Here is a 54,091-nt window from a genome sequence, read left to right on the forward strand (position 1 = left end):
ATCATTCATGGCGGGTGTGGTCTCCGGAAACGGCACGGATCGGCGTAAGCAACCAAATCCTACGTCATTTCAACGGTTTGAACCATATCCGCCAACCCCTCGTGAATTATTCGGGCTAGGAAGTCGAGAAGCGCAATCATCCTCTCAATCTTTGCTTCCAGTTCGCGCCGGGCTATGGAAACGGGCCGCGGCATCATGCTCCCTCACATTGCATTGCAAAGGCGCGGAGCAAATCCTCCCGCTCCAAATCATCCCAGTTCGTGAACGGCCGCAGGCTGAGCATGACTGCAGCCTTGTGGTGCATTCCAGCTAGGGTTTCAGGCCGATAAGCGAGGAGAGCAGAGCGGGTGACATCTACCGCGATTTCGATTGCCGGAGTGAGTTCTTCCGCTAGATCCCATGTCGTCAGCGCTGAACGCAGGGCATCCGCAAGGGTGTCGATCGCATGTCGGTCGCGGTCATCGTCTCGGACCTTCACCCAAGGATGTCCAGCAAGGGTAGTCCCCATTGGCATAGCTTCAACGGCCTCGATGTCGATCAGGGAGCCCAGGAACCCGAGGAAATCATGCTCACGGCCAACCACCGCATCATAGGCATCCTGTGCCGCAGCCGTTTCCCTGTGATAGATGTAGCCAATCTTGGCGAAGATATCTGCCTCGGATCGGCAAGGTGAAAAAAGGAACCGAGTTTCGGCTTCGAAAGCGGCTCTGTCCTCCGGCGTATCCACCGGTAAATCCCCGTCTCCCGGCGCGGTTGCCATCCATGCATGAAATGCAGCTTCGTGCTCTTGGATAGCATTGAGTAGGTCTCGATTGGCAACGGCCCTACCTTCGGCATGAACCTTTGTCAGCATAGCAAGGCTAGCGACCGCCTTGATGTCCCTCGTTTCTGTGGCGCAACTGACGCCTCCAAACTTCTTTTTATCCATCGGTGCCATTGTTCAACATCCTCTATGACTAGTTGATCTCGGATTGGGTTGTTCAATCAAATGGAGACCGCCATTCTCCGCCGGGATAGTCGAAAATGCTCGCTCGATCCGCGAGCCGTTCCACTTGATCTGAAACCACGCGGCAAAGTGCAGCCACCCGGTCAAGAGTATGATTGCGCCCTTCTCCTGTCCCGTAGTCCATGTCGAACAAAACTTCCCCGACCTGCTTCGTGAGGTGATGGAGATCAAGAAGGGAGTAATATAGGTCAGCGGGATCGAAATTTTGATGGTTAGGCGGTGTAGTTTCAGTGCGCCTATCTGATGACTTTTCCGCCAAGTGGATGCTCGCCAGCGCTGCGAGATTTGCAGCTAGGCTTGCTTCGGTTGCAGCGGCGGCGGATTTTGTTTTTACACTCATGTATTCCTCCAGAGAATTGAAAGATCTATTCTGACGTCATGGCGCGCCGGCAACGCGCAATTTGGAACGTCGTAACGGCGCGGTTGATTTCCACAGGCGGCTGTGCCGACCCGGCAAAAGTCTTCGTGTGGTCGCTTATGCGGCCTGCTGATTGCCGGCCTCCGCCAAGGCTTCAATTTCGTGGATGATGGCGCCGGGGTTGCCGGCGAACTGATGGGCGCGGGCCTTGATGAGCAGGCCGGCGAAACAGGTGGCGCGGATCGCCGCGATTGCCTGCGCCAGATCCTCCAGCTTCTCGTAAAGGCCGTTGACGTGGTGGACCGTGCGGCCGGTGACGGCGAACCGATGGGCAGACCACGCCGAGGAGCCGTAGACCAAGCCGGCTTCGGCGGCGGTGCGGTCGGCCTCGTGCTGGAGCGCCGAGAGCTGAGATTGTGCCGCGCGATAATCGGCCATGAGGGCGGCGAACGATGCGCCGATGCGAAGGAGTGTATCAGTCATCGCGCAATCTCCGGCTTGGGCTTGACGGGGCCGCGGTCGCGAAGCCGGGCGACCGTTGCGAACTGGTGCTCATGATCGACCTGGATGCGCCAACGCCCGCCATGGGCGCGCTCCATGGCCTCAGCCAAGCGTTTCGCAGCAGTTCGGACTTCGACGAAAACAGCGTCGGCAGTACACGCGGCTCTAATGAGGGCTTCATGCATCACGCGGCCTCCAGCTTTGACAGCTCGACCACCAGCGCCCGGCGCTCTGCTCCAATGCGGATGCCGAAAGGCTTGTAGTCGAGATTGAGGATTTCGGATTTCAGGGCATCGATACGGGCGACCACGGCGGCATCGCGCTTCGCCTTGGCGGCCTCAGCCTTCGCGTGCTTCCACTCTGCCTTGAGGCAGTCGCCGAAACGAACAAGGGAGCCGCGCAGGTAGGGATTGCTGGCGACGTAGGCCAGTGCACGGCGGTAGTGTGCCCATGCGGATTTCATGATCTGCGAGCGGTTGAACATTTGAGGGCCTATCCAAACCATTTCCGTTTGTGTATAAGCTCTTTTAGCTTACGCATTAACCATAGTCAACCTTTTTATTTTATAGGGGAGCTATTTTAGTTTATGTGCGGGCTGTGGTAGTGTTTTCGCAGGAGAGAGCAGCATGATTGATGCCGAACAGATCCGGGCCGCCCGCGCCCTTTTAGGCTGGTCGCAAAACGACTTGGTCGAAAGGTGCGGATTATCGTTCACGACCATCAAGCGGATGGAAAGTATCGGAACCGGGCGCAGCTCGGCCGATAATGTGATGGCAGTCCAAAAGGCGCTGGAAGAGGCCGGCGTGACCTTCATCCCCGAAAACGGAGGAGGGGCCGGCGTGAGGCTCGCTAAGCCGAAAAACAAGTAGGCGACAGCGGGACAGAGCCTCGCAAACTTTCCCCCGCTGCCGTGCCCATCAACATACAGGGATGCTGAAGAGCATGAACGCTAAAGCAGAGCCATGCGCGAGAGTCCACACCAGGAGGATTGATGCCCCCTAGATTCGACCCTCGCGACAAGAGCCGAACAAGCGGCGGCAAGACGCACAGCCTTGTCGCGAAGCACACGGCGCCGCCACGCGACCAAGGCGGATGGATGGCGATAACGCGCGAATTCCTGGAAAGCCCGGCCTACCGCACGCTTTCCGTAAACGGCCGAAAGGCGCTCGATCGTCTAATCATCGAACATATCGCCCATGGTCGCCTGGAGAATGGAAGGCTGATTGTCACACATGACCAGTTCTACACCTACGGTGTCACCGCCGAGAACACCGCCGATGCCCTCGACGAGCTTGAGTTCAAGCGCCTTATCAGGATGGACAAGGGGCGCGCAGGAAACGGCACTCCATATGCGACGACATACACACTGACTTTCGACGGCACCCATGAAGGCGCGGCGGCATCCAATGGCTGGCGAGCAGTCACCATGGAAGATGCGAAACGATGGTCGGAAACCGTTCGTAAGCAGAGAGCGGAAGCGCGCGCGGCGGCTTCAACGAAAAAAAGCCCGCTTCGGAATTCCGAAGTAGCGCCGCTACGGAAACCCGTAGTGCCGAAGCTCTCTCAGGCGGGCTGAATCATGGGAAATGAGGCTTTATCAACAGCAGCCGCCGCTTCGGGTTTCCGTAGTACTATATATATTCTGGGAGGGAGTGCAGCGTGACGCACCAAGCAATCATCATCCCGTTCCCCGTTACCGCCAGGGTGCGCAAGATCCGGGACACAGCCCTGAAGCTCCTGGAGCGGCCCACTGTGAAGAGCGCCGACTATTACCGCGGGCAGGTTCTGGAGCCGATGAAGGCCAACTTTTTGCGGATCGGCTTGTCCGAAAAGGAAGCCGACGAGCAGACGCGGGTTTTCTGGATGGCCGTGCAGGTCGAAGCAGCAAGGATACAGGGGACGGGCGCCACCGCGTGATTAACCGATATCTGGTTAACCATCCATTCCGCGGGACCGTATAAATCCAATGTCGAAACGACAAGGCGCGGCACACCGCCAGCATATTCGCCCGAGGTGACTCGTGGGCGCGCTTCACGGTGGTTTCCGCTGTGGAACACCGGGGCTCCTCGAAAACGCGCTGGTGAGCTCCTCTGAGTCAAACAAGCACGGGCGTGCAAACGACAAGTTGTCGCTTGCAAACTGGCAGCGCACGGTAGGGCAACCAAGAAGAGTGGACAAGTCGTCCACTCTTTCGCTGACGCTACTGTCAGGAAGGCAATGGAACAGCGGCAAAGTTTTCCGCCGCTCCGGCCTTCGCGGTGCCCACTGCTGTCATGGGCCACGGGGACGTAACGGACAACTTGTCCACTACGTTCATCTCAAGACCCAACGGGAACTGCGCACGGCGGCAAGCGTAGCAAGTCGCAAACTTTGCGACTTGGTGATGAGCCGGGGTAAGGCAATATCCTGCAAATGTAACAGCCCATGGACTCGACTCTTGCGCGAGCGTTTGGTTCACTCTCCCGAAAAGAGGGAGGAACTGCGAAATGGCCTTCAATCTATTCATTGCCTACGACCTGCTAGGGCCAGGTCGATCGGAAGAGGACTATGAGCGTGTACACGAGGCGATCGAAAGCCTCGGCTCGTGGCATCCCTTTCAGCGGTCAGTTTGGTACGTTCACACCCAATACACTCCCGGCGAGGCCTACAACATCGTCTTGAGGGCCATGAGAGCTACCGACAGGCTGGCTGTTATTAACGCGCAAAGCGGGATCGTCTCGAACTGGGACCACCCACCCATCGAGGCGATAAACGCCATTTGGTTCGAGCCATAACGTTCCGCTGATCTGACCAACGATTTTGGAGTATCGCGCATTCGGATCGATTGCCTGCGACATGGGTTTTTCCTTCCGGCTGCAATAAAATGCCTGTTTCGGCGGCGCAATCCATAATCCTAAGAGCTCGAGCACGCTAATTCCCGATGGTGTGCCCACCGGCGGCGCTGTGCTTCTGCGATACTCTGCCGACCCTCGACTGTCTTCGGCCCCGTGCTCTTGCCGCCATGGAATTTGCAGCGATGCTTGCCCGGCTCGGGCTTCATCGCGCACGCCTGCCCCTTTCGGTTCCGAGCGCCGCAACGCGTGGGCTGATGGGGCACGGTCGGCGACAAATCTTTCACCGTGAAAGATTTCGCCAATGGCAGGACATGGGTCTGGAGATCGACGCCGAGGACGACGGCCATTCTGCGAACCGCGTAAGCCCGAAAATCCACATGGTCGCTCGTCTCCCAATAGCTGACAGCATGGCGGCCTATGTGGGCGCGGTTCGCAAGCTGCGCCTGGTTGAGGCCTGCCGCCTTTCGGAGGGCTGCCAGTTCCTTTCCGGTGAGCTTCTCTTGGCGCGGCATCAGTGCACCATCGCGGTTGAGACCTTATCCACGCCAGTGTAGGTCGCAATGAATTCCACGGCCTTGCGCATATTGACGCCGACTTCCTCCAGCAGCGCCGGGTTCACAGGCTCCCCGAGGCTGAGACTGTCAGCCGCCTTGGAGCGGAAGCGCTCGGCGAAGTAAAGGGCCGCTAGCGCATCCTCCAGATCCTCTATCTTGAGGTTCTTCAAGAGTTGCATGGCCTCCGCCACCTCGGCCGTCACCTCAATGCCCATGTCATCCATGCGCAGTAGCGCGTCGAGGGAGGCGACGAGATCGAGACCCGATTTGAATTTCGTGCGGTTCAATGTCATGTTTGCCTCTTCAATTCACGGCTGAGACGGAATGGCTGAACCACCGACGATCGATCACGATCCCAACGAACCGAGCCCACGCGGCCGGGTGGTCGTCATGTGGCTTACGCTGCTCATCACCCTTGCCATCCTCCTCGTCCTGAAATTTGCATTGGTTGGCGTGTTCAAGGAATTGCCCACCAAGGTCGTGTGGTTGATATTCGGCCTGGGTGCGGGGCTTTGCATGGGTTTCTTCCTTGGCTGGTATGACCATAAGCGCTACTCCCGAACACCTGGCAGCAAGGGGTAGGCCGCCCGGCCGCCGATCTGGAGAAGTGCGCGTGCCATCGCCTCCAGCTTCGGATCGGTCGATTTCACGCCGCCCGTCCTGGATGCCGGATCGATCAATTGGCGGATAAGCTGCTCCCGGCGGTCTCCTGTCGCGGTCAGCACCGGCCCCAGCTCTGCCGCCATGCGTTCCCGACCGCTGGCGCCAATCCCTTCAATCTCGCGCTGAAGCAGCCGGCGGCCGGCCTGATACATGGATTGGGACACGTCCATGTTTCGGCCGCTTTTGGAGAATGGGTTATCCAGCCGGCGGGCAGAGGCGGAATTGCCGGCAACCTGCCCAGCGGTCTCCGCCATGGCCTGTTCGGCATTCAACGCGTTGATGAGCTTTCGCCCTTCGTCCTTGCCGAGAACGGTCAGGATTTTCCGCTCGTTGAAATCGGCGTCGAGAAGCTGCCGACCCTTCAGGGCGCCGTTGCGGACGCGGCCCATGGCCTCATCTGCCGCGGCCCTCACACCCAACTGAAAGGCCTCCTTCTGACCTTCCGACATCTTCGAGAAATCGGAGGAGAGGAAATCCGGGTGGATCCTGGAGGAGAAGATATCCCGGCCTTCGTTGAAAGCGTTCATCTCCTGCGTCCCGCCGGCCCAGGATTTCCGCGCGGTCGCATAATCGGGGTTGATGTCATCGAGTTTTCGAACAAAGGCGTCACGGGTTTTCGACAGGGCCACTCCCTTTTGGGTGAGGCGGCCGAACTCGTTCTTGTTGTCATCGACAAGTGCGTCCATGCCCTTCTTGATGACATCGAGCGTGCGGAAGTTGGGAACGCCCGAGATAATCGGATCGCCCGCGTCATTGAAGCCCGTGATGGCGTAGTCTTCCGGGTTGAACGGGAGACCCTCCGCCAATGACTCCAGGCGCTGGATCTCGACGCCCTTTGCCAAACCCGTCTTCGACATGGGGTCTGAAAGGAATTGCTGAAGACGTTCGTCCCAAGCTACGGGACGGGCCATAGCCTGTTTGTAAAGCGGGCCGGCCTCGGAGGACCGTCGCTTAAACATGTCCTCCAGCGTGGCCTGTACGTTCGGATTATCGCCTAGCGCCTGGTCGTAGATGCCGGCGATCCTGTTCCCGGCGCCAGCGCCTCGATCCCTGATGGCGCCAAGCACACCGGAGCGGGCCGGGTTGTCGCTCTGCGCAATCTGCTCGGCCCGAAGCCGGAGGATATCGCTCACGTCGGCCAGCATGGCGTCGTCGCCAAGTTCCCGAGCGCGGGCCGCAACGGATGCAAGGTCCGTCCCTTCCGCCGCAAGGTCTCGAGTCAAGACATCCATCGCACCACGGCCGATACCGCTGCCACGGTTGGCGACACGAGAGCGGGCGGCGTTGATGCCCTTTCCAACGAGGTCGCCAACCGGGGCAGCGAGCCCGCCAAGGCCAAATCCAATTCCGCCCTCAAGGAGGGACTGGTCAAGTCGATTGTCTACGCCTCCTTCGCCTGCGCCGAACCCCTGCAAGGCACCTGTGGCGCCACCGGCTGCCGCACCCGCTCCAATACGCATTCCGAGCGTCGTTCCTGCATTGCCCAGCGCGTAATTGCCGATGACAGGCGCAGCCTTGAGAAGGGCGCCGCCGGAGGTCAGGCCGCCACCGATCTGCGCGACCGTCGAGCCGATCGGGTTTTCCTCGTCAAACGCACGATCCTTGCCGCGCTGGATTTCGAGCGCCTGGTTATAGCGTTCGTCCCAGGTCTGTCCGGGCAGCTTCTCGAAGCTATCGGGAAGCAACGGGTCAATGATGGGCGCCAAGGTCGCATTCGTCGCCGCGTCCAGTTCATCGAGATACGAGCCGATGCCGAGGACACCGCGAGAGGCAGCGCGCAGCACGCCGCCAACGCCGCCGGTTTCCATGCTGTCACCGGCCTGCCTCTTCTTCGGGATCAGGTCGTCAAAACTGATCGCGCTGCCGGTATTGCCTGGAATCAGATCATCAAACATTCCAGCCATGTTAGAGGCCCCCCGCGTCGATGCCGTTTTCCTTGAGGCGCTGAATTACCGCATTCCGATCGGCGCCCTTGCTGATTGCCTCGCGCGCCTGCGCGAGAGGATCGGCCTTTGCTTCGCCACCTCGCACGTCGATGCCTAGGGTCTTGAAGGCGCCTTCGATCTGCGGCGACATGATCGAGCGACTGTTGAGCGCCGCCAGTTCGCGCCGGGCCTGCGCCGCTGAAATTTCCTCGTTCTGATAGCGATCGATGACGGCGGAACGCTCCATGTTGATTTGGGCCTTCGCCTTCATCATCTCGGAAATCGCCGCGTTGGCCTCGGGGTAATTGGACAAGGCGGGCAAGCTGCGCAGCATGCCGTCATATTCGATATCGGAGGTGGCACCGGAGCCAGGAGCCCGAAGGGTTGGTGCAACGCGCTTTACGATGCTTTCGAAGGCGCTGCCCGCCGTGCTGAAGCCGGGGAACGCCTGTGCAAGGCGCCCCTGGAGCGGGCCTTGCGGCGCCTGCTTAATCAGCTCGTCGAGAAGCTGCATATCCTGCACCGTCCCGGCAGAAACCGTTCCCGCTTCCTTCAGCGCCGCCCAGGCCTCGCCCTCCTTGCCGGAGAGTTTCTTGCGAAGCTCTGCGTCTGCGCCGCTCTCGCCAACGCTGACGTTTGTCGTGTTCGCGCCGGCCTTCTTCTGCGCAAGGTTCCATTCGAGCGGCCCAAGAGGCTGACGGCCGGCCTGGCGCTCACGCTCGGCGTAATACTCGTAGTTCTGGATCTGCGGCGTCGTCTTCGTGCCCGTCCCTGGAGCCGTGAGGAATTCGCGCGTATTGGGATCAAAGAGCCGGCCGTCGCCAAGATTCATCATTGGCTGACCGCGCTGCATGTCCTGGCGCATCTTCTGCATTTCCAGCGCCCGCATAGGATCGTTGGCAAGCGCGCGCTGCTCCATTTCCTGAAGCAGAAGGCGCTGGCCGATTTCCTGTGTCGCCGGGTTGCGCATCAGGTTTTCGATAAGCTGACGCTTGTCGCCGCCGGCCGGTGTCCCATTGTCCATGCCCTGTCCGCTCATGCCAGCGGCGCGGGCTTGTGCGAGCTGCCCAGGGTCTGCTGCCTCTCCGCCCATCAGGGCCTGGATAATCGAGCCCTGGGGCCGCTGCATCGCCGTCTGAAGCTGTGCCGAGCGCTGGAACTCGGGCGGTAATCCTGCTTCGCCACCATGGCCTTCCATGAGGGCTTGGGCTAGCTGCTGCTGTCGTGGCATCCCGCCCTGATTTCCCTGCTCACCACTCACCAGAGCGTTCGCCAGCAGCATGTTGCGCTGGTCTGGCTGTCCACCCGTCGCCATGGCGTTGACGGCATCAAGCGAAGTCTGAGGGCCGCCCTCGGCAACGGCATTGCCGGCCGGGGAATTATAGGCGTTCACGAGCCATTCCGGTGCGTTCTCACCGCTACCGCCAGCGCCCCATACGGCGGGATCCCCGAAGCCGATATGCATGCTGCCGGGCTGCATATAGCCCTCACCAGCACCAAAGCCTGTGATGCCAGCCGCCTTGCCGCGCCGGACAATCTCTTCAAAAATCGGCAGGTCTTCCGGGTTTGCCCAATCGAGGCGCCGGCCGTCCTTCGAGAAAAACACGTCGGCGGCATTGCCGTGGTCGTGGCGGGTCGAGCCGGTACGGGCGCCCCCCTCGTCCTTTCCAGGCTGGCCGCCCGAGAAGACTTCTGCCGTGATCCCCATCTCCGGAAGGAAACCGAGCGCTGAAGCAAGCTCATTGCTGAGAGGCCGGTTCCGGGTGGCGTTCTGGTTGGCGTAGGACAGGTAGGCCGGGCTGTCGCCATTTGCCGAACCACCCGCCGTCGCATCACCGCCGCCCTGAAACTGCGGCAGGAAGCTGTTTGCAAATCCCATGCGGCGCGCCACTTCCTTGCTCGGCTGGTCATAGCCGGCAAATTTCCAAGCCCGGTTCATGAACCGCATGGCGTCGTCAACGCTTTCGGTGCGGTTCAAGGCCTCGATGAGAAGCGGGTCTTCCTGGAGGAAGAACTTCGCCTGCGTGCGTGGGGAAATGCCGCCGGCATCCTCTCCGGCCATCGCCGCGTATTTTTCCAGATTGCCAAGACGTTCGTTGCGCCACGACATGAGCGCGCCAGACGTGCCGCCCTTGCCACTCTCGCTAGGATCGCTCCAGCGACGATTGACGTTCTGTGGCGAAAATTCGCTCTCCGCCTGCCCTGTCGCGGCGATGGCCGCAAGTGCGTAGGGATTGGTGACGCCGCCCTTTTTCACCTCGTCCATGAATTCGGAGAAGACAGGGTTATTGCCAGACGGCTGTTGCGTCGTGCCTGCACGGGTGCTCGTCGCTCCGGTCGTGGTGGGCATATCACCCGTATCGGAACCGGCATTGACGCCCCCGCTGAAGGCATAGTCGAGAAGGGCTTTGTTGCCCGCCTGCCGATCGGCTTCCTGAAGCTTTTCGGCCTCATCGAACTTGCGAAGCTGCATTCCGCTCATGACGGTCTCTGCAAGCTGGGCAAGGCCCTGAAGCGGGTGGCGGATCTCCCGCGGCCCTGCTGCCTGTCCAAGCAGGGCTTCAGCAAGTCGGCGGCGCCGGGCGAACTCCTCCGGGCGCATCTTGGCGAGGTCTTCGGCAGTGAAACCAGATTTGATCGCCATCGTCACACCTTATCGTAATCAACCATGAGATAGCCCGCCGGATGACGTGCCACCGCTTCAGGCTTCTTTTTCTTCACTTCTTGGGCCATCACGCCGAGCTGCATCATCGGGGAGCCCTTGAACCGGTACTGGTAGACACCGATGCCGTCAGGGGTTTCGCCCATTTTCTTCTTGTCCGTCTTCAGGCGCTCGTCAGACGGGAACATGCCCCCGAGGAAGGCAGAACCGAGCCCGAACAAGCCTGATAGGCCCGCGCCGTAGTTAGCCATATCGGCTTGGTATTTTTGCCCGACGAGGCCGGCATAATTGACGGGGTCGATCTGCGTGCCCGGCGTGTTGACGAAATTCGGCTGTTGGACCTGTGATCCGGTCGCTAGGCTGTAAATCTCATTGATAGGCCCAGTCCGGTTGGTAAGGTACTCATTGTTAAGCTGATTGCGGTTCTGCATGGCTGCATTGTAGGCCGCCAACGCTTCATTGGTCTGCACGCCGCGACCCTGCATCGCGGCATTGTAGCCGGCCATTCGCTCATTCATGAGCTGACCTCGGCCCTGCATGTCGGCGCCGTATTTCGACATAGCTTCGTTGACGGCCTGGTTTCGACCAGTCAGCGCCAACTGGTTATAGGCGTCGTTTTCGCCTTCCGAGACCCCGCGCATGGCATTTTCATACGCGGCCGAACCCATCCGAACGCCACGGTTATACAGATCCTGTTCGGTGGACTTCCGGCGAGCGTCAAGAGCGGGGTCGAGGCGCTTGCGGCCAAGCTCCATCAGCCGGGACTCGACGGCCTCGTTATCGAGATTCAATTCAGGCATCGCGCCGAAATTGGTGTCGAGCGTCGGGATAGCCCCCTTCGGAAGATTGAGCGTCGGCATGGCGCCGCCGGGCAGTTTGAAATCCGCGCCCATTATGCCTTGCAGACGCTTGGACTGCGAGACGCCCAACTCCCCAAGATTGATACCAATCTGGTTGGTCAGGTCGTAAAGGCGCTGCTGCGTCGGCGAAAGCTCCTGATAGGCCGTAAATGTCGGGGTGTTGAAGCCCTGCACCTGCGTCCAGTCCTCAGGCTTCCCGAAGTCGGTCTTGCCGCCAGTCGTGCCGGGGCGCGTACTGTTCGTGATGCCCGCCATGGAGCCGCCGGTGCCGCCTGGAGCACCTTTCGAAGCGTAGGTCGGAGGAAGCCCCATGCTGCCGCCCGTCCCGGCCGGCGCGCCTCCAGAATTCCGGGCACGAGAGAAGGCGTCAGTTGCTACGGTGTCGCCCGTGGAGCTGGTGGTGCGCGATTTGGCAAAGGGGTCGTAGTTCAGATATTGCCCGGTGCCCTTGTTAAACCAGTACTGATCCCCCGTCTTCGATGGCTGGAAGGTGGATCCGGTCTGCTTGTAGGTCAGGGAGCCATAGGGAGTGACCTGATTCACCGCGTTCATGAGAAAATTCGTCATGGCGGTGTCGCGGTTCATCTGCGACTGAGAGGTGGCAGTCTGCCACGGATCAGGTGCTTTTGGGGGGTCCATCCATCCCATTTTCAATCCTTCGTATGCTCGGACAAATAATCTTCCAAATTGTCCGTGGTATTCATCGATCGGAAAAGGTAGGCCGCTTCATCAGCAGCAGAAGGGCCGGCAACACACATGATAACGGCGACAAAGAAGTCGTATGGGCTGCATCGCAGGGTATATGCGGTTATTCTCTTCTCCCGCTCTTCTTCACGTTCCAGCCGGTTCGCTGCAAACCAATTTGAGATGGTCAAGCGCAATACAAACGCGAGGTGCGGATTTTCTCGATAAACACGGTTATTTTGGAGATCGAAGAGCGCCCACAGAAAGCAATCGTTTATCTGCTGTTCCGTTGGAACATTGTCTTTATCGATCAAATCGTCCCAAACTGAGCACGCTTTCCATGCACCATGGATGAGATCGAGCGCGTCTTTGTCGCCGCTCGCAAGTCTGTCGATCTCTTCTTGAACGTTAAGCCGCATGATCTGCGCTCCCTCAGTACATGCCACCGTTGTTCCCGCGAGAGACCATGTTGCGGATCTGTGTTCCGATTGACGGCATGGCGCCGCCGGGCGCTTGAGGGAACATCGCGTTCCGTTGCTGATTGCCGGTCATGGCCGTCTGCGCCATTTGGGCCAGACCCTGCATGGGGTGATTGATCTGTTGAGGCGCACCGCCTCCGATAAGCGCGTCTGCAAGAGCCTGTCGCTTACGCATCGCTTCCATGCCCTGGAGGTCTTCGGCCGTGTAGCCTGATTTAATCATGATCTTGTCCAACCATTTCGGTTTCAGGGAGAGTTTCGAAATGGCTGGCCTCCCGCCCATCGGCGGTTTCGGCTTCCACAAGCTCGTCACAGGGAGCTGACCTGTCTACAGCCGGCGTCGGAAACGCCTGCGGAAAAGGTTCGCCTCGGAAAGGCTCCAAAGCGTCTGCCACTCGCTGCATACCCTCAAGGGTCGGACGCTTCAGAATTTCTGGGATGTCGTTCCAATGGGGGTAAACAGAGACGGGCGCGACGGCGAGAATGCCAAGACGATAAGCCTTCCAGAATTCGGCGGCGCTTTCGGCGACGTTTTTGAGCGGTTCACCGGTTTCCCATTCGTCGTGGAACGCTTCGACCGCGTGGCGCAAGCAACGCTGCATCTCCTCCTGCGCAATCCTGCTGGTCAGGATACCGCGGTCGAAAGCATAGCTGGCGAATGGCAGGGCGTTCATCAAAGCACCTCGATTAGATGCTTGATTCTACAGGCTATATGCGCCCTCCACCATTTGACATATGAGGACAAGTCCGGACATTTGCGGACATTTGGAGAAGAAAATTACAGGACTATTCCGGTAATCCTGCGATAAACTGCCAATGCCTCGTGCTCATAGTCACCGTTTCGCAGATGCATAAGCGCCTCGCCGTCACCCGCTAGATAGGCATTGAGTTCTGTTATCGAGAACATCAGCCGTGCGTTTGGGCCGCCAATACGCTTGAAACCCAGACCATGATTTTTGTGCCACCGTCGCATGGTGCGCTCGTCCACCTGCGCATATTCAGCGGCGGCCTTCAGTCCGATGCACTCCGACATCGGCGCAATCGTTTTTCTGGCCTCGGTCATCATGCCGCTTTCCTGTCTTGGCGCTTTAGGGTCTCCAGCGCCTTACCGGCCAATTTATCAGCACGAACGTTGCCGCGGATGCCGCTGTGTCCCTTGCACCAGGTCAAAGCCTGCGGGCGATCTACGAGCGCTGCGTCAATTGCCTGCCATAGATCGGCGTTGAGCACGGGCGCGGCTCCACGCCGCCAGCCCTTCCGCTTCCATCCGTGCCGCCATTCGTTGCAGCCTTTCACGACATACTGGCTATCGCTGTAGAGGGCGACGGGCCGGCCGGCTGCATTCTCGGAGATCCATTCCAGTGCGGCGAGGACGGCGGCCAATTCCATCCTGTTGTTCGTCGTCGATGGGGCCGCACCAGACGCGCTGTGGACCTCCTCGCCGTCCACGATGACGATATAGGCCCATCCGCCAGGGCCGGGATTAGGCTCGCAAGCGCCATCCGCGAAGACGTGGATGCCCTGGCTGTCATTGATGGAGGGTGCCTTGCTCTTGCCGGTGGGCTTGCCCTTGCGGCGCCTATTGGTCGGCCGCTTTGCATTGCGCAAAATTTCATCGGCCATGAGGGACAGCAAGTCCCGGTGCTGAGTGGAACCGTTCTTCATGCTGGCTGGTCCTCTTTGTGACTGACAACGATGATGCGGCCCGACTCACGTTGGACGGCCTGCCAGAAGAGTTGCGACTGAATTTGAATTTCCATCGGAGTTTGGCCGAAGCGCGCGCCATCCTTGGCTATAATCTCGCCCATGGCCTCGCAGATCGCCGCGCTGCCTTCCGGGCCTAGCTTAGCGTCAGACACACATGCCGCGATGGTCGCCACGACGGAGTGGCGCCGATAGTAGGGGTAGACGAGGATCGTTCTCACGCCGCCACCTCGCGATACTGATTGATGAGGCTCTCAGCATTTGCCGGGGAAAGGGTTCCCTTTCTCAGCATGAGCCCCATTGCGTTGACGACGTAGTCTGCAACGTCACGGTCGCAGACGATCTGCCGAAGCATGTCCTCGGCTTGGTCGTCGGTCTCAGGAATGGGGAAAGGGGCTTTCCGATCGTCGCCCTTGGCTTCGGAATAAAAGCTATGAAGCCCTATAAGGTTTTCGCCCGCTTCGTAGCTAGAACCTCTAGGGTATTGTTCTAGGGTATTGGGTATCATTTCTTTACAAACGGGGGTTAAATTTTGATACCCCCAAGCCATTTCAGGGGGTATCATTTTTTTACACCCTGTCTTCTCGCGCGCCCTCTCGTACTGCTTCTGAAGGCGGCAATCTTCCTTCAGCTTTTCGCGACCGATGACGAGATGGTCGTCGATCTGAAGCTTGCGTGCGTTCACGAGGCGATACTGAATTGCACCATCGCCTACAGTGCCGCGCGGCACCATATACCCAAGAGACTTCAGCTTCTCGCGGGCGCGGATAATGGTAGGCCGGCTAAGGCTCGTTCGCAGGCATAGTTCGGACGTGGCAACAAAGGCGGTGGGGGCCGCCTCCGACGCGAAGTTGAGATAAACCTTGATGACCTTCAGGCACGCTGGAGTGCATGCCGGATCGGCGTTCACGGTATCGAGGAAGTCAAACTTCCATGAAGCGCTCGACGAGGCGGTGCGGTCGTCATGGCCGGTCGGGGGAACAGTCGCTGTCACGCGGTCGCCCTCCCTGCCTCACGGAAGCGCTGGGCAAGCGCGCATGCCTGGCATGCCTCGGCCGCTGTCAGCGAGAACCGGGAGCGGACGGCCGGAATAATCCGGCCCCCCTCATCGTCGTGGCGTTCTGCGATCCATCGGGCGGCGGTAATGACCTGGGGGTTATCGGCCTTGTTCATGCCGGATCCCCATGATTATCCTGCACAACCTCAATGTCGGTTTTCAAAAAATATCGGCCGTGAATGCCCGGAAACGCGCCCTTGTGCGCCTCCCGGACCATGTCGATGTTGATGCCGAAGTCCTTCTTGAGGAAGTGGACGTAGGCCGAGGTTCGCGGCGCCGGGTGGTCGATCGTCGTCAGCCCGCGCGATCCTGCATCGATAAGGCGCTCCAGGGTCCATGCCTGCCGGCCTGGCACAATGATTTCCCGGCCGGTTTCCTTGATGCGGAAGGTTTTGCGAATGATCTTGCTGTTAGCCATGGGTCAGGCTCCATAGGTATGCGAGCCGGCGAACGGCTGCGGAACGGCGGTGAAGGGGAAGACGGCTTCGCGGTCGTCGCGAGGGCCAAGGCCGGCAAGCTCTGCGAGCAAGCGGGCGGTGCTAGCGGGTACTCCGAAACGCTGGGAGAGCTTCCGGGCGGCTAGACTTTCGGGGGCAATTTCGGTAGGGTTCCGGCTGTCCATGCTGTTGCGAAATGCGTAGACTTTCGGAGCCCTGCCACGTGCCACCGTGGCGGGGTTCTTCGTTTTCATGGTTGCCTCCGTTAAGCGGCAACCGGAAGAGAATTCAGATACTCTTCGAGGTCTTTGACAAGGATGAGGGTGCGCTTGCCCGACTTGCGCGGGGTGAGCTTCTTTTCGTTGAAAAGTACGTAAATCGACGTACGGCCCAAGCCAATCATCTTGGCTGCTTCTGAGACGCCAACGGCCATTTTGGTCATGTTGTCCTCGCTTAGGAACAACGGCTAACAGTCCGGTTAGCCCCGCCACCAGCGCTTTACTGCGCTAGGTCCGTCCGACAATTTACGCGCATGTTCGTCCGTGTCAGCAATAAGCCTCCAGACAAACAGGATGAATGTTTTTGGAAAATGTCTGCTGGTTAGAGCCGTCAGGGCGTCTTGGTCTTGTTGCCCAGCCCCGCGCGTACCAAGGCCTGCTGAATGGCGCCTCGTTTCGGCGGCTTTTCTGTCGATGCTTCCGTGTACGCTTGCTCAATGAAGGCGACAAACGGCCCATCGATTATCCGGTCTAAATAAACCGCTCGCGCAGCCGCCTTGAAGTGTCTCTCATAAATTCCGGCAAGTCGTGTGAGCAGGGCGGCTTGTGCAGTAGCACCCTTCTCCAGCGGGGCTTTCTCGCCCAAAGACATGCGATCGAGATCCGAAATCGCGGACTCGATGCTTTTTGCAAACTGCCTCATATTTTCGGCAGCCGCGATCACCTCGATGCCATGGGAGTGGAGATGCGACTTCACCGCGGCCGCAAGTGCTCCGAGTTTTGCCACGTCTAGTCGTTCGGCCAGCTCTACGGCGTTCTTGCGCATCGCGGTAAGCTCAGCCCGCCGGATACGGGCGGATGCATCGCTAAAGAATGCGCTATGCATTTCGTACACATTGAAGGCGTGCTCGATGTCTTCTGCAAGACTGCCGAGGTGCGCCCGGACCTGGAGCGATGGGGGAATAGTACCCCCGGCCTTTTCAACAGCCGAAAGAATGCGCTGAAGCTGGTTGTCGTCGAGCATCGCTAACTCGCTGCTGGAAATGCGACGACGTTTTCGCCTTTTGCGCTTCCGAGATATTTGGCCCACGCCTCCAGTAGCTTTCTGCGCTTTTCAATCGCGTCGGCGCGGCGGTAGGCTCTTTCGGTTGCGTCTCCGACGGTGTGGGCCAGCGCCATTTCGGCTATCTCGCGGGGGAAGCTGGTCTCATCCCCGCACCAATCGCGGAAAGAGCTACGGAAACCATGAATGGTGAACTCTTCCATGCCGACCCGGCGCATGAACATGGCCATAGACATATTGGATAGCGGCTTTTCCGCCTTTTGACCGGGGAACACATAGTTGCCCCGTCTCTCCTGATGTAGCTCCTTGAGGATCGTCACGGCGCGGGCCGACAATGGGACGCGATGCTCTTTGCCCATTTTCATCCGAACGGCCGGGACAATCCATAGCTTTGCCTCCAGATCGAATTCATCCCACTCGGCAAACAGTACCTCGCCCGAGCGAGACGCGCAGAGGATAAGCAGCTCAAGCGCCCTTGCTGCCAGTGCCTTGGCCTTCCGCACCTTGACGAGGAAATCGGGAAGATCTGCGTAGGGCATGGCTGCATGGTGCCCACGACTCAGTTTCTTTGGGGACGGGAGCAGCGATTTCAGGTTTCCTCGCCATGCCGCTGGATTTTCGCCCGTGCGCCAGCCTCTGACTTTGGCAAAGTCGAGCACGCGCTCTATCCGTCCGCGCAGCCGTGATGCGGTCTCCGCCTTCGTCGTCCATATAGGGGATAGAACCTTGAGGATGTGGTCCCCCCCAATATGCGAAACCTTCATTGCCTGGAGGTCTTTACAGTACGCAGGGCCTAGGGTCATTTCCCACTGGGCGCGATGCTTAGCGTTTCGCCACGCTGCGCCCATGGACTCTAAGAATAAAGTTACGCACCGCTCAAACGTTGGCTCTTCGTCTTTGGATCGATCGGCGAGGGGGTCGCCCCCTTGTGCGACTATCGTTCTGCACCTCGTCGCAGCCTCTCGGGCCGACGCCAGTCCGATTGCCGGGTATGGCCCTAAACCCATCTCTCGGCGCTTGCCGTCCCTGGCCCACATGAAGAGCCAGCTTTTCGTCCCCGTTTTCGAAACGTTGAGGTAAAGGCCGCCGCCGTCGCTCGTGCGGCCGACCTTCTTCGCGTTCTTAATCTTCACCTCATTCAGGATGTTTATCGCCCGAGCCATGCCTTCCCCATTTCCTTCCCCACTTCTAATCGCGGTTGCCCGTGAACAGATGTGAACGCCCAAGAACATGCCATGAGTGGAAGGTAAGGGGAAGAGCCGGCTGCGCGGACGGTCTCGAATATTGGCGAACCGTGGTTAGGCGGACTCTCTGTCCGCCATTTTCTCAAATCGCCTCCTCATGCTAGATTTCCGTTCATCTGGTGCCCGGCGCCTTTCGTCGTCGGATCATTGCAAACGCTGCCTGCGTATTCGGGCGCAATGCCTGGCACGCCCTTGAAGACTTTTGCCGAACCCGGGGTTCGACAACCCCCCCTCACGAAGAGGCGCCACAGCAACGCTGCAGTTTTCGAACTGGCCAGCCTTGGCAGAAATGGTTTAATGGCTTCCACCTGCGGGCAAAATGCTGAGTATCCGCTCGATCCTGTTTCGCTGTACTGGCTCTGAGATAGCCGGAAAACTTCAACTTTTCGCTGCCTCAGAAAATTTATCCCACAAGTCAACATCTGTTCTTCGACAAGAAACCAGCCATTTCACCCGACCGAGCAAGGGTTTGATTGGCCGGCGCATTTGTCGAGCGTATTGATTTCAAAATTTCCATCCTGAGTGGAACCATTGTCTGCCTACAACAGTTTACTGAAGAACAACCGGTGGTGGTGGGGTCCGGCATGCACGATATTGTTGTTCGGGTCTTCAGCAGGAATGGCCATGAGCTTCTCGCCATGATTCCTCTAAACAGCATGGCCTTCGTTCGTCAGGACGGCATTCCCGGCTCGGACAGTGAAATCATAGCGGGCGCCATGCTGTTGCTTCGCGACCAGAGGCGGTTTTCAGATGCGGAGATCGAGTCCTTTCGCTACCGGGTGGAGCACCCGCGACGCCCTGACGTCTCGGCCTTCAACGCTGACGGCGCCTAGCTTCGTTTGACATCTGAATTTCCGGACATCCAGGACCATTGATGGCGGGGCGCAAGACGTCACGCGACGCGTTTTGAACCTGCCGACCTCGACCCGCGCCACACGGTGCTGCACGCAGGCGTTCTGGGTGGATTTCGGCATGCTCCATCTGCCGGCCGCTCCTTGGCAGGCGCCCCGCTTCAGGAGCCGATCCTTGCCAGTGCGATCGGCATCGCATGAAACGCGCCGTTTCCCATTCGCTCTCCTGCACGTCCCCGGCGCGGCCTTTGCAAGCGCCGCCAAGATTTTAGATCGAATTTTCCACGCACCCCATCCATCACGAAAAGTTTTCATGGGATTTCTGGATATATCGAAAGAGCCGCCCTACAATCCTTTGAATCAATAGAAAGGTTGCATAGATCGCTCCGCACAATCTTCAAAAATGAGCGGTCAGATATACCACAAACCGGGAAAAGCTCGTTGGTCGTTACCATAGAAAAACTAAAGGTTGCATATTTTCCGGTGCCGAAGGCTGCGAATACCTCGATGAAGCATCTGCTTCACGGCATCAAGACTGGGAAGAGATTTACAACGACTACGGATCAGGCAACCGGCGCTGTCCGCCACATCCACAGGGAGTACAGAACGCCGAAATTTTCGTCCATCAAATCCGAGGATTATCGTGGGTTCTTCAAAATCGCGATCGTCCGGGACCCGGTCGAAAGAGTGGTCTCTGCCTGGCGGAACAGGGTCATGCATCACAAGGAGCTGGAAGACGGAAGTACAGCGGAAAAAATCCATCATGTCGGCCTCCCCCAAAAGCCGACACTGCCGCAGTTTGTCGAGTACCTGGAAGAATACCGGGCGGTGAACAAGTCCATTGCCGTTCATACGGCGCCGCTTGTTGATTTTCTTGGCCCATCCCGAAATTACTACGACTTGATCTTCGACATTTCCGAATCCCGCCAGATCGAAGTTTTCTTCTCGACCCTCACCGGTGAAGACAGAAAGCTGCCGGTCAAGCAGATTGGCGGGCCACCGGCGAACCGGGATCAACTGTCTGACGAACTCGTTCAAAAACTGGAAGGCACCTACAAGGACGACTACCGGCTTTTTGGAGATGTTTTCGGCAGGCAGACCGATCTGCAGCTGATCGCCAAGCGTGCCAAAAGGCACAAGGCTTCCCTGAATGGTTTTCTTGCCCGCCTGAAATCAAGGCTGCTGAAATAGAAACACACACCGGGTGGGCCGCTTGCTTCATGCGAGAACACCCGAGATGCGAGTCCACACATACTCGCCTTGCTGACGCCCGCCGGGGCATTGTTTTCCGGTCAGGAGAGCCAGGATGGCAGGCGAGGCGGCACGCGGGCGGTCAGAGCCGCCTCGATACAGTCGGAAAGATTGCCGAAGCGAACGGTGCGGCCGGAAAGGCCCGGGCCGTAATGGGCGTATTTGCCGGAATTGGTGAGGAGTGTGCGGGTCCTCGGCGGGAAGACCGGCTCGGAGATTGAGCACCAGCAAAGGTCGGGCAGGACCTGGACGCCGCTTTCCCTTAGCCGGGCAACAATCGGGCCGGCTTCCGCCATGACATCACGGCCGGCGGTGACGATCACGGCGACGTCCGCGTGGCAGCTGCGGCCGGCAAGGGCATCGGCAAGGGCCTGGCATTCCGAGAGCGAGGCATGCGGGCTGCCGATGGCAACGAGCTCGACCTCGGCCGGCCCCTCATTGAACATCGTCCAGACCTCGGCCATGTCGGCGCGGGTGATCGTCACGAAGTCGGCGGCAAGCGATGCCGCACCGCGCGCTTCGGGCGTGACACCCTCGATATGCAACATGGGGGCGGCGGAGGTGGTGCCGAAGGCGGCGCAGAGGGCCTTGAGATCGTCCCGCGTCGGCTTTGCGGCGGCAAGGCCGCGCAGGAGCGGGATGCGGTCGGGCGCGGCGCGGCCGGCGAGATAGCCGATGAGCGGCCAGAAGGCATCGTCGATCCCATCGGGCAGATCGACATCGACAATCCGCCTGGGTTTGCGGTGTTCGTCGAGATAGACGCCGGACAGTGGCGCGCGGCCGGTAAGCGCGATGCAGAGGTCGAGGAAATCGGGGTGCTTTGCCGTGCGGGCGCCGAGCACGGTGTTGGCGAAGATCACCGCATTGGATTCGGCCCAGGCGATGGCTTCGCCAGCCTTCGGCGCACTGTCGAGCAGGTAGGGCGAACAGGTGAAAGTTGGGCGGCAGCCCATGCGGACATAGGCATCGGCGAGGCGAGCGGCAGGGTCGCCGAAGGACGGCGGCACGCCCTGGGCCTGCCAGTTGGCACGGTCGACCGAGATGGCGTTCATCGTGGTCGGCACGCGGACCGTCGCACCCATCTCGGCCATCTTTTCCGCAAAGGTAAGATTGGCGGGGCTGGCGTAGATGCAGCCGTCGATATGGCCCTGCACGACATCGACGAGTTTCAGGGCACCCTGCTGGGCCGCCATGGCGGTGGTGATGCGCATGGCGAGCGCCACGGCGATGCCGTCGCGACCCTCAAGCATGGCGCGATCGTCTTCCGTCAGGTCGAGCGCGGCGGTGGCGGGCGGAGCGACGGGGATGGTGAGACCGTCGGCCTCGATCATGGTTTCACCGATCCGGGCGCTCTTGGCACGACAGAGTGCCTCAAAGGCCGCTGGGGAGAGGCGCAGGACCGGCAGGGATTTGCCGAACATTTCCGCGGCGATCAGCGCGCCAAGGGTCAGAACGTCCTCCGCCTCGCTGAAGACGAGGGCTGCGGGGGCACGGCCTGTGAGGGCGAGATCGAGCAGCACGCCGGAGCCGGTGCACGAGCCGCGGCTCGACGGCATCATCAGGATGCCGCCGGTGATCGTCACGCCATGCAGCGGGTGGTGCACGTCGATGACGCTTCCGGTGGCGGGATCGACACCGCCCCAGAAGCTCAAGGCCTCGCCGGTTGCGATAACCGGACCGGAGGCGGTGCCGGAAAGGATGCTGTAGGCAGAAAGGTCGGCCATGGGACGGTTCCTCTATTGCTGGGGCTATTCCATCAAAGCGACGATGCAGCGCTACCGGAAAACCGGAGAATGCAGCCTGCCCGCACCCCGAGGAGCGCGGGCGTGGCCTAGAAGCGCTGCGGCGAAAAGGACACGATGTCGATCGCCGGCGGATGGCCGGCCACGAGATCGGCGACGAGCCGCGCCGTGCCGGCGGACTGGGTGAGACCGAGATGGCCGTGGCCGAAGGCATAGACGACATTGGGGGTGGCGCGGGCGCGGCCAATGGCGGGCAGGCTGTCGGGCAGCGAAGGGCGGAAACCCATCCACTGCACGCCGCCCGCCGGCTTCAGGCCGGGCAGGAAGGCTTTCGCCTTCTCCAGCATCGCCTCGGACCTGCGGAAATTCGGCGGCAACTTCAGCCCGCCGAGCTCCACCGCACCCCCGACGCGGATGCCGGTCGATAGCCGGGTAACGACAAAGCCATGGCCACCGAAGGTGACCTGTGTCTTGAGGTCGAAGGCGTCGGCTGGCAGGGTCGTGTTGTAGCCGCGTTCGGTTTCGAGCGGGATGGATTCGCCAAGCGTACGGGCGACCTGGTGCGAGAAGGCGCCGGCCGCGAGCACGACCTTTTCCACCCGGCGCGTGCGGCCGTCCGTCGTCGTGATCTCGACACCGCCTTCGACGGGCCTGAGGCCGGACACCTCGGCCCGCTCGATCCTGCCGCCCCTGGCACAAAAATGATCGGCAAGCGCCAGCGTGTAGAGCTTCGGGTCGGCGATGGAATACCAGCCGGGCGTGAAGGTGCCGTGCGTGAAGCGCGGTGCGAGGCCGGGCTGAATCGCGGCCATCTCGGCCGCGTTCATGTGGCGGAACTCGATGCCGTGCGCCTCGCGCGCCTTCCAGCCGGGCAGCGATGCATTGAGTTCGGCCTGGCTTTCATAGACTTGGAGGTTGCCCTCCTTGCGCAGCATGGGAAGCGTGCCGGTCTCGGCGAGGAAGGGTTCCAGCTCGGCCCTCGAAAGGTCCATCAGCGCGGTCTGCGCGGTCGTGGAATGGGCGACGCGGCCTGCCGAGCAGGCGCGCCAGAAGCGGAACATCCAGGGTGCGATCTGCAGCGCGTAGGACGGCGGCACGCTGAGCGGCCCGAGCGGGTCGAGCAGCCATTTCGGCGCTTTCTTCAGGATGCCGGGCGAGGCCAGCGGCAGGATGTCGGTGAAGGCGAAGGCGCCGGCATTGCCCGCAGAGGCGCCGGCGGCGGGGGCTTCACGCTCGATGACGGTAACGGCAAGGCCACGGGCCTGGGCGGCAATCGCCGCGGAAAGGCCGACCACGCCGGCGCCGATGACGACGACGCCGGGTTCGATTCCAATCTGCATCATGGCCTCAGTGCGTCGCGGCGAGGAAGGTCTTGAGGTCGGCATCCTTCGGGGCGCCGAACAGCTCTTCCGGCGGCGCGATTTCGGCCATCACACCCTTGTGGAAGAAGGCGACGCGATCGGAGACCTCGCGGGCGAACTTCATTTCGTGCGTGACGCAGATCATCGTCATGCCCTCGGAGGCGAGCATGCGCAGCGTGTCGAGCACTTCGCCGACGAGCTGCGGGTCGAGTGCCGAGGTCACCTCGTCGAACAGCATGTAGGCCGGCGACATGGCAAGCGCGCGGGCGATCGCCATGCGCTGCTGCTGGCCGCCCGACATGCGGCTCGGATAGACCTTCAGCTTGTCGCCGAGGCCGACATGGGTGAGCTGCTTGACGGCCATGGCCTCGGCCTCGGCCTTGGACTGGCCGAGCACCTTGACCGGCGCCAGCATGACGTTTTCGAGCACGGTGAGGTGCGGGAAGGCGTTGAACTGCTGGAAGACGATGCCCAGCTTGCGGCGCAGCTTGTTGAGATCCGTGCCCTTGGCATGCACGTCCGTGCCGTCGACGACGATGCGACCGCCGTCGATGGTCTCAAGGCCGTTGATGCAGGTGAGCAGCGTGGATTTTCCCGAGCCCGAGCCGCCGATGATGGTCAGGACCTCGCCCTTCTGGACGGTCAGGTTGATCCCCTTCAGGACTTCCAGCGAGCCGAAGGATTTGCGGACGTTTTCGATCTCAATCATTGGACCACCGTCTTTCGAGATAACCGCCGAGCCGGGCGATGGGGAAGCTGATGATGAAGTAGATGGCGCCGCAGATGAGCAGGATGAACAGCGGCTCCTGCAGGCGCGTGACGAGGATCTGCGAGGCGCGCAGAAGCTCGATGAGGCCGAGCCAGAGCACGAGGGCCGAATCCTTCATGACGCCGAGCGTCAGGCCGATCCAGGCGGGCAGCGAGACGCGGGTGGCGAGCGGGGCGACGATGTAGCGCATGTCCTGCCACCAGGTCATGCCGAGCGACCGCGCCGCGCGGCGCGTGGTGGCCGGTACGGAGGAAATGCCGCCGCGCACGATCTCGGTGCAATAGGCCGCCGTATAGAGCGACAGCACAACGCAGGAGGTGGTGAAGGGCGCCCAGCCGAGCTTCATGATCGATTGCAGCGCATTGCCGAGCACGAGCTGGATGAGCAGCGGAACGGAACGGAAGATATCGAGCACGAAGGTGAGCGGCATCGACCAATAGGGGCCGGCCTGGTTGCGGATGACGCCGCACAGGATGCCGAGAACCGTGCCGGCAAGGACGGAGACGGCGGTGACGGCAAGCGTCATGGCCGCGCCCTTGGCGAGGAAGCCGAGATCGGCGAGGGTGAGAGCGGTGTCGAACATGGTGTTTCCCCCTCTCAGTAGCGGAACATGCGCGCGGCAGCGAGGCGTGCTGCCAGCGTCACAGCCTTGGCGATCAGGTAGTAGATGACCGCGGCAAGAGCGAAGAATTCGAATGTGCGGAAGGAGACCGCGTTCAGCGCCTGGGTGATGCCGGCCAGATCCGTGTTCATGCCGACGGTGACGCCGAGCGAAGTCATCAGGATCGCCCAGACCATCTGGTTTGTGGCGGGCAGGAAAGCGATGCGCAGCATCTGCGGCATGACGATATAGCGGAAGGCCTGCAGCGGCGTCATGCCGAGCGAGCGGCCGGCGCGGGTCTGCGTCTCCGGGATCGCCTTCAGGGCGCCGCGGAAGTTTTCCGCGAGATAACCGGCATTGTTGAAGGCGATACCGACGAGCAGCGCCGTATAGGGGCTGAGGTGGATGCCGAAGCTGCCGAGGCCGAAATGCGCCATGTAGATCTGGAAGAGGGCCGGCGTGTTGCGCGCGATCTCGACCCAGGCCGTGGCGAAGCCGCTGAGAATGCGGTTGCCGGACAGCCGGAAGAGCGTCAGTGCCAAAGCGACCACGAGGCCGATGGCCATGGAGAGAAGCGCGATCTGAAGCGTGACCAGCGCGCCGTCCAGCATCTGGGGCAACGCCTTCAGCGCCTGGTTCCAATGGAAAGTGTAACTGAACATTGCCGTCTCACCCTTCGGAAACGATGAACGGCGCGGGACGCATGTCCCGCGCCGCCAGGGAAGCGGCAGATTAGCGATAAACGCCGTTCACGGACAGGTCCGGCACGTCGCCGCCGACCCACTTTTCGTAGAGTTCGTTGTAGCGGCCGGTGCGAACCTGCTGGTTGACGAAGAGGTTCAGGTAATTGATCAGGCCATATTCTTCGCGGTTGGTGAAGAGCGCGACATAGTCGATGTCATAGGGCGCCTTGCCGACGACGGAGATGCCGGCGAACTTGCCGCTCTTGACGTTGGACTGGGCGACCGTCGAGGTGGAGACCGTGGCGTCGATCTGGCCCTGGCTCAGTGCCAGGAAGACGTCGGCCTGGGTCTGGTACGGGCGGAATTCACCGGCGCCCCATTCCTTGACCGACTTTTCGAGCGCGATGGCCTCGAACGTGCCGGCGGTAGCGCCGACCGTTTTACCCTTCATGTCCTCGAAGGACTTGACGCCCGACTTGTCATTGGCCGTGACGGCCATTTCGAAGGCGAAGTAGGGGATCGACATGCCGACAGTCTTGGCGCGCTCCAGCGTGTCGGAGGTCGAGGCGACGCCGACGTCGACGCGGCCGGACATCAGGGCCGGGATGCGCTCCGGGAAGGGCGTTTCAACGATCTCGGCGGTGACACCGAGGGCCTTGGCCAGATCGTTGCAATAGTCGACGTCGAAACCGATCGGGTTGTTGCTCTCGTCGCGCGCGCCCATCGGCGGGAAGTCGAGAACGACGGCGCAGCGCAGCGTGCCGGACGAGATGATGTCGTCCAGCTTGTCGGCCTTGGCCGGGCTGGTCAGAGCGGTGGCGGCCACGAGGCCGAAGGCGAGGACCGAGGTCTTCTTCATAACTCTCTCCCTGGGTTGGTCTGTCGATTCACGCGGCGGAGGTCCGTCCTGCGCCAGAACTGTAAACCGCCACTAAAATACAACTAATATACAAAAAGTATATACCCGGAAGGAGAAAATATGCGGGCCGGGCTTCCCTCACGGAAAACCCGGCCCACAGGACGCATACGCTATTGAATCAGTTGATAAAATCTTCCGGCAGAAGACCTTCCGGCATGTTCTGGTAGGAGACCGGGCGCAGGAATCGGCGGATTGCCATCGTGCCGACGCTGGTGGCACCGAAATTCGTGGAGGCCGGATACGGGCCGCCATGCACCATGGAATCCACCACCTCGACGCCCGTCGGGAAGCCGTTGACGAGCACGCGACCAGCCTTGCGCTCGAGCGCCGGGCGCAGGCGCTTTGCGTCTGCAAGATCGCCGTCATCCATGTGGATGGTCGCCGTCAGCTGGCCTTCGAAATTGCGGGCGAGCTTTTCCATCTCGTCGACCGAAGAGACGCGCACGACGAGGCCGAGCGGACCGAAGACTTCTTCCGACAGAGCATGGTCGGCGAGGAACTGTTCGCCCGAGATTTCGAAGAGGTTCGGCAGCACCGTGCGGCCGGTGGATGCGGTCGTCAACAGCGGCTTGACGGTGTTGCGGCTTTCAAAGCGCGCCTGACCGTCCTGATAGGCCTTGGCGATGCCGTCGGTCAGCATGGTCTGCGGAGCGACCTTGCCGAGGGCCTCCACGGCGGCTGCCGTGAAGCGATCGGCATCTGCGCCGTCCTGGACGATGGCAATGCCCGGATTGGTGCAAAACTGGCCGGCGCCCATGGTGAGCGAACCCGCCCAGCCCTGGCCGAGGCCTTCCGCCCGGGCCTTCATGGCCTCCGGGAGCAGGAACATCGGGTTGACCGAGCCGAGTTCACCGAAGAACGGGATCGGCTCCGGGCGCGCGGCGCACAGGTTAAAGAGGGCGCGGCCGCCGGCGAGCGAGCCGGTGAAGCCGACAGCCTTGATCAGCGGATGCTGTACCAGAGCCTCGCCGACCTGGCGGTTGCCGCCCTGGATGAGCGAGAAGACGCCCGGATGCACACCGGTCTTGCGGATGGCGGCCTCGATCGCCTCGGCGATGATCTCGCCCGTACCCGGATGGGCGGAATGCCCCTTGACGACGACGGGGCAACCGGCGGCCAGCGCGGCCGCCGTGTCGCCGCCGGCTGTGGAGAAGGCGAGCGGGAAGTTGGAGGCACCGAAGACGGCAACCGGGCCGATCGGCCGCTGGATCAGGCGGATCTCCGGGCGCGGCGCCGGCTGGCGATCGGGAAGAGCCGCATCGAAGCGGCGGTCGAGATAGTCGCCCTTCTCGATATGGTCGGCGAAGAGGCGGAGCTGGCCGGTGGTGCGGCCGCGCTCGCCCTGAAGGCGGGCGACCGGCAGGCCGGTTTCCTGCGTGCCGATCTCGGTGATGGCCTCTGCACGCGCCTCGATCTCGTCGGCGATGGCGCGCAGGAACGTGGCCCGCTCGCCGCGGGAGGAATAGCCGTAGCTGAGGAAGGCCTCTTCCGCGGCTTCCGCGGCCTTGTTCACCAGCTCCACCGTGCCGACGGCGAAATCATGCGCCGGGCCATGGGCGGGCGAGGAGGTGAACGTGCCGTTTCCGTCAAGCCATTGCCCGGCGACGAGATGTTTACCGTTGGGGGTGAAAGCCATTAGACGTACCTTTCTCACGGGAAGAGGGATTCGCCCCCGACATAGACTCTTGCGGGGTGAATTGCACTTGTCGAAATCTTGTATACTCTATGTATGCAAATGATCAATCGCCAACCTGACCCGGTCGGCAAAAGTGGAAGAGACCAGAGATGACGCAGACCTCCACCCTGACGATTGCCGCCCTTCACGAACGGGTAGAAGCGATCTTCCGCAAGGCCGGCCTCAACGCCGTGCAGGCCGGCGCGCTTGCCCGCGTCATCGTCGCCGGGGAGCGGGATGCCTGCAAGTCGCACGGCATCTACCGGATCGAGGGTGCACTGCGCACCGTCAAGGCCGGCAAGGTGAAGCCGGACGCCGTGCCGGTGCTGGACGCCAACGAGGGCTCGGCGATCGTCAAGGTCAATGCCAGCGGCGGCTTCGCCAACCCGGCCTTCGAACTCGGCGTGCCGGTACTTGCCGAGCGCGCCCGCAAGCTCGGGATTGCCGCGCTCGTCATCAACGACTGCACACATTTCTCCGCCCTCTGGCCGGAGGTCGAGGCTGTCACCAATGAAGGGCTTGCCGGCCTCGTCATGTGCCCGAGCTATGCCACCGTCGCGCCCACCGGCGGCAACAAGCCGCTGCTCGGCACCAATCCCTTCGCCTTCGGCTGGCCGCGCAAGGGCGATGCGCCCTATGTCTTCGACTTCGCCACCTCGGTCGCCGCCCGCGGCGAGATCGAGCTGCACCGCCGCGCCGGCAAACAGCTGCCCGAAGGCTGGGCGATCGACGCAGACGGCAACCCGACCACCGATCCGGAAGCCGCGCTCGCCGGCGCCATGCTGCCCTTCGGCGGCCACAAGGGTTCGGCCATCGGCACGATGATCGAACTGCTCGCCGGCATCATGATTGGCGACCTCACGAGCCCTGAGGTTCTCGACTATCTCGGTACCACGACGCTTGCTCCCTTCCACGGCGAGCTGATCATCGCCATGTCGCCGGAAGCCTTCTCCGCCGGTCGCCCTGGCGATCCCTTCGCCCGCGCCGAAGTGCTGTTCGAGGCCATCGTCGGCCAGGGTGCCCGCCTGCCCTCGCAGCGCCGCTTCGTGGCGCGCAGGACGTCCGAAACGGACGGCGTCACGCTCACGGCTGCCGAACTGGAACAGCTCGACCGCCTGCTGGAAAAGGGCCTCGACGCCATCGCATAAGGGGTTCAGCCCCGCCGCCGCGGCAAGACATTGCCGCGGCTTCAGCCCTTCTGCAGGGCGAGATGGGCACCGAGGCCGACGAGGATCGTCCCGCCTGCCCGGCGCACCAGCGCCTGCACCCCGCTCGACCGCTTCAGCCGCGCCAGGATGACATCAGCCAGGAGCACGGTGACGATATCGGCGAAGGTGAAGATGAGGTTCACCATCGTTCCGAGAATGGCAAGCTGTACCCAGACCGGCAGGCTGGCGCCGCTGTCGACGAACTGCGGCAGGAAGGCGAGGAAGAAGATCGCCGTCTTGGGGTTGAGCACCTCGACGGTGATGCTCTGGATAAACGCCCGCCGCCCACCCTTCGGCACCACGGTGACATCACCCTCTTCCCGCATATCCGTCGATCGGAAAAGCGAAATGCCGAGCCAGACGAGATAGGCGGCTCCCAGCAGTTTGACGACGGTATAGGCGACCGGCACCGCATGGAACAGGGCGGAAAGCCCGGCCGCGGCGGCGATGATATGGGCATAGGATCCCAGATGGATGCCGAGCACCGCCATCAGGCCCGCCGCGCGACCGCCCGCCATGGTCCGGGCGGCGGCATAGAGCATGGCGGGGCCGGGAATGAAGGCGAAGATCGCCGTGGTCACGGCAAAGGCAAGCAGCACGTCCAGGGAAGGCATTTCCGGTTCCTCGCGATCGATTTTCGCGACTGTCGCAAAAGCGGACCACGACGGCAATGCAAAACGAAACGCCGCCCGCAGCGTGGGCTGCAGGCGGCGTGAAATGCCCGTAGAGGGGTGATCGGAGGCTTACGCCTTGTAGGTCTGCACGGCGCCCGGCAGCTTGCTCCATTCGGCATACCAGGTATCGAACAGCTTCAGCTGGCTTTCGACATAGCCGCGCTGGCTGTCGGAAAGCGCGTCGGTCTCGTAGAAGTGCAGCGTGTATTCCTTGTCGCCCTTCAGCACCATCATGTGCTTGAAGTAGAGAACGAGGTCCGGGCCTTCGTCGAAGGAGGAGAGCACGGCAAGCGCCGATTCCAGCTCCAGCGCACGGGCGCGGGCATCCGGGTCGCCCTTGGCGGCAGCCTGGGCGAGGTTGCACATGTGGATGACTTCCTTCGGCAGCACGCAGCCGATGCCGGTGATCGCGCCGACGGCGCCGCAATCGACGAAGCCGGTGAAGACGCAGGTATCGACGCCGATCATCAGCGAGACGTCATCGTCGCGGCTGGTGATGTTCTCGGCCGCATAGCGCATGTCGGCCGCACCGCCGAATTCCTTGAAGCCGACGAGGTTCTTGTGGTCTTCGCGCAGCGCGAAGAACAGGTCGGCGCGGGTGGCGAAGCCGTAGTAGGGGCTGTTGTAGATGACGGCCGGCAGATCCGGCGCAGCGGAGAGGATCGCCTTGAAGTGGTTCTTCTGGGCAGCGACGACGGAGCCGCGGGAGAGGACGCGCGGGATGACCATAAGACCCTGTGCACCGACCTTCTGGGCATGGGCGGCATGGGCAACGGCCGAGGCGGTGTTGACGGCGCCGGTGCCGACGATGACCGGGATGCCCGCCTTGACGAGGCGCTCGACGCCCTCCATGCGCTGCGCGTCGGTCAGCAGCGGCCAGTCACCCATCGAGCCGCAATAGACGACAGCCGACATGCCCTTTTCGATGAGTTCCTTGCCCTTGCGCACCAGCTGGTCGAAATCCGGCGTGCGGTCGTCCTTGCAGGGGGTCATCAGGGCGGGAATGACACCGGAAAAAATCTTGGCCTTCATGTCGGTCTCCTTTGGCGGTTCATCGGATGGTCGGCCGGCACGATGCACTGGGCCTCCCCTCTCTCTGATGATGGGTATAGCATCTTGTATTTTATTTGTCGACAAGAAAAATACAGCGCTCGTCAGAGCGCGATGTCGAGCCTGTCGTTGCGGCTGAACAGCTTCTGCACCTGGGCGACGATCGCCTCGGCGTGGGCCTTGCCGAGCCGGTCCGCCTCCTCGATGTCACGGGCCTCGATGGCGGCAATGATCGCGGCGTGCTCATCCACGAAGCGCTGGGGAAACTGCTCGTCGTAGGACTGGTAGTAGAGCTGCAGGATGCGCCGTCCCTCGTCGAGCAGCCGGCGGAACAGGCTGGTGAAATAGGGGTTGCGCCCGGCCTCGGCGATCGCGGCGTGGAAGGCCGCATTGGTGGCGATCATCGTCAGGGCGTCGCGCGCCTTGAGCGCCGCCGCATAGTCCTCGTGAAACCCCCTGATGATGGCGAGGTCCTCGGGGCGGTGCGCCTGCGCCGCAAGCCGCGTCGTCACCCGGTACATCAACACCAGCGCGTCGAAGAAGGTGTGCAGGTTGAGGAAGTCGATGTTCGAGACCATGGTCGAGCGGTTCGGCAGGGTCTCGATCAGCCCCTCGCCGGCAAGCCGGACCAGCGCCTCGCGGATGGGCGTGCGCGACATCTTGAACCGCTCGGCAAGCTGCACCTCGTCGATCGGGCTGCCGGGGGCAAGCTTCAGGTCGAGGATCTCGTCGCGCAAGAGGTCATAGACCATCTTCACACCGGAGCCTCGTTTGCGTTCGGGCAAGGAACTGGAATCGGTATCGGTCATCGAAAATCCTCTTGTCGACAAAAGAAATACAATTGTCCGGCAACGCTATCAATCGTTTAAAGTGGGCATTTTGACGAAAGTGTCGTCAAGTCTCCGAAGCGCGGGATTCCCCGAAATCCTGCGGCTCCCCCGCACAAAGACGAAAAACGCGTGCGAAAGCCCGCTGGCGAGACGCCGGCAGCCGCTCTTTTGTCCTGAAGGATGCCGTCACCTCGCGCTGACGTTATGCCTCGTCCTGCCGTGGCGGATAGGGATGCGTTTGCCCGCGAAAATCACGAAGACGGAAACAGCCATCGTCCCCCTCTTCGACCGCCGCCGAATCCGCACGCACCTTGCCGTGCCCGCCGGGGATGTCGAGGATGTAGTCCGGCTGGCAGAGGCCCGAGACATGGCCGCGCAGGCTCTCGACCAGCGCCCTGCCCTCGGCGAGCGTCAGGCGGAAATGCGCCGTGCCCGGTGCAAGGTCGGGATGATGCAGGTAGTAGGGCTTGATCCGGTTCTCGACGAAAGTGCGCATCAGATCGGCCAGCACCGCCGCATCGTCGTTGACGCCTTTCAGCAGCACCGTCTGGCTGATCATCACCATACCGGCATCGACGATGCGGGCGATGGCGGCACGGGCCTCGGCGGTGAATTCGCGCGGATGGTTGGCGTGCAGCGCCACATAGGTCGTCTTGCCGGAGGCCTTCAGCGCCGCGATCAGCGCGGCGTCCACCCGCGCGGGATCGACGACGGGCACGCGGCTGTGGAACCGCACGATCTTCACATGGGGGATGGCGGCAAGCCGTTCCATCATGGCCTGCAGCCGGCGCGGCGAGAGCACGAGTGGATCGCCGCCCGTCAGGATCACCTCCCAGATCGCCGGCCGCGCCGCGATATAGGCGATCGCCGCATCGAGTGCCTGGGCGGACAGGGTGCCGAGCCCTTCGGGCCCGACCATCTCGCGGCGGAAACAGAAGCGGCAATAGACCGGGCAGACATGCACGGCCTTCAGGAGGACACGATCGGGATAACGGTGCACGATGCCCTCGACCGGGCTGTGCGCGAGATCGCCGATCGGATCGGCGCGCTCCTCCGGCAAAGTCTCGAGCTCGGCGGGGTCGGGCACGAACTGGCGGGCGATCGGATCGTCGCGGTCCGCAGGATCGATCAGCGCGACGAGCGGCGGCGTGACGGCGACGGCATAACGCGCGGCAACGGCCGTCGCGCCCGCCCGTCCCGCCTCGGGAACGAGACCGGCCTCGACGAGTTCGGCCACCGTCGTCAGGCTGCGTGCCGCCGTCATGGCGCCGTCTCCGCGACCGGCGCCCAGATCACCTGGTCGATGCGCGCGGCGCCCGTCGCCAGCATGACCAGCCGGTCGAAGCCGAGCGCGATGCCGCTCGCCTCCGGCATATGGGCGAGTGCGGCAAGGAAATCCTCGTCGAGCGGATAGGTCTCGCCGTAGACGCGGACCTTTTCCGCCATTTCCAGCTCGAAGCGTCGGCGCTGCTCGTCCGCATCGGTCAGCTCGCCGAAGGCATTGGCCAATTCCACGCCGCAGGCATAGAGCTCGAACCGCTCGGCGACCCGCCGGTCCCGCGCCGCCGGGCGGGCAAGCGCCGCTTCCGCGGTCGGATATTCGCACAGAATGGTGGCGCGGCCGAAACCGAGCTGCGGCTCGACCTTTTCAACCAGAATACGGCTGAAGAGATCGGCCCAGGTGTCGTCTTCCGCCACGCGCAGCCCGGCCGCCCGCATGGCGGCGGCAAGGCGCGCGCGGTCCGTTGCGCCATCAGGGTCGATCGAAGCGAGAAGGTCGATGCCGGCATGCCGCCGGAAGGCATCCGCCACTGTCAGCCGCTCCGGCAGCAGGGCCGGATCGCAGGTCGCACCGCGATAGGTGAGCATCGATGCGCCCGTCACTCCGGCGGCCAACACGAGGATTTCGGCGCAATCCTCCATCAGCACCTCATAGGCCTCGCCTGCCCGATACCATTCCAGCATGGTGAATTCCGGGTGATGCAGCGGCCCGCGTTCCCGGTTGCGGTAGACATGGGCGAAGCACGCGATGCGCTGTTCGCCCGCCGCCAGCAGCTTCTTGCAGGCGAATTCCGGCGAGGTGTGCAGGTAAAGCGGCGTCCTTGCACCGGAATGGCCGATCGCAGCGGTTTCGAAGGCGTGCAGATGCGCCTCGTTGCCCGGAGAGACCTGCAGCGTCGCCGTATCCACCTCGGTGAAGTCGCGCGCCGTGAACCAGCCGCGCAACGCCGCCTGGATGCGGTTTCGCGCCAGAAGGAACGGCCGGCGATCGGCATGGACATCGGGCGTCCACCAGGGCGAGGGCTTCAGGCTCATGACGTTCCTGTGGCAGGTTTCTTCGCGCTTGCCGGCGGACAGACTGGTCTTTTGCCGGAATATAGGATAGTTGCGGCCCCGAAAACACATTTTCGGCACTCGGGGAAGGCGTCTCACGGCGGTCCTGTACGCCGCGATCCATCCAGTTACAAGGAAGACTTATGGTAAAGATCATCGCCTCTTCCGTCCGCAAGGGCAATGTCCTCGAGGTCGAAGGCAAGCTCTATGTCGTGCTGACGGCGCAGAACTTCCACCCGGGCAAGGGCACGCCGGTCACCCAGGTCGACATGCGCCGCATCTCCGACGGCGTGAAGGTTTCCGAACGCTACCGCACGACCGAACAGGTCGAGCGTGCCTTCGTGGAAGACCGCGAGCACAACTTCCTCTATGAGGATGGCGACGGCTACCATTTCATGAATCCGGAAAGCTACGACCAGCTGACCATGTCCCACGAGGACATCGGCGACCTCAAGGCCTATCTCCAGGAAGGCATGACGGTCATCCTGTCGGTACATGAAGGCGTTGCCATCGCCATCGACCTGCCGCGCCACGTCACGCTCGAGATCACCGAGACGGAACCGGTCGTAAAGGGCCAGACGGCCTCGTCGTCCTACAAGCCGGCGATCCTGTCGAACGGCATTCGCACGCTGGTGCCGCCGCACATCACCGCCGGCACGCGCGTCGTCATCGCGACGGAAGACGGTTCCTACGTGGAACGCGCCAAGGACTGATCCTTTTTAAGGGCGCACAGTGCCTTTCCTTCGATCCACACCGATCGAAAGGCTTATGCGCCGCACCATAAGAAGCTGCCCGCCGGAGACGGCGCGGCGGCTTTTTTTCTTCCAACTTGCGGAAAATCCGTTAAGACCAACCCCCGGCTCTTACCACTTGTTTTGGCGCATGCCGTCGTCGCAAAACCGCTGAGCACTTTTGCGCGGCATGCTTAGGGAGACGGGAACCCCGCATGACCAAATTCGACGTGCTGACGGTCGGCAATGCCATCGTCGACATCATCGCGCGCTGCGATGAGAACTTCATCACGGACAACGGCATCATCAAGGGCGCGATGAACCTCATCGACGCCGAACGGGCGGAACTGCTCTATTCCCGCATGGGTCCCGCACTCGAAGCCTCCGGCGGCAGCGCCGGCAACACCGCCTCTGGCGTTGCCAGCTTCGGTGGCAGGGCCGCCTATTTCGGCAAGGTGGCGAACGACCAGCTCGGCGAGATCTTCATCCACGATATCCGCGCCCAGGGCGTGCATTTCGAGACGAAGCCGCTGGCCGGCCCGCCGCCGACCGCCCGCTCGATGATCTTCGTCACACCCGACGGCGAGCGCTCGATGAACACCTATCTCGGCGCCTGCGTGGAGCTCGGCCCCGAGGATGTGGAGGAAAGCGTCGTCGCCGAGGCCAAGGTCACCTATTTCGAAGGGTATCTCTGGGATCCGCCGCGCGCCAAGGATGCGATCCGCGATTGCGCCCGCATCGCCCATGCGAGCGGCCGTGAAATGTCGATGACGCTGTCGGACAGTTTCTGCGTGCACCGCTACCGCGGCGAATTCCTCGACCTCATGCGCTCCGGCACGATCGACATCGTCTTCGCCAACAAGGCGGAAGCCCTGGCGCTCTATGAAACCGAGGATTTCGAGGAGGCACTGACACGCATCGCCGCGGATTGCCGGCTGGCGGCAGTGACGATGAGCGAGGAAGGCTCTGTCATCCTGTCGAAGGGCGAGCGCATCAATGTGGACGCGATCAGCATCCCCAGCGTCGTCGATACGACGGGCGCGGGCGACCTCTATGCTGCCGGCTTCCTCTATGGCTATACGGCCGGACGGTCGCTGGCCGATTGCGGCCGGCTCGGCAGCCTCGCCGCCGGCCTCGTCATCCAGCAGGTCGGCCCCCGCCCGCTGCTGTCGCTGGCGGAGGAGGCCAGGAAGGTCGGCCTTATTTGAAGGCCTCGCCGGGATAGGCACCCCAGATTTCGTTCTGCGAGACCCAGCCGGCCGTGCCATCCGCCTCGGCGCGGCACCAGTCGCCATTGCATTCGCCGACCTTGACGACGACGCCGGGCTGGATCTTCGCAATGACCGACGAGTTCGACATGGCGTCGCGGCGCATGTTGACGAAGATGCCCTCGCCCTTGCCGCGCATCCACGGCGCGGTTACGGCCGTGCGCTCGCCTGACAGGAGCGCCTGGTTGACCCAGCCCTCGGTGCCATCCGCATCGCGGATACGGCGCCAGTTGTCATACTCCTGGATGATTTCGACCGGCACACCGGACTTGAGGTAGCGCCAGGCGACGGCATAGTCGACGCTGGGGCCGACGCGCAGGTTGACGCTTTTCGCCTTGAGGCTGACGAAGCGGGGCAGCGGCAGGCCGCTCGGCCCCTTGGCCGCCTGGGCATGGGCGTACTGGACGCCGGCAACGGAAACGAGGATGCCCGCAAGGGCGGCAAGGCTGAGACGCAGGACAAGGTTACGCATGGACGATCCGCACAAACTGGAGAGGGCATGATACTGCCGGACCGGCGCAAAGTGGCAAATCGCGGGAACGCCAAAGACGGCGGATTGTCTTCGCGACCGGGTCTGGTAGAAAATGCCCCTGATGAAGCAATCCTTGCCCAACTTGGTTAAGGACCCGTCAACAGGACGCCGGAACAGCCCATGACCCAGAAGAAAAAACCGAAGGTCTACATCACCCGCCGCCTGCCCGAGGTCGTGGAGACCCGGATGCGCGAGCTGTTCGACGCGGAACTCAACATCGACGACACGCCGCGCAGCCAGCCCGAACTCGTCGCCGCCGTCAAATCGGCCGACGTTCTGGTGCCGACGCTGACGGACCGGATCGACGCCGCGCTCATCGAGCAGGCCGGCCCCCAGCTCAAACTGATCGCCTGTTTCTCCAACGGTGTCGACAATGTCGACGTGGAGGCGGCGGCCCGGCGCGGCATCACCGTTACCAACACGCCGAACGTTCTCACCGAGGACACCGCCGACATGACGATGGCGCTGATCCTCGCCGCCCCGCGCCGGCTGGCGGAAGGTGCGCGCATCCTGACGGACCGCAAGGGCGAATGGGCCGGCTGGTCGCCGACCTGGATGCTCGGCCGACGCATCTGGGGCAAGCGCCTCGGCATTGTCGGCATGGGCCGCATCGGCACCGCCGTCGCCCGCCGCGCCAAGGCCTTCGGCCTCTCCATCCACTACCACAACCGCCACCGCGTGCGCCCGGACACGGAGGACGCGCTGGAGGCGACCTATTGGGACAGCCTCGATCAGATGCTGGCGCGCGTCGACATCGTTTCGGTCAACTGCCCCTCGACGCCGGCGACCTATCACCTGCTGTCGGCCCGAAGGCTCGAGCTGATGCAACCGACGAGCTACATCGTCAACACGGCGCGCGGCGGCATCATCGACGAGACGGCGCTGATCAAGTGCCTGCGCGAAGGCAAGATCGCCGGCGCCGGCCTCGACGTCTTCGAGAACGAGCCGTCGGTCAACCCGAAGCTGCTGAAGCTTGCCGCCGAGGGCAAGGTCGTGCTGCTGCCACACATGAGTTCGGCAACGCTCGAAGGCCGCGTCGACATGGGCGAGAAGGTCGTCATCAACATCCGCACCTTCTTCGACGGCCACCGGCCGCCGGACCGTGTGCTGCCGAGCCGGGTGTGATCAGACCAGCGTCTTGCGCATTTCGATCGAGGTGGGGCGCGCGAAGCCGGGATGAGATTTCTCGGCTGTCCTGACGAAGCCCCACCGGGCAAAAAGGGCATGGTTGGCGGCCAGTTCGACCCGCGTTTCGAGCCGGAGCGTCGCCAGGCCCTTTTTCCGCGCCAGCGCCTCGGCGTGCTCCAGGAGAGACCGCCCCACGCCGCGTCCCTGAAAGGACGGCAGGACAGCGAGCTTGCCGATATAGAGGCTTTCTTCCTCCGGCTTCAGGAACATGCAGCCGAGCAGCATTTCCCCCTCCACGGCGAGAAGCCCGATTTCCTCCCGCGCCTTCTTGGCAAGTGCGTCGGGTGTCAGCCGATGGGCGGAGGATGGCGGGTCTATGAGACCGTCCATGAAGGCGAAAGCCGAGAGGATCAGCGATAACAGCGCGTCCCAGCCGTCGAAATCCGGTCCAATCGAGCGGACTTCCGTCATTGCCCGCCCTTGCGACGCTTGTATTTCAACGTCTCGAAGCGCGCAGCCAACCCGCCATAGAGCAACAACCGCCCGACCAGCGGATCACCGGCGCCCGTGACGAGCTTGATCACCTCCATCGCCATCAACGTGCCGACGACACCCGTCAGCGCACCGACGATACCGGCTTCGGCGCAGGCCGGCACGACGCCCGGCGGAGGGGCCGTGGGGAAGAGATCGCGGTAGCCGGGATTGAGCATGCCGTCCGGCCCGGCCTCGTAGGGCTTGAGCACGGTGACCGAGCCGTCGAAGCGGCCGACAGCGCCGGTGACGAGCGGAATGCGCGCAATCTCCGCGGCATCGGCGGAGGCATAACGCGTGTCGAAATTGTCGGAACCGTCGACGAGGAGGTCGTAGCCGGCGAGGAGACGTGCGGCCGTATCGGCCGTCAGCCGCTCGGCGATGCCGGTGAAGGTCACGTGCGGGTTGAGACGGGCAACGGCGGCTTCGGCGCTCGCGATCTTCGGCGTGCCGAGCCCGGCGGTGTCGTGGATCACCTGGCGCTGGAGATTGGAGAGGGAGACGCTGTCATCGTCCAGCACGCCGATATGGCCGATGCCGGCAGCGGCAAGGTACTGGATGACCGGCGCGCCGAGCCCGCCGGCGCCGACGATCAGCACGTTCGCCTGCTTCAGCTTCTGCTGCCCCGCACCGCCGATCTCTGCGAGCACGATATGCCGCCGGTAGCGGTCGATCTCTTCGGGACTGAGCGGATCGGTCATGGCACGATGCCTCCATGCGAGACGGTGAGGAACTGCGCACGATCGCCGAGCGCATCGAACATCGACCGGTCGGTACCGGTCATGAAGGCCTGTCCTCCGAGTGCATCGACCCGGTCGAACAGCGCGGCCCGGCGGCCCTCGTCGAGATGGGCGGCGATCTCGTCGAGCAGCAGCACCGGTGCATGGCCGGTCATGCCGCCGACAAGGCCGGCATGGGCGAGGATGAGGCCGACGAGCAGCGCCTTCTGCTCGCCCGTCGAGCAGCGTTCGGCCTCCATGTCCTTTTCGCGGTGGCGGATCAGGAGATCGCCGCGGTGCGGGCCGTCCAGCGTGCGGCCGGCGGCGGCGTCCCTATAGCGGCCATCCTGCAGCATGCCGAGATAGATGTCCTCGATCTCATAGGCCGGGCGCTGCCATTCTCCGTCAAGGAAGCCGGAGAGACGCATGCTCGCCGACGGGAACGGTCCATCGTCGCGCGCCGCCTCCACGAGGCCGGAGATGAGGCCGACGAGTTCGTGGCGGGCATGCGCCATGGCGATGCCGAGCTCGGCCATCTGCTTTTCCAGCGCCGTCAGCCAGGCAGGATCCGGCCGCGGTTCGGAGAGCAGCCGGTTGCGACCGCGCATCGCCTTCTCGAAATCCGCCGCCCGGCGGCCGTGTTCGGGATCGAGCGACAGCACCAGCCGGTCGAGGAAGCGACGGCGATCGGCGGAAGGACCAGTGAAAAGGCCGTCCATGGACGGTGTCAGCCAGACGACACGCAGGTGGTCCAGCAGTTCATCGACGGTGCGAGCAGGCGTGCCGTTCAGCCGGAGTTTTCGCGCCTGGCCCTCGTCGCCCCCCTCCGTGCCGGTGCCGATATCGACCTCGCCCATCATGCCGTCGAGCGTGGCGAAGATCGTGAAGCCGCCGCTGGCGCTGGCGCGCACGACATCGCCATAGGGCGCGCGGCGCAGGCCCCGGCCCGGCGAAAGCAGGGATACGGCCTCCATGAGATTGGTCTTGCCCGCGCCGTTCTGTCCTGTCAGCACGACGTGCCGCCCGTCGAGCGGCAGCGACAGGCCCGCATAGTTGCGGAAATCCGTGAGCTTGAGGCGGGAAAGGGAAACCTTGTGCGGCATGGGGTGAGAGCTAGAGCATTTTGCCGCCAAGGGGAATCACCCTGCGGCGCATAAATCGGGCAACAACAGAAAGATGGGCAGGCGCCTGGCGCCACGCAAGCCGTAAGGGCTAGAACAGCGGGCGGAACCCATGCCAGGGACAGCGCTCCACCGGACAGGGCCGTGCGGAAAATCCAGCAGTTCAAGCCGGTTGCCTGCATGGCCGGGAGCAGGTAAGCCAGGACATCCCGCCGCGCTTCGCATCCTCCCCTCCCAGCCCGCAGGTCCTTGCCTTGTCCTCTTCCCTTCCCGTCTTCGACCGTTCGTTTTCCGCCTTCCTCTTCGACATGGACGGCACGATCATCAACTCCATTCCGGCCACCGAACGCGTCTGGACACGCTGGGCGCTGAAGCACGGGCTGGACGTCGCCACCTTCCTGCCGACCATGCATGGCGTGCGCGGCATCGATACGATCACCCGGCTCGGTCTGCCGGGCGTCGATCCCATTGCCGAGGCCAAGGAGGTCGAACGCGAGGAGATGGAGGATATCGAGGGCGTGCTGCCGATCCCGGGCGCGATCGCCTTCCTCTCCGCCCTCCCAGCCGGCCGCTGGGGCATCGTCACCTCGGCGCCGGTGGCACTCGCCCATCGCCGCCTCGCCGCCGCGGGCATCCCCCTGCCGACAGTCATCGTGACGGCCGACGACGTGACCCGCGGCAAGCCGGCACCGGACGGCTACCGGCTCGGCGCCGAGCGTCTCGGCTTCGATCCGGCCGATTGCCTGGTCTTCGAGGACGTGCCGGCGGGCATTCTGGCCGGCGAGGGCGCCGGCGCCCATGTCTTGGTGATGACGGCGACGCACCATCATCCGATCGAGACCGGCCATCCGACGCTGCAGAGCTACGAGGGCGTCACGACGAAGATCGACGCCGATGGCCGCCTGACGCTGCTGCGAGCCACGGGCTAAGCCATCAGTCGGCCGGCTTCACGGCGATGCCGGCCAGCACCGTCTCGATCACGGCGTCGATTTCCGCCTCGGAGACATCGAGCCGTTCGGTCAGAAGCCGACCCCAGGCGAAGCTCGACAGAAGTTCGGTGACGAGCTCGGGGCTGGCGTCCGGGCGCACCTCGCCGCGCGCCTGCGCCATCTCGATGATCCGGCTGCTCTGGCGGCGGCGATCGCGCATATAGGCCGAAAGGGCGGCGAGCGCATCGGGCTCGCCCTGCGCCTTTGCCACGACGCAGCGGAACACCTCGCCGCCCGTGCCCACGCGCCATGTCGTCAGCAGGCCAGAAAGATGGGCCCGCAGGTCGTCGCGAACGTTGCCTGTGTCCGGGAAGGTGAAGTTCGCCCGCTTGCGACGATGATAGACATCCAGCAGAAGCGCAGCCTGCGACGGCCACCAGCGATAGATCGTCGGCTTTCCGGCGCGTGCGCGCCGCGCCACCGCCTCGATGGAGAAGCCGGAGAGCCCGTTTTCCACGAGTACCGCCTCCGCCGCAGCCAGGATCGCCTCCTCGCTTGCCGGATTGCGCGTGGCACCGATTGAACGGCGGGCGGGTCTGGTCTCTGCCTCTGACATCCGATCTTCCATTTTTGCCGTTTCTAGCATGGGCGACACTTGAACGGAACGTTTCGTTTCTATATAAACGAAACGTTCCGTTTTATAAAGGTTGCTTCCATGACCGACGATTCTCCGGCCCTCCGGCTGTCCAAGCCGCACCTGGCACTCGCCCTGCTGTTGCCCGTCTACCCGCTGATCACCATCCTGCTCTACATCGTGCTGCCCCTCACCGAGGGCTGGACGACCTGGCAGCGCACCGCCGTGATCACGCCGATCATGGTGTTCGCCATGGTCTTCGTCGTCTCACCCTTCGTGCAGAAGCGCTTTGCCGCCTTCATCCTGCGCGCCGCATGAAAAAAGCCGGGGCGTTTCCACCCCGGCTTCCATTGTCCATCAAACGCCGACCGAAGCAGCGCGCGAGAACGCGGCGATCAGCCCTCGAAAAACTCCTTCATCCGCGCGAAAAAGCCCGCGGATTCCGGGTTGTTGTCCTTCGAGGAAATCTCCTCGAACTCCTTCAGCAGCTCGCGCTGGCGCTTGGTCAGCTTTTGCGGCGTCTCGATCTGGATCTGGATGTAGAGATCGCCGACCTGCGTGGAACGCAGCACCGGCATGCCCTTGCCCTTGAGGCGGAACTGGCGGCCGGCCTGGGTGCCCTCGGGCACCGAGACGCGCGACTTGGTGCCGTCGAGCGTCGCCACGTCGAAGGTGCCGCCGAGCGCTGCCGTCGTCATCGAGATCGGCACGGTGCAGTAAAGGTCCGCCCCGTCGCGCTGGTAGAACTCGTGCGGCTTGACCGACAGGAAAATATAAAGATCGCCCGCCGGCCCGCCGCGCACGCCTGCTTCACCCTCGCCCGAGAGCCGGATGCGCGTGCCGTCCTCGATGCCGGCCGGAATGTTGACGGAGAGCGAACGCTCTTCCGTGACGCGGCCATGGCCGTGGCACTTGGTGCAGGGATCGCTGATCGTCTGGCCGCGGCCGTGGCAGGTCGGGCAGGTGCGTTCGATCGAGAAGAAGCCCTGCGCGGCGCGCACGCGGCCGGAGCCCTGGCAGGTGGCACAGGTCTTCGGGCTGGTGCCGGGTTTTGCGCCCGTACCGGTACAGACGTCGCAGGTGATCGACGTCGGCACACGGATCTGCGCCGTCTTGCCGGCATAGGCCTCTTCCAGCGAGATCTCCATGTTGTAGCGAAGATCGCCGCCGCGTTCACGCCCACTGGCAGAGCGCCGCTGGCGCCCGCCGCCCATCATCTCGCCAAAGATGTCCTCGAAGATGTCCGAGAAGCCACCGCCCTGGAAGCCGCCGCCACCGCCCATGCCGCCCTGCTCGAAGGCCGCGTGGCCATAGCGATCATAGGCCGCCCGCTTCTGCGGGTCCTTCAGCGTCTCATAGGCTTCGTTGACGTTCTTGAACGTCTGTTCGGCGGAGGCATCACCCGGATTCTTGTCGGGGTGGTACTTCATCGCCATCTTGCGGAAGGCGCTCTTCAGCTCCTTCTCGTCGGCGGTCTTGGAGACACCCAGCGTCTCGTAAAAATCAGCTTTTGCCATTCGGGTTCACGTCCGTTTCGTGGGAACGGTCTTCTTGTTATGGACCTGGAAGCTTGCCTTAGCCTGCGTTTGCAAAGCACGCACGCAAAGAGGCGGAAGCCGGTGCGAAGAAAAGACCATGACATCGTCACCGCTTGCAACGGGAGTGATCATCTTGGCCTTGTTCCCTTCGCGCTGACTTCCGCCTTCTTGCTATCCGTTGCACCGGCCGCCTGGGCGGCCGGCTTTTCAGGAGAATTAGGCCGACTTCTTACGGTCGTCCTCGTCCTTGACTTCCTCGTAGTCGGCATCGACGACATTGTCGCCGGCCTCACCCGAGGATGCATTCTCTTCAGCTTGCTGAGCCTCGTAGATCGCCTGACCGAGCTTCATGGAGACTTCCATGAGCGTGTTGGTCTTCGCCTTGATGTCGTCCGCGTCGGGCTCGGAGGCTTCGACGGCGGTCTTCAGTGCGGCGATCGCGTCCTCGATGGCCTTGCGATCGGCTTCCGTGACCTTGTCGCCATATTCCTTGAGGGACTTTTCCGACGAATGGATCAGGCTTTCGGCCTGGTTCTTCGCCTCGACGCCCTCACGGCGCTTCTTGTCGGCCTCGGCATTGGCTTCGGCGTCCTTGACCATCTTCTCGATGTCGGCGTCGGAGAGGCCACCGGAGGCCTGGATGCGGATCTGGTGCTCCTTGCCGGTGCCCTTGTCCTTGGCCGAAACCTGCACGATGCCGTTTGCGTCGATGTCGAAGGTGACTTCGATCTGCGGCATACCGCGGGGTGCCGGGGGAATGCCGACGAGGTCGAACTGGCCGAGCAGCTTGTTGTCCGCAGCCATTTCACGCTCGCCCTGCGAGACGCGGATGGTCACGGCCGACTGGTTGTCCTCGGCGGTCGAGAAGGTCTGCGACTTCTTCGTCGGGATCGTCGTGTTGCGGTCGATCAGACGGGTGAAGACGCCGCCCAGCGTTTCGATGCCCAGCGAGAGCGGGGTCACGTCGAGGAGCAGGACGTCCTTGACGTCGCCCTGGAGAACGCCGGCCTGGATGGCGGCACCCATGGCGACCACTTCATCCGGGTTGACACCCTTGTGCGGCTCCTTGCCGAACAGCTGCTTGACGACTTCCTGCACCTTCGGCATGCGGCTCATGCCGCCGACGAGAACGACTTCGTCGATCTCGGCCGCCGTGACGCCGGCATCCTTGAGGGCTGCCTTGCACGGTGCGACGGTGCGCTGGACGAGATCGTCGACCAGGCTTTCGAACTTGGCACGCGACAGCTTCATCGTCAGGTGCTTCGGACCGGAGGCGTCCGCCGTGATGAACGGCAGGTTGATTTCGGTCTGCTGCGAGGACGAGAGCTCGATCTTTGCCTTTTCGGCAGCTTCCTTCAGGCGCTGCAGAGCGAGCTTGTCGTTCTTCAGGTCGATGCCCTGGTCCTTCTTGAACTCGGCTGCGAGATATTCGACGAGACGCATGTCGAAGTCTTCACCGCCGAGGAAGGTGTCGCCGTTGGTCGACTTCACTTCGAAGACGCCGTCGCCGATTTCCAGGACCGAGATGTCGAACGTGCCGCCGCCAAGGTCGTAGACGGCGATGGTCTTGCCGTCCTTCTTGTCGAGGCCGTAGGCGAGCGCGGCTGCGGTCGGCTCGTTGATGATGCGCAGCACTTCAAGACCCGCGATCCTGCCGGCGTCCTTGGTCGCCTGGCGCTGCGCGTCGTTGAAGTAGGCGGGAACCGTGATGACGGCCTGGGTGATGGTCTCGCCGAGATAGGATTCGGCGGTTTCCTTCATCTTCTGAAGGATCATTGCGGAGATCTGCGAAGGGGAATAGCCCTTGCCGCGGGCATCGACCCAGGCATCGCCGTTGTCGCCCTTGACGATCTTGTAGGGAACGAGACCCTTGTCCTTCTCGACGAGCTTGTCGTCGTAGCGGCGGCCGATGAGGCGCTTGACGGCGAACAGGGTGTTTTCCGGGTTGGTGACCGCCTGGCGCTTGGCCGGCTGGCCGGTCAGCCGCTCACCGTCTTCGGTGAAGGCAACCATGGAAGGCGTCGTGCGCGCGCCTTCGGCGTTCTCAATGACCTTCGCGTCCTTGCCATCCATGACGGCGACGCAGGAATTGGTCGTCCCGAGGTCGATACCGATTACTTTAGCCATGTCATTCTCTCCTTGAAGCGAACTGCCGGAACCCATTCAGGCGTTCTTTTGGCAGCCCCTAATGGTATGGTCTTATCGAAAGCACGGGCCTCAGCCCTGCCTTGCGGCGTATATAAGGAGCCCTCCAGACGACTGCAAGACATTGCCGGGCCGCAAAGCTCGCAAAATCAGCGCGTCCGTTGGAATTGGTGTACCGCCGCCGCAACCCGCAATCAACCACAATCCTCTCAGGTGTCTCAAGCGGCGGATTGCGGTTTTGGTGGCTATCGGAGAGATAGTATCTCCCGGCTCGGAAATGTAGAGCCTCCAGTACAAACGGAGATGCCGAAGAGAGAATGGCCGAAGGAAATATATAATACTTCCCTTCACTTGAACGCATCGTGAAATTTTTCCCGGGGTCAATTCATCCCCGTCGCCGCCACCTCGCCCACACTTGTTCGACTGAATCACGAGCGGATTGTGTGGCAAATAATCTCGACGGACCCGATCGAACCAGCCTTTTTACAATCGAGCTACCGACATGCGGCGATATTAGTCGAAATCCGCGCGCTGGCTCTATCCCTCCGATTGAAGGCCGGTTCCGCGCCGACCAGCCGCGCATCCCCGCAGGCAATCCCGACGGCGGGCAATGGGTCGACGAAGGTTCCGGCAACCGGCCGATCCTCGTCAGCCGCCGCGGACCTCGCGGCGGGAGACAAGTTCGCATACTCGGTAGGTTGCAAACTATCACGCCCGCGCAGGAGGTGCGGCTGGCGATCAGTACAAGTCGCATGCAAGAGGCGCTACGCGCCGTTCATAGGCGTGAACCGAACTGGAAACCAACCCCGCAAATCTACGAGACGGTTGAGGGGTTAATACGAGCCAACGAAGCGACAACGCAGGAAGCGATGCTCCGCGCGCTCCAGGCGAAGCTACCACAAACTGGGCTTGGCCCCTATGCAAAAGAGTGGGTTGTTGCACCAGAAACAAATAGACGATTTAACTGGACGGAGCAGTCCGAGATTGATCGCATCGGTCGAACCTATGGATGCCATTGGTGTGGTAGAAAGACTTCGGGAACACCTCGCGGCCATTTTATCGGTGACCATCAGGTACCAAAATCAGTTGGCAAGCCAAGCAGGATTTATCCACACTGTTGGTGGTGCAGCAATTCACAGGGCGGACTTTTATCGAAGAGGAGATTTTGACACTATGGCCGTTCAACATCTATCGATCGCCCCGGAATATGTAAGCTTCTACGTCGCAGGCCGTCAAAATGTAGACATTCCAGTTCATATGGACAGGCAGGGAATCTTTGTTTCCAATGACTGTGTCAACATTCCAGCCTATTATTGGAGCGATGGAGACACTCATGTGACCCTCGGACCCTACTCCGAGGTTGCGGAGGCAAGAGAGCCGGATTCCGACACCATTCTGAACACGCCCAACCAACAGCTCATTCTGTTCGATGCGAACGAGCCTCGATACGCCATTGCACAGGTGCCATCCACGAAAACACGCATCCGGGTCTGGATGGATCACCCGGTCGAGCCGTCAAACGTCACCATCGCCTTTGGATAAACGGACGGCCGTCAGCCGCCCAGAAGCACGTCGAGGAGGGTCGTCCGGCGCGTGCCGGTCTGTCCCTGCTGGCCGACATCGGCGGGCGGCGTAAAACCATCGTCGAGCGGGACGGCGCCCGTCTGTTCGTCCGCCACCGCCTGTCCGTCGCGGGCGGGTTCGTTGCCGAGCGTGCGGGAGATGATGTCGAAGAGCTGGTCGCCTTCCGGCGCCGGCTCGGTTCCGTCCATGACAGGCTCACCGCCGCCTGCGGTTCCGAAGAGCGGCGAAGGTGACAGGCCCTCGTGGGCGGCGGTCATGAACTGGCTCCAGGCTTTTGCGGGAAGCCCGCCGCCCGTGACCTTTTTCATCGACTTGCCGTCATCGTTGCCGAACCAGACGCCGGTCGTGAGGTTGCTCGTGTAGCCGACGAAGAGCGCGTCGCGGAAGGATTGCGTCGTGCCGGATTTGCCGGCGGCCGACCAGCCGGGGATACGGGCGTTCTTGCCGGTGCCCTCGGTGATGACGCGCATCATCATGCCGTTCATCATCGAGACGATGTTGGGTTCGAGCACACGCGGCGGGTTGTCGTAGGTGTTTTCGTAGAGCACCTTGCCGTCGGCCGTCGAGATGCGGCGGATGATGTGCGGCGTCGCCTTGTAGCCGCCGTTCATGAAGGGGGCATAGGCAGAGGTCAGCTCGACCAGCGTCACTTCGGACGTGCCGAGCGCGATGGAGGCATTCGACTGCAGCTCCGATTCGATGCCGAGCCTGCGCGCGAGTTTTATGACCTCGTCCGGGCCGACTTCCATGACGAGCTGGGCCGCGATCGTGTTCAGTGACTGGGCAAGCGCAGAGGAAAGCGTCACCTCGCCGCGATACTTCTGGTCGTAATTCTCCGGCGTCCATTTGCCGATCCTGACCGGTGCGTCGTTGCGCACCGAGAGCGGCGAGCGACCGGCTTCGAGCGCTGCGGCATAAACGAAGGGCTTGAAGGCCGAGCCCGGCTGGCGCTTGGCCTTGGAGGCGCGGTCGAACTGGCTTTCAGCATAATCGCGCCCGCCGACGAGCGCGCGGATCGCGCCCGTGCCGTCGATCGAGACGAGCGCGGCCTGCGAGGCGTTCGATTTTTCGCCGTCCTTGTCGAGGAGCGCGGTGATCGCCTCGTCGGCCTTCTTTTCGAGATCGAGGTCGATCGTCGTGTCGATGACGAGGTCTTCCTTGATGTCGCCGATCATGCCCGGCAGCTGGGCCATGACCATGTCGGCGGCATAGTGCTGCGCGCCGGACCAGTAGCTCTTCGCCCGGGCCGGCGTCTGGGACATCGCCGTCGTGATTTCGGTGTCGGTGACGAACCCTTCCTCGCGCATCGCGCCGAGGACGACCTGGGCGCGGGCTTCGGCGGCTTCCGGATCGCGCGCCGGCGAAAGGCGGGACGGCGCTTTCAGGAGGCCGGCCAGAAGCGCGGCCTCGCCGAGGTTCACGTCGCGCGCCGACTTGTTGAAATAGCGCCGCGATGCAGCCTCGACCCCGTAGGAATTCGAGCCGAAGAAGACACGGTTGAGATACATCGCAAGGATCTGGTCCTTGGAATATTTGTGCTCCAGCCAGAAGGCGAGCAGCACTTCCTGCACCTTGCGCTCCAGCGTGCGCTCCGGCGAGAGGAACATGTTTTTCGCGAGCTGCTGGGTCAGCGTCGAGCCGCCCTGCACCATGCGGCCGGTCGTGATGTTGGTGATCATCGCACGGGCGAGGCCGAGCGGATCGATGCCGAAATGCGAATAGAAGCGCCGGTCCTCGATGGCGATGACCGCCTGCGGGATATAGGGCGACATGTTTTCGAGCGACAGCGCCTCGCCGCCGGTGAGGCCGCGGTTGGCGATGGCATCGCCGCTGACGGCGAGGATCTTGATGTTCGGCGGCCGGTCGGGGATCGACCAGCTCGTGGCGCTCGGCATGCGCGCACCGTAATAGAGCACGAGACCGCCGACGCCGATGGCGCCCCAGATGCCGAGCACGACGCACCAGTAGAAGAGCCGCCGGAACAGGCCGAAGAAACCGCCGCCGGACGACTGGCGACGCCGGCCGGAACCGCGCCGCGGTCGCTCGGCCTTCGCCGGCTTGCCGCGTCCCTTGCGCCCGCCCGCCACGCGATCCCCTGCGTCGACGTGGAAATCGTCGTCGTGGCGGCCTCCCGATCCCTGGAAGGACGGTTCGATGCGCTGGGATTTGCGGTTGGCTGCCATAAGCGGTTGGATACACCCTTAAAAATATCGCCGTCCGGTGGACCTTAAATGCGGCGATTTAAGGGGTCGTTAAGAAGCGGTGAACGTGCGGGCGACAGTTTGAGGGGCATTTGAGAGAAAGATCGGGCGGCCGATGGGCCGCCCGGAAAATTGCGCCGGTTTGCCGCGCCGTTTCCGGCGCGGAACCACTCAGACGGCTGCGCCTTGCTCAATAATAGGGCGAATAGCACTGGCGGCGGCCGCCATAGTTGGGCTGGAACGTGTTGTCATAGTCGCGATACGAGCGATAGCGCGCATAGCACCATTCGGTGTGACGCGGGTTGATGCCCTCGTAGCGCGGCTGCGAATAGCCGTCATTGGCGATCGCACCGCCGATGATGGCGCCGGCGCCGAAGGCTGCCAGCGGATACCACCAGCCGTCCGAGTGGCGGCGATAGCCGCGGCGTTCATAGCGATAGCCGCGATGGCCGCCATACCAGCCGCGACGCTCGTGGCGTTCGCGACGCCACTGCACGTCCTGCACATCGCTCGCCTGAGAAGCGCCGACCTTCGGCATCGGCATGGCGAAGGCCGGTGCGGATACGAATGTCGTGGCGAACATGGCGACGGCCATGGCAGCGGCAATGCCGCCCTTGATCGTTGTCTTCATGTCGGTCTCCCTTGGATAGTCACTGTTTTACAGTGATCAAGACGGATGACAGCATGAAACAATTCGACTGAATGCAAGATGAACCAAACTTCTCCATCGCCTCAATCCTCGCCGTTTCTCAGCCGGCTGAGAAACCGCTGCCGTTCGAAGATGAGAATGACCACCAGCGCCATGATGAAGGGGATGATCAGGTAGAACAGCCGGAAGACGGCAAGCGCCGCCAGCACCGCCGCCGGATCCATATCCGGCAGGCCGGCGATGAAGACGAGCTCCAGGACGCCGATGCCGCCCGGCGCATGCGACAGCAGCGCAACCGAGAAGGAGGCGAGGAAGATGCCGAGCACGACGAAGAAGCCCGGATTGCCCGCCTCCGGCAGCACGAAGTAGATGATCGCCGCCGCGCCGATGAGTTCGATCGGCGCGATGAAGAGCTGGCGGAAGACCAGCGAGGGTTTTGGATATTCCAGCTTCAGCCAGCGGGTATCGATCGGCCGGAAGCCGACGAGACTGCCGACCACGTAGAGCGCGACCAGCGCAAGAATGAAGATTCCCGTCGAAAACGCCGCCTCGATCGGCAGAAGATGGGAGAAGCGCTCGACGATCTCCGGTTCCAGCACCAGCACCAGGCCGAACAGCATGACCGTGCCGAGCGCGAAGGTGAAGGAGCAGAAGGCGACGAGAACGCCCACCTCCGATCCGGTCAACCCCTTCGACGTATAGGCGCGATAGCGCACCAACGCGCCTGAAAACACCGAAGCGCCGATATTGTGCGACAGCGCATAGGTGGTGAAGGAGGTGATGGTGATGAACCACAGCGAGATGCGGTGACCAAGGTGTTCGAGCGCCAGATGGTCATAGGCGGCAAGCGCCGCATAGGCGAGCAGGGTCGCGCCGCAGGCGAGCAGCCAGCCGGAGACCGGAATGGCATGGAGGCTCGCCATGAACTCGTCGAGCGACAGGCCCCGCAGGTCCTTGTAGAGGATGTAGATCGACAGGATGATCGCGGCTGTGCTGACGAGCGGCCAGAAGAACTTTTTCAGCCGCTTCATCCTGCCTCCCCCTCTGCTCCCGGCGCGCCATAGCCTGAGCAGCGAGGGTTTCTCGCAATCTTTCCTGATGCCATCCTCACCCTTCCCCATATCCGGGCCGTCGTCGCCTGTCCGCGCGCGGCCCTTGTTTTTTGAAGAAACCAGCATTTCCGTTCCGTCCGGTTAATGCTGGCCTCCCATCTCATCACATCTGCGTCAGCGCGCTGCGAGCGCCGAAAGAATGCGCACCCACGAGCGGATGCCCTTTTCGAAGGAGCGCAGCTCGTATTTCTCGTTCGGCGAATGGATGCGGTCGTCCGACAGCGCGAAGCCGACGAGCAGGGATTCCATGCCGAGCATCTTCTGGAAATCGCCGACGATCGGGATGGAGCCACCCATGCCGATGACCACGGCGGGCTTTGGCCATTCGTCCGACAGTGCGCTCTTCGCCTTGCCGAGCAGCGCGGAATCGTAAGGGAGCTGGATGGCCGGCGAACCGCCATGGGCGTGGAACGTCACCGAGCAATCGGCCGGCACCCGTGCCCGCACGTAGGCGCGGAACGCGTCGCGGATCTTCGCCGGATCCTGCTTGCCGACGAGGCGGAAGGAGACCTTTGCCGAGGCTTCGGCGGCGATCACCGTCTTGAAGCCTTCGCCCGTATAGCCGCCGGTGATGCCGTTGACCTCGGCGGTCGGGCGCGCCCAGGTGAGTTCGAGCACCGAGCGGCCCTTTTCGCCCGAAGGGATCGACAGACCGATCTCGCCAAGGAAGCTCTCAGCCGTCTTTCCGAGCGTTTCCCATGCCGCCTTGATCTGGGTCGGCGTCTCCTCGACGCCGTCGTAGAAGCCGTCGAGCGTCACGCGGCCGGTGTCGTCGTGCAGGCCGGCGAGGATGTCCGACAGGATGTGGATCGGGTTTGCCGCAGCGCCGCCGAAATAGCCGGAATGCAGATCCCGGTCAGCCGCCTTGATGACGATCTCCTCGCCGACGAGGCCGCGCAGGCCTGCGGAGATCGCCGGCGTGTCGGCGTCCCACATGCTGGTATCGCAGACGAGGGCGAAATCGGCCGTCAGCTCGGCGGCATTGGCCTCGAGGAAGGGCTTCAGCGAGGGCGAACCCGACTCCTCCTCGCCTTCGAAAAGGATGGTGACGCGGCAGGGCAGCGCGCCCGTCGTTTCCTTGTAGGCGCGGCAGGCTTCCACGAAGGTCAGGAGCTGACCCTTGTCGTCGGAGGTGCCGCGACCGGTGATGACGCGCCGGCCCTCGCCCGCATCGCGCACCGCCGGCTCGAAGGGATCATGGTCCCACAGGTTCAGCGGATCGACCGGCTGGACGTCGTAGTGACCGTAGAACAGGACATGCGGCGCATCGGGTTTTGCGCCATCGTGATGGGCGACGACCATGGGGTGGCCGGGCGTGTCGCGCACCGTCGCGTCGAAGCCGAGCGAACGCAGCTCCGTGACCAGCCACTCGGCCGCCCGGCGGCACTCCGCCTTGAAGGCCGGATCGGTCGAGATGGACTTGATGCGCACCAGTTCGAACAGGCGTTCGAGGCTGGCCGGAATGCCGGCGCTGGCACGATCGAGGACGGGCAGGATATTGGTCATGGATGAACCCCTAGAACATGATGCGGTCGCGCTCTTGCGATGCAACATGCGGCAAATCAAATGAATTTCGGCGCGACATTAGACCGATCGGCTCGGTCAGGGCAAATCGTATGACGATCAGATGCGCGGATCGCGGCCGAGATTGGCAAGCACCAGGCGCATATATTCCAGAAGCAGCTCCCGCTCGAAACGCCGGAACCCCTGGAACAGCGTGTCCTCGGTGGCCGAGGCCGCCGCCATCGCGGTTTCGCGCAGCGCCTTGCCACGGTTCGTCAGGAAGACGAGCTGGGCCCGCTTGTCCTTCGGGTGACGCCGGCGGGAGATGAGCCCGTCGCGCTGCATGCGGGCAAGCGTGTTGGCCATGGTCGCCTGCTCGATGTCGAGCCGGTCGAGCAGTTCGCGCTGGGTGAGACCGTCGCCGCTCCAAAGCTCCAGGAGGACCGGGAACTGACCGGGCGCAAAACCAGCCCCGTCCGCCCGCACCTGAAGGGCGCGGGACGCCGCCTTCGCCAGGAGATTGGCGAGGTATGCTGCCGACTCCTTCCGGTCAAATTCCATGGCGGGAAGGTATGCCGCTTTCTGGGGGAAGGCAACTATGGATCGCAGGCGATCCATCTGCCCCAAAACGAGAAGCCGCCGACGACAGGAGGCTTGTCGCGGCGGCTTCTTCGAATGATGGACAAAGGCCCGGAGAGGGGGATGAGGCCTTTGTCCTTTGTCTGGCGCGGCGGGGGACAGGCCGGGTGCCAGACAACGGCTTTGATCAGGTGCCGATGACCAATATCTGTGGGTTCGAATGTGGCTTTTCAAGGGATTCAGGAGGCCTGGAAAATTACAAATTGGTAACGTTCGTGTGAGGCTTTCCAAGCCCCGGGAGCGCCCGTTTTCCCACAATGAAAGATGGACGCGGAAAGCCGCCCGCGCTATCCATTCACCCCATGAAAAAAGGTGATCATCTCTTCCTCGTCGACGGCTCGGGTTTCATCTTCCGTGCCTTCCACGCCATCCCGCCGCTCAACCGCAAATCGGACGGGCTGCCGGTCAATGCCGTCTCGGGTTTCTGCAACATGCTGTGGAAGCTCTTGAAGGATGCGCGCAACACCGACGTGGGCGTGACGCCGACCCATTTCGCGGTCATCTTCGACTACTCCTCGAAGACCTTCCGCAACGAACTCTACGACCAGTACAAGGCGAACCGGTCGGCACCACCGGAAGACCTGATCCCGCAGTTCGGCCTGATCCGCCATGCGACACGCGCCTTCAACCTGCCCTGCATCGAGAAGGAAGGTTTCGAGGCCGATGATCTGATCGCCACCTATGCCCGCCTTGCCGAAGCCGACGGCGCCGGCGTCACGATCGTCTCTTCCGACAAGGACCTGATGCAGCTCGTGACCGAGAACGTCTCGATGTACGACGGCATGAAGGACAAGCAGATCTCCATTCCCGAAGTCATCGAGAAATGGGGCGTGCCGCCGGAGAAGATGATCGACCTCCAGTCGCTGACCGGCGATTCGACCGACAACGTGCCCGGCGTGCCCGGCATCGGCCCGAAGACAGCCGCGCAGC

General features: G+C 62.5%; 63 protein-coding genes (1 of these 63 cut by a window edge). 15 read left to right on the forward strand and 48 right to left on the reverse strand.

The annotated features are described in order from the left end of the window. Positions 1-193 precede the first annotated feature (193 nt). The 5 genes from P9A16_RS31610 to P9A16_RS31630 all read right to left on the reverse strand — a co-directional run bounded on the left by P9A16_RS31610 (position 194) and on the right by P9A16_RS31630 (position 2,349). The gene (locus P9A16_RS31610; protein ID WP_278026321.1) at positions 194-937 is read right to left on the reverse strand and encodes a hypothetical protein; all 744 of its coding nucleotides are present in this window, start codon (positions 935-937) and stop codon (positions 194-196) included. 43 nt (positions 938-980) lie between these two features. After that, positions 981-1,346, reverse strand: a complete 366-nt coding sequence (locus P9A16_RS31615) for a hypothetical protein (protein WP_278026322.1) — start codon at positions 1,344-1,346, stop codon at positions 981-983. Between the two features lie 135 nt (positions 1,347-1,481). Beyond that, positions 1,482-1,847, reverse strand: a complete 366-nt coding sequence (locus P9A16_RS31620; RefSeq protein ID WP_278026323.1) for a hypothetical protein — start codon at positions 1,845-1,847, stop codon at positions 1,482-1,484. Further along, positions 1,844-1,975 (reverse strand): hypothetical protein, encoded by a 132-nt coding sequence (locus P9A16_RS31625; RefSeq protein ID WP_278026324.1) that lies wholly within the window; start codon positions 1,973-1,975, stop codon positions 1,844-1,846. Before P9A16_RS31625 ends, P9A16_RS31620 begins: the two co-directional genes overlap by 4 nt. 74 nt (positions 1,976-2,049) lie before the next feature. Beyond that, positions 2,050-2,349 carry a hypothetical protein gene (locus tag P9A16_RS31630; protein WP_278026325.1) on the reverse strand — a complete coding sequence of 100 codons (300 nt, stop codon included), beginning with the start codon at positions 2,347-2,349 and terminating at the stop codon, positions 2,050-2,052. 142 nt (positions 2,350-2,491) lie between these two features. Between P9A16_RS31630 and P9A16_RS31635 the strand changes: the two genes are divergently transcribed. From P9A16_RS31635 to P9A16_RS31645, 3 genes are all read left to right on the forward strand, one after another. After that, positions 2,492-2,734, forward strand: a complete 243-nt coding sequence (locus P9A16_RS31635) for a helix-turn-helix domain-containing protein (protein WP_278026326.1) — start codon at positions 2,492-2,494, stop codon at positions 2,732-2,734. Positions 2,735-2,856: 122 nt separating this feature from the next. Next, positions 2,857-3,441: a hypothetical protein gene (locus tag P9A16_RS31640; protein ID WP_278026327.1), complete on the forward strand. Its 585-nt coding sequence runs from the start codon at positions 2,857-2,859 to the stop codon at positions 3,439-3,441. An 83-nt stretch (positions 3,442-3,524) separates the two neighbouring features. Continuing rightward, the gene (locus tag P9A16_RS31645) at positions 3,525-3,782 is read left to right on the forward strand and encodes a DUF6074 family protein (protein ID WP_278026328.1); all 258 of its coding nucleotides are present in this window, start codon (positions 3,525-3,527) and stop codon (positions 3,780-3,782) included. A gap of 686 nt (positions 3,783-4,468) precedes the next feature. Here P9A16_RS31645 and P9A16_RS31650 read toward each other — a convergent pair. From P9A16_RS31650 to P9A16_RS31655, 3 genes are read right to left on the reverse strand one after another with little or no spacing between them, the layout of a single operon-like run. Next, positions 4,469-4,702, reverse strand: coding sequence for a hypothetical protein (locus P9A16_RS31650; RefSeq protein ID WP_278026329.1), 234 nt, complete (start codon positions 4,700-4,702; stop codon positions 4,469-4,471). 56 nt (positions 4,703-4,758) lie between these two features. Next, entirely contained in the window at positions 4,759-5,211 is a 453-nt protein-coding gene (locus P9A16_RS35840; RefSeq protein WP_443021726.1) for an HGGxSTG domain-containing protein, read from the reverse strand. After that, positions 5,211-5,546, reverse strand: a complete 336-nt coding sequence (locus P9A16_RS31655) for a hypothetical protein (protein ID WP_278026330.1) — start codon at positions 5,544-5,546, stop codon at positions 5,211-5,213. Before P9A16_RS31655 ends, P9A16_RS35840 begins: the two co-directional genes overlap by 1 nt. A gap of 31 nt (positions 5,547-5,577) precedes the next feature. Between P9A16_RS31655 and P9A16_RS31660 the strand changes: the two genes are divergently transcribed. Beyond that, positions 5,578-5,835, forward strand: a complete 258-nt coding sequence (locus tag P9A16_RS31660) for a hypothetical protein (RefSeq protein WP_278026331.1) — start codon at positions 5,578-5,580, stop codon at positions 5,833-5,835. On the opposite strand, the gene P9A16_RS31665 is transcribed toward P9A16_RS31660, so the two are convergent. Then, on the reverse strand, positions 5,805-7,811 hold the full coding sequence (locus P9A16_RS31665) for a hypothetical protein (protein ID WP_278026332.1): 2,007 nt from the start codon (positions 7,809-7,811) through the stop codon (positions 5,805-5,807). The genes P9A16_RS31660 and P9A16_RS31665 overlap by 31 nt on opposite strands. Before the next feature lie 10 nt (positions 7,812-7,821). After that, positions 7,822-10,107 (reverse strand): hypothetical protein, encoded by a 2,286-nt coding sequence (locus tag P9A16_RS31670; RefSeq protein ID WP_278026333.1) that lies wholly within the window; start codon positions 10,105-10,107, stop codon positions 7,822-7,824. A gap of 36 nt (positions 10,108-10,143) precedes the next feature. Between P9A16_RS31670 and P9A16_RS31675 the strand changes: the two genes are divergently transcribed. Next, positions 10,144-10,503: a hypothetical protein gene (locus P9A16_RS31675; protein ID WP_278026334.1), complete on the forward strand. Its 360-nt coding sequence runs from the start codon at positions 10,144-10,146 to the stop codon at positions 10,501-10,503. Here P9A16_RS31675 and P9A16_RS31680 read toward each other — a convergent pair. From P9A16_RS31680 to P9A16_RS35845, 14 genes are all read right to left on the reverse strand, one after another. Beyond that, entirely contained in the window at positions 10,488-11,948 is a 1,461-nt protein-coding gene (locus P9A16_RS31680; RefSeq protein ID WP_278026335.1) for a tail fiber domain-containing protein, read from the reverse strand. The genes P9A16_RS31675 and P9A16_RS31680 overlap by 16 nt on opposite strands. 65 nt (positions 11,949-12,013) lie before the next feature. Next, positions 12,014-12,466 (reverse strand): hypothetical protein, encoded by a 453-nt coding sequence (locus tag P9A16_RS31685; RefSeq protein WP_278026336.1) that lies wholly within the window; start codon positions 12,464-12,466, stop codon positions 12,014-12,016. 13 nt (positions 12,467-12,479) lie between these two features. Then, entirely contained in the window at positions 12,480-12,749 is a 270-nt protein-coding gene (locus tag P9A16_RS31690) for a hypothetical protein (RefSeq protein WP_278026337.1), read from the reverse strand. After that, on the reverse strand, positions 12,742-13,200 hold the full coding sequence (locus P9A16_RS31695; protein WP_278026338.1) for a hypothetical protein: 459 nt from the start codon (positions 13,198-13,200) through the stop codon (positions 12,742-12,744). The genes P9A16_RS31690 and P9A16_RS31695 overlap by 8 nt, the downstream gene beginning before the upstream one ends. A 104-nt stretch (positions 13,201-13,304) precedes the next feature. Continuing rightward, complete coding sequence (locus P9A16_RS31700; RefSeq protein ID WP_278026339.1) at positions 13,305-13,592, reverse strand: hypothetical protein; 288 nt, start codon at positions 13,590-13,592, stop codon at positions 13,305-13,307. After that, positions 13,589-14,191 (reverse strand): ribonuclease H family protein, encoded by a 603-nt coding sequence (locus tag P9A16_RS31705; protein WP_278026340.1) that lies wholly within the window; start codon positions 14,189-14,191, stop codon positions 13,589-13,591. The genes P9A16_RS31700 and P9A16_RS31705 overlap by 4 nt, the downstream gene beginning before the upstream one ends. Then, entirely contained in the window at positions 14,188-14,451 is a 264-nt protein-coding gene (locus tag P9A16_RS31710; protein WP_278026341.1) for a hypothetical protein, read from the reverse strand. Before P9A16_RS31710 ends, P9A16_RS31705 begins: the two co-directional genes overlap by 4 nt. Beyond that, a complete protein-coding gene (locus P9A16_RS31715; RefSeq protein WP_278026342.1) occupies positions 14,448-15,224 on the reverse strand; it encodes a hypothetical protein in 777 nt (258 codons plus the stop codon). Before P9A16_RS31715 ends, P9A16_RS31710 begins: the two co-directional genes overlap by 4 nt. Next, positions 15,221-15,403: a hypothetical protein gene (locus tag P9A16_RS31720; protein ID WP_278026343.1), complete on the reverse strand. Its 183-nt coding sequence runs from the start codon at positions 15,401-15,403 to the stop codon at positions 15,221-15,223. Before P9A16_RS31720 ends, P9A16_RS31715 begins: the two co-directional genes overlap by 4 nt. Beyond that, positions 15,400-15,705, reverse strand: a complete 306-nt coding sequence (locus P9A16_RS31725; RefSeq protein WP_278026344.1) for a winged helix domain-containing protein — start codon at positions 15,703-15,705, stop codon at positions 15,400-15,402. Before P9A16_RS31725 ends, P9A16_RS31720 begins: the two co-directional genes overlap by 4 nt. A 3-nt stretch (positions 15,706-15,708) precedes the next feature. Continuing rightward, entirely contained in the window at positions 15,709-15,978 is a 270-nt protein-coding gene (locus P9A16_RS31730; protein WP_278026345.1) for a hypothetical protein, read from the reverse strand. 11 nt (positions 15,979-15,989) lie between these two features. Beyond that, positions 15,990-16,166, reverse strand: a complete 177-nt coding sequence (locus P9A16_RS31735) for a helix-turn-helix domain-containing protein (protein ID WP_278026346.1) — start codon at positions 16,164-16,166, stop codon at positions 15,990-15,992. A gap of 167 nt (positions 16,167-16,333) precedes the next feature. Continuing rightward, the gene (locus P9A16_RS31740; RefSeq protein WP_278026347.1) at positions 16,334-16,966 is read right to left on the reverse strand and encodes a hypothetical protein; all 633 of its coding nucleotides are present in this window, start codon (positions 16,964-16,966) and stop codon (positions 16,334-16,336) included. A 2-nt stretch (positions 16,967-16,968) separates the two neighbouring features. Then, the gene (locus P9A16_RS35845; protein ID WP_443021728.1) at positions 16,969-18,237 is read right to left on the reverse strand and encodes a tyrosine-type recombinase/integrase; all 1,269 of its coding nucleotides are present in this window, start codon (positions 18,235-18,237) and stop codon (positions 16,969-16,971) included. A gap of 485 nt (positions 18,238-18,722) precedes the next feature. Here P9A16_RS35845 and P9A16_RS31750 point away from each other — a divergent pair, with 485 nt between their 5' ends. Then, a complete protein-coding gene (locus tag P9A16_RS31750) occupies positions 18,723-19,082 on the forward strand; it encodes a hypothetical protein (protein ID WP_037408201.1) in 360 nt (119 codons plus the stop codon). A gap of 459 nt (positions 19,083-19,541) precedes the next feature. Continuing rightward, on the forward strand, positions 19,542-20,291 hold the full coding sequence (locus P9A16_RS31755; protein WP_024270974.1) for a sulfotransferase family 2 domain-containing protein: 750 nt from the start codon (positions 19,542-19,544) through the stop codon (positions 20,289-20,291). A gap of 101 nt (positions 20,292-20,392) precedes the next feature. Here P9A16_RS31755 and lhpI read toward each other — a convergent pair whose 3' ends face one another. The 7 genes from lhpI to P9A16_RS31790 form a co-directional block, all read right to left on the reverse strand. Continuing rightward, positions 20,393-22,075 carry a cis-3-hydroxy-L-proline dehydratase gene (gene lhpI, locus P9A16_RS31760; protein WP_023514919.1) on the reverse strand — a complete coding sequence of 561 codons (1,683 nt, stop codon included), beginning with the start codon at positions 22,073-22,075 and terminating at the stop codon, positions 20,393-20,395. 107 nt (positions 22,076-22,182) lie between these two features. Beyond that, the gene (locus P9A16_RS31765) at positions 22,183-23,433 is read right to left on the reverse strand and encodes an NAD(P)/FAD-dependent oxidoreductase (protein ID WP_023514920.1); all 1,251 of its coding nucleotides are present in this window, start codon (positions 23,431-23,433) and stop codon (positions 22,183-22,185) included. Positions 23,434-23,440: 7 nt separating this feature from the next. Continuing rightward, a complete protein-coding gene (locus P9A16_RS31770) occupies positions 23,441-24,163 on the reverse strand; it encodes an amino acid ABC transporter ATP-binding protein (RefSeq protein ID WP_023514921.1) in 723 nt (240 codons plus the stop codon). Next, a complete protein-coding gene (locus tag P9A16_RS31775) occupies positions 24,156-24,806 on the reverse strand; it encodes an amino acid ABC transporter permease (protein ID WP_023514922.1) in 651 nt (216 codons plus the stop codon). The genes P9A16_RS31770 and P9A16_RS31775 overlap by 8 nt, the downstream gene beginning before the upstream one ends. Before the next feature lie 14 nt (positions 24,807-24,820). Next, positions 24,821-25,486 (reverse strand): amino acid ABC transporter permease, encoded by a 666-nt coding sequence (locus P9A16_RS31780; protein ID WP_023514923.1) that lies wholly within the window; start codon positions 25,484-25,486, stop codon positions 24,821-24,823. A 70-nt stretch (positions 25,487-25,556) separates the two neighbouring features. Next, positions 25,557-26,366: an ABC transporter substrate-binding protein gene (locus tag P9A16_RS31785; RefSeq protein ID WP_023514924.1), complete on the reverse strand. Its 810-nt coding sequence runs from the start codon at positions 26,364-26,366 to the stop codon at positions 25,557-25,559. A gap of 178 nt (positions 26,367-26,544) precedes the next feature. Beyond that, positions 26,545-28,062 carry an aldehyde dehydrogenase (NADP(+)) gene (locus P9A16_RS31790; RefSeq protein WP_278026349.1) on the reverse strand — a complete coding sequence of 506 codons (1,518 nt, stop codon included), beginning with the start codon at positions 28,060-28,062 and terminating at the stop codon, positions 26,545-26,547. A 149-nt stretch (positions 28,063-28,211) separates the two neighbouring features. On the opposite strand from P9A16_RS31790, the gene P9A16_RS31795 reads away from it, so the two are divergent. Beyond that, complete coding sequence (locus P9A16_RS31795) at positions 28,212-29,249, forward strand: Ldh family oxidoreductase (protein ID WP_023514926.1); 1,038 nt, start codon at positions 28,212-28,214, stop codon at positions 29,247-29,249. A gap of 41 nt (positions 29,250-29,290) precedes the next feature. Here P9A16_RS31795 and P9A16_RS31800 read toward each other — a convergent pair whose 3' ends face one another. From P9A16_RS31800 to epmA, 5 genes are all read right to left on the reverse strand, one after another. Then, positions 29,291-29,923, reverse strand: coding sequence for a LysE family translocator (locus tag P9A16_RS31800; protein ID WP_023514927.1), 633 nt, complete (start codon positions 29,921-29,923; stop codon positions 29,291-29,293). 129 nt (positions 29,924-30,052) lie between these two features. Beyond that, complete coding sequence (locus tag P9A16_RS31805; protein WP_023514928.1) at positions 30,053-31,015, reverse strand: dihydrodipicolinate synthase family protein; 963 nt, start codon at positions 31,013-31,015, stop codon at positions 30,053-30,055. Between the two features lie 122 nt (positions 31,016-31,137). After that, positions 31,138-31,842: a GntR family transcriptional regulator gene (locus tag P9A16_RS31810; RefSeq protein ID WP_023514929.1), complete on the reverse strand. Its 705-nt coding sequence runs from the start codon at positions 31,840-31,842 to the stop codon at positions 31,138-31,140. 223 nt (positions 31,843-32,065) lie between these two features. After that, complete coding sequence (locus tag P9A16_RS31815) at positions 32,066-33,127, reverse strand: lysine-2,3-aminomutase-like protein (protein ID WP_023516204.1); 1,062 nt, start codon at positions 33,125-33,127, stop codon at positions 32,066-32,068. Next, a complete protein-coding gene (gene epmA, locus P9A16_RS31820) occupies positions 33,124-34,179 on the reverse strand; it encodes an EF-P lysine aminoacylase EpmA (RefSeq protein WP_023516203.1) in 1,056 nt (351 codons plus the stop codon). Before epmA ends, P9A16_RS31815 begins: the two co-directional genes overlap by 4 nt. 161 nt (positions 34,180-34,340) lie before the next feature. On the opposite strand from epmA, the gene efp reads away from it, so the two are divergent. Continuing rightward, complete coding sequence (gene efp, locus P9A16_RS31825) at positions 34,341-34,910, forward strand: elongation factor P (RefSeq protein ID WP_024270973.1); 570 nt, start codon at positions 34,341-34,343, stop codon at positions 34,908-34,910. Between the two features lie 233 nt (positions 34,911-35,143). Continuing rightward, positions 35,144-36,136, forward strand: a complete 993-nt coding sequence (locus P9A16_RS31830; RefSeq protein ID WP_023514640.1) for an adenosine kinase — start codon at positions 35,144-35,146, stop codon at positions 36,134-36,136. Here P9A16_RS31830 and P9A16_RS31835 read toward each other — a convergent pair. Then, positions 36,129-36,668 (reverse strand): SH3 domain-containing protein, encoded by a 540-nt coding sequence (locus P9A16_RS31835; RefSeq protein WP_023514639.1) that lies wholly within the window; start codon positions 36,666-36,668, stop codon positions 36,129-36,131. The genes P9A16_RS31830 and P9A16_RS31835 overlap by 8 nt on opposite strands. Before the next feature lie 180 nt (positions 36,669-36,848). Here P9A16_RS31835 and P9A16_RS31840 point away from each other — a divergent pair, with 180 nt between their 5' ends. Beyond that, complete coding sequence (locus P9A16_RS31840) at positions 36,849-37,853, forward strand: 2-hydroxyacid dehydrogenase (RefSeq protein WP_023514638.1); 1,005 nt, start codon at positions 36,849-36,851, stop codon at positions 37,851-37,853. Here P9A16_RS31840 and P9A16_RS31845 read toward each other — a convergent pair whose 3' ends face one another. The 3 genes from P9A16_RS31845 to recF are packed head-to-tail and all read right to left on the reverse strand — an operon-like array spanning position 37,854 to position 40,209. Continuing rightward, positions 37,854-38,327, reverse strand: coding sequence for a GNAT family N-acetyltransferase (locus tag P9A16_RS31845; protein WP_023514637.1), 474 nt, complete (start codon positions 38,325-38,327; stop codon positions 37,854-37,856). Continuing rightward, the gene (locus P9A16_RS31850; protein WP_023514636.1) at positions 38,324-39,088 is read right to left on the reverse strand and encodes a molybdopterin-synthase adenylyltransferase MoeB; all 765 of its coding nucleotides are present in this window, start codon (positions 39,086-39,088) and stop codon (positions 38,324-38,326) included. Before P9A16_RS31850 ends, P9A16_RS31845 begins: the two co-directional genes overlap by 4 nt. Next, positions 39,085-40,209, reverse strand: a complete 1,125-nt coding sequence (gene recF / locus P9A16_RS31855; protein ID WP_023514635.1) for a DNA replication/repair protein RecF — start codon at positions 40,207-40,209, stop codon at positions 39,085-39,087. Before recF ends, P9A16_RS31850 begins: the two co-directional genes overlap by 4 nt. Before the next feature lie 272 nt (positions 40,210-40,481). Between recF and P9A16_RS31860 the strand changes: the two genes are divergently transcribed. Then, positions 40,482-41,156, forward strand: a complete 675-nt coding sequence (locus P9A16_RS31860; protein WP_023514634.1) for an HAD-IA family hydrolase — start codon at positions 40,482-40,484, stop codon at positions 41,154-41,156. Positions 41,157-41,160: 4 nt separating this feature from the next. Here P9A16_RS31860 and P9A16_RS31865 read toward each other — a convergent pair whose 3' ends face one another. Beyond that, positions 41,161-41,772: a TetR/AcrR family transcriptional regulator gene (locus tag P9A16_RS31865; protein ID WP_023514633.1), complete on the reverse strand. Its 612-nt coding sequence runs from the start codon at positions 41,770-41,772 to the stop codon at positions 41,161-41,163. 99 nt (positions 41,773-41,871) lie between these two features. Between P9A16_RS31865 and P9A16_RS31870 the strand changes: the two genes are divergently transcribed. Beyond that, on the forward strand, positions 41,872-42,108 hold the full coding sequence (locus P9A16_RS31870) for a hypothetical protein (RefSeq protein ID WP_023514632.1): 237 nt from the start codon (positions 41,872-41,874) through the stop codon (positions 42,106-42,108). A 77-nt stretch (positions 42,109-42,185) separates the two neighbouring features. Here P9A16_RS31870 and dnaJ read toward each other — a convergent pair whose 3' ends face one another. Beyond that, positions 42,186-43,307 carry a molecular chaperone DnaJ gene (dnaJ, locus tag P9A16_RS31875; protein ID WP_023514631.1) on the reverse strand — a complete coding sequence of 374 codons (1,122 nt, stop codon included), beginning with the start codon at positions 43,305-43,307 and terminating at the stop codon, positions 42,186-42,188. A 237-nt stretch (positions 43,308-43,544) separates the two neighbouring features. Beyond that, complete coding sequence (dnaK, locus tag P9A16_RS31880) at positions 43,545-45,455, reverse strand: molecular chaperone DnaK (RefSeq protein WP_024270972.1); 1,911 nt, start codon at positions 45,453-45,455, stop codon at positions 43,545-43,547. Between the two features lie 1,002 nt (positions 45,456-46,457). Here dnaK and P9A16_RS31885 point away from each other — a divergent pair. Next, positions 46,458-47,015, forward strand: coding sequence for a hypothetical protein (locus P9A16_RS31885; RefSeq protein ID WP_156032037.1), 558 nt, complete (start codon positions 46,458-46,460; stop codon positions 47,013-47,015). A gap of 11 nt (positions 47,016-47,026) precedes the next feature. On the opposite strand, the gene P9A16_RS31890 is transcribed toward P9A16_RS31885, so the two are convergent. The 5 genes from P9A16_RS31890 to P9A16_RS31910 form a co-directional block, all read right to left on the reverse strand. Next, positions 47,027-49,240, reverse strand: a complete 2,214-nt coding sequence (locus P9A16_RS31890) for a transglycosylase domain-containing protein (protein ID WP_024270969.1) — start codon at positions 49,238-49,240, stop codon at positions 47,027-47,029. 208 nt (positions 49,241-49,448) lie between these two features. After that, complete coding sequence (locus tag P9A16_RS31895; protein ID WP_023517190.1) at positions 49,449-49,889, reverse strand: BA14K family protein; 441 nt, start codon at positions 49,887-49,889, stop codon at positions 49,449-49,451. 101 nt (positions 49,890-49,990) lie between these two features. Beyond that, positions 49,991-50,938, reverse strand: a complete 948-nt coding sequence (locus P9A16_RS31900; RefSeq protein WP_024270968.1) for a lysylphosphatidylglycerol synthase domain-containing protein — start codon at positions 50,936-50,938, stop codon at positions 49,991-49,993. 195 nt (positions 50,939-51,133) lie between these two features. After that, a complete protein-coding gene (locus P9A16_RS31905) occupies positions 51,134-52,525 on the reverse strand; it encodes a M20/M25/M40 family metallo-hydrolase (RefSeq protein ID WP_023514971.1) in 1,392 nt (463 codons plus the stop codon). A gap of 117 nt (positions 52,526-52,642) precedes the next feature. Continuing rightward, positions 52,643-53,083 carry a MarR family winged helix-turn-helix transcriptional regulator gene (locus tag P9A16_RS31910; protein ID WP_023514972.1) on the reverse strand — a complete coding sequence of 147 codons (441 nt, stop codon included), beginning with the start codon at positions 53,081-53,083 and terminating at the stop codon, positions 52,643-52,645. A gap of 380 nt (positions 53,084-53,463) precedes the next feature. On the opposite strand from P9A16_RS31910, the gene polA reads away from it, so the two are divergent. After that, positions 53,464-54,091: the 5' end (the start) of a DNA polymerase I gene (gene polA, locus P9A16_RS31915; protein ID WP_278026350.1), read on the forward strand. 2,342 nt of this gene lie beyond the right edge of the window; only the first 628 of its 2,970 coding nucleotides appear in the window; the start codon lies at positions 53,464-53,466; its stop codon lies beyond the right edge, outside the window.

Origin of the sequence: Shinella sp. 838 (genome assembly GCF_029623935.1) — a bacterium.
Taxonomy (GTDB): Bacteria; Pseudomonadota; Alphaproteobacteria; order Rhizobiales; family Rhizobiaceae; genus Shinella.

Excerpts from the sequence above, each read along its gene's own strand:
- P9A16_RS31610 (WP_278026321.1), bottom strand. The coding sequence starts at position 937 with ATGGCACCGATGGATAAAAAGAAGTTTGGAGGCGTCAGTTGCGCCACA.
- P9A16_RS31615 (WP_278026322.1), bottom strand. The coding sequence starts at position 1,346 with ATGAGTGTAAAAACAAAATCCGCCGCCGCTGCAACCGAAGCAAGCCTA.
- P9A16_RS31620 (WP_278026323.1), bottom strand. The coding sequence starts at position 1,847 with ATGACTGATACACTCCTTCGCATCGGCGCATCGTTCGCCGCCCTCATG.
- P9A16_RS31630 (WP_278026325.1), bottom strand. The coding sequence starts at position 2,349 with ATGTTCAACCGCTCGCAGATCATGAAATCCGCATGGGCACACTACCGC.
- P9A16_RS31635 (WP_278026326.1), top strand. The coding sequence starts at position 2,492 with ATGATTGATGCCGAACAGATCCGGGCCGCCCGCGCCCTTTTAGGCTGG.
- P9A16_RS31640 (WP_278026327.1), top strand. The coding sequence starts at position 2,857 with ATGCCCCCTAGATTCGACCCTCGCGACAAGAGCCGAACAAGCGGCGGC.
- P9A16_RS31650 (WP_278026329.1), bottom strand. The coding sequence starts at position 4,702 with ATGTCGCAGGCAATCGATCCGAATGCGCGATACTCCAAAATCGTTGGT.
- P9A16_RS35840 (WP_443021726.1), bottom strand. The coding sequence starts at position 5,211 with ATGCCGCGCCAAGAGAAGCTCACCGGAAAGGAACTGGCAGCCCTCCGA.
- P9A16_RS31655 (WP_278026330.1), bottom strand. The coding sequence starts at position 5,546 with ATGACATTGAACCGCACGAAATTCAAATCGGGTCTCGATCTCGTCGCC.
- P9A16_RS31660 (WP_278026331.1), top strand. The coding sequence starts at position 5,578 with ATGGCTGAACCACCGACGATCGATCACGATCCCAACGAACCGAGCCCA.
- P9A16_RS31665 (WP_278026332.1), bottom strand. The coding sequence starts at position 7,811 with ATGTTTGATGATCTGATTCCAGGCAATACCGGCAGCGCGATCAGTTTT.
- P9A16_RS31670 (WP_278026333.1), bottom strand. The coding sequence starts at position 10,107 with ATGGACGAGGTGAAAAAGGGCGGCGTCACCAATCCCTACGCACTTGCG.
- P9A16_RS31680 (WP_278026335.1), bottom strand. The coding sequence starts at position 11,948 with ATGAACCGCGACACCGCCATGACGAATTTTCTCATGAACGCGGTGAAT.
- P9A16_RS31685 (WP_278026336.1), bottom strand. The coding sequence starts at position 12,466 with ATGCGGCTTAACGTTCAAGAAGAGATCGACAGACTTGCGAGCGGCGAC.
- P9A16_RS31690 (WP_278026337.1), bottom strand. The coding sequence starts at position 12,749 with ATGATTAAATCAGGCTACACGGCCGAAGACCTCCAGGGCATGGAAGCG.
- P9A16_RS31695 (WP_278026338.1), bottom strand. The coding sequence starts at position 13,200 with ATGAACGCCCTGCCATTCGCCAGCTATGCTTTCGACCGCGGTATCCTG.
- P9A16_RS31700 (WP_278026339.1), bottom strand. The coding sequence starts at position 13,592 with ATGATGACCGAGGCCAGAAAAACGATTGCGCCGATGTCGGAGTGCATC.
- P9A16_RS31705 (WP_278026340.1), bottom strand. The coding sequence starts at position 14,191 with ATGAAGAACGGTTCCACTCAGCACCGGGACTTGCTGTCCCTCATGGCC.
- P9A16_RS31720 (WP_278026343.1), bottom strand. The coding sequence starts at position 15,403 with ATGAACAAGGCCGATAACCCCCAGGTCATTACCGCCGCCCGATGGATC.
- P9A16_RS31725 (WP_278026344.1), bottom strand. The coding sequence starts at position 15,705 with ATGGCTAACAGCAAGATCATTCGCAAAACCTTCCGCATCAAGGAAACC.
- P9A16_RS31730 (WP_278026345.1), bottom strand. The coding sequence starts at position 15,978 with ATGAAAACGAAGAACCCCGCCACGGTGGCACGTGGCAGGGCTCCGAAA.
- P9A16_RS31735 (WP_278026346.1), bottom strand. The coding sequence starts at position 16,166 with ATGACCAAAATGGCCGTTGGCGTCTCAGAAGCAGCCAAGATGATTGGC.
- P9A16_RS31740 (WP_278026347.1), bottom strand. The coding sequence starts at position 16,966 with ATGCTCGACGACAACCAGCTTCAGCGCATTCTTTCGGCTGTTGAAAAG.
- P9A16_RS35845 (WP_443021728.1), bottom strand. The coding sequence starts at position 18,237 with ATGTTCTTGGGCGTTCACATCTGTTCACGGGCAACCGCGATTAGAAGT.
- lhpI (WP_023514919.1), bottom strand. The coding sequence starts at position 22,075 with ATGGCCGACCTTTCTGCCTACAGCATCCTTTCCGGCACCGCCTCCGGT.
- P9A16_RS31765 (WP_023514920.1), bottom strand. The coding sequence starts at position 23,433 with ATGCAGATTGGAATCGAACCCGGCGTCGTCGTCATCGGCGCCGGCGTG.
- P9A16_RS31770 (WP_023514921.1), bottom strand. The coding sequence starts at position 24,163 with ATGATTGAGATCGAAAACGTCCGCAAATCCTTCGGCTCGCTGGAAGTC.
- P9A16_RS31775 (WP_023514922.1), bottom strand. The coding sequence starts at position 24,806 with ATGTTCGACACCGCTCTCACCCTCGCCGATCTCGGCTTCCTCGCCAAG.
- P9A16_RS31780 (WP_023514923.1), bottom strand. The coding sequence starts at position 25,486 with ATGTTCAGTTACACTTTCCATTGGAACCAGGCGCTGAAGGCGTTGCCC.
- P9A16_RS31785 (WP_023514924.1), bottom strand. The coding sequence starts at position 26,366 with ATGAAGAAGACCTCGGTCCTCGCCTTCGGCCTCGTGGCCGCCACCGCT.
- P9A16_RS31790 (WP_278026349.1), bottom strand. The coding sequence starts at position 28,062 with ATGGCTTTCACCCCCAACGGTAAACATCTCGTCGCCGGGCAATGGCTT.
- P9A16_RS31795 (WP_023514926.1), top strand. The coding sequence starts at position 28,212 with ATGACGCAGACCTCCACCCTGACGATTGCCGCCCTTCACGAACGGGTA.
- P9A16_RS31800 (WP_023514927.1), bottom strand. The coding sequence starts at position 29,923 with ATGCCTTCCCTGGACGTGCTGCTTGCCTTTGCCGTGACCACGGCGATC.
- P9A16_RS31805 (WP_023514928.1), bottom strand. The coding sequence starts at position 31,015 with ATGAAGGCCAAGATTTTTTCCGGTGTCATTCCCGCCCTGATGACCCCC.
- P9A16_RS31810 (WP_023514929.1), bottom strand. The coding sequence starts at position 31,842 with ATGACCGATACCGATTCCAGTTCCTTGCCCGAACGCAAACGAGGCTCC.
- P9A16_RS31815 (WP_023516204.1), bottom strand. The coding sequence starts at position 33,127 with ATGACGGCGGCACGCAGCCTGACGACGGTGGCCGAACTCGTCGAGGCC.
- epmA (WP_023516203.1), bottom strand. The coding sequence starts at position 34,179 with ATGAGCCTGAAGCCCTCGCCCTGGTGGACGCCCGATGTCCATGCCGAT.
- efp (WP_024270973.1), top strand. The coding sequence starts at position 34,341 with ATGGTAAAGATCATCGCCTCTTCCGTCCGCAAGGGCAATGTCCTCGAG.
- P9A16_RS31830 (WP_023514640.1), top strand. The coding sequence starts at position 35,144 with ATGACCAAATTCGACGTGCTGACGGTCGGCAATGCCATCGTCGACATC.
- P9A16_RS31835 (WP_023514639.1), bottom strand. The coding sequence starts at position 36,668 with ATGCGTAACCTTGTCCTGCGTCTCAGCCTTGCCGCCCTTGCGGGCATC.
- P9A16_RS31840 (WP_023514638.1), top strand. The coding sequence starts at position 36,849 with ATGACCCAGAAGAAAAAACCGAAGGTCTACATCACCCGCCGCCTGCCC.
- P9A16_RS31845 (WP_023514637.1), bottom strand. The coding sequence starts at position 38,327 with ATGACGGAAGTCCGCTCGATTGGACCGGATTTCGACGGCTGGGACGCG.
- P9A16_RS31850 (WP_023514636.1), bottom strand. The coding sequence starts at position 39,088 with ATGACCGATCCGCTCAGTCCCGAAGAGATCGACCGCTACCGGCGGCAT.
- recF (WP_023514635.1), bottom strand. The coding sequence starts at position 40,209 with ATGCCGCACAAGGTTTCCCTTTCCCGCCTCAAGCTCACGGATTTCCGC.
- P9A16_RS31865 (WP_023514633.1), bottom strand. The coding sequence starts at position 41,772 with ATGTCAGAGGCAGAGACCAGACCCGCCCGCCGTTCAATCGGTGCCACG.
- P9A16_RS31870 (WP_023514632.1), top strand. The coding sequence starts at position 41,872 with ATGACCGACGATTCTCCGGCCCTCCGGCTGTCCAAGCCGCACCTGGCA.
- dnaJ (WP_023514631.1), bottom strand. The coding sequence starts at position 43,307 with ATGGCAAAAGCTGATTTTTACGAGACGCTGGGTGTCTCCAAGACCGCC.
- dnaK (WP_024270972.1), bottom strand. The coding sequence starts at position 45,455 with ATGGCTAAAGTAATCGGTATCGACCTCGGGACGACCAATTCCTGCGTC.
- P9A16_RS31890 (WP_024270969.1), bottom strand. The coding sequence starts at position 49,240 with ATGGCAGCCAACCGCAAATCCCAGCGCATCGAACCGTCCTTCCAGGGA.
- P9A16_RS31895 (WP_023517190.1), bottom strand. The coding sequence starts at position 49,889 with ATGAAGACAACGATCAAGGGCGGCATTGCCGCTGCCATGGCCGTCGCC.
- P9A16_RS31900 (WP_024270968.1), bottom strand. The coding sequence starts at position 50,938 with ATGAAGCGGCTGAAAAAGTTCTTCTGGCCGCTCGTCAGCACAGCCGCG.
- P9A16_RS31905 (WP_023514971.1), bottom strand. The coding sequence starts at position 52,525 with ATGACCAATATCCTGCCCGTCCTCGATCGTGCCAGCGCCGGCATTCCG.
- P9A16_RS31910 (WP_023514972.1), bottom strand. The coding sequence starts at position 53,083 with ATGGAATTTGACCGGAAGGAGTCGGCAGCATACCTCGCCAATCTCCTG.